We start from the raw sequence: 54838 nt of genomic DNA on the forward strand, positions 1-54838 counted from the left end.
GTACGGCGACCCGGACGTGTTCACCGAGTGGACCGTCGAGGATCCTGCGGGTGCAGGGGGGGCCGGGTCGCCCCTCGACCCGCGAAACGGGACCGTCGTCCGGCCGTAGCGCCTTCGGAGCCGTCGGACGGACCGGATCGCCACGACGAGCCGTGAACGAACACAAAACACTTGTCGCGGTAGGCGGTCTCTCGGCAGTGATGCCCTCCACGATACCGTCCACAGTACCGTTACAGTCCGCCGAGCTAGGTCTCGTTCTCCTGTTCGGGCTGGTGCTGTTCGCCGTCGGAATCGCGCTGATATTCTGGACGTACAACGACGCCCAGAAGAACAGCAGCCACCCCGCGTTCCTCTGGGCAATCGTGGTCTTTTTCGCCCCGTTCCTGGGACTGGTGCTGTACTTCCTGCTCGGTCGCGACCGGAAGTACTGAGCCGGCGGCCCGGTATCGGCCCGGTAGCCACCCGGTCGGCCGCTCCCCGTCGCTACCGGCGACGACGCCGGACGACCCGCTGTAGAATATCTCGATACCGTTCCTGGGAAGCCTCGAAACTGTATTCGTCCTCGATCAGTTCGCGCCCGTTGCGGCTGATCGCGGGCAGGTCCTCGCGCTCCAGAACCGCCAGCAGTTCCCGGCGGATGTCCGCGGGGTCGGTGCTGTCCATCAGGAAGCCGGTCTCCCCGTCGCGGACCACGTCCGGGACGCCCGAGACGGGCGTCGCGTAGACGGGCGTCCCGCAAGCGAGCGCTTCGAGGATCGTCGTCGGCAGCCCCTCCGTCGGCTCGGAGGGGAGGACGACCAGTCGCAACCGGTCGAGTTCGGCGGGCACGTCGTCGTGGTCGACCCACCCGCGCATCTCGACCTGGCCGGCCTCGATCTCCGCGGCGAGTTCCGTCTCCAGCCACTCCCGTAAGTCGCCGTCGCCGACGAAGGTGAAGGTCACGTCGTCGGGCAGCTCCTTCGCCGCGGCGGCGAGTTCGCGGACGTTCTTCTCCTCGTCGAGGCGACCGAGGAAACCGACACGACGGCCCCGCTCTTCCAGGGGCGTCCGCACGCGGAAGTCGTCCGTCCGGACGTAGCGCGCGCCGGTGGGGTACACGTCCGTGTCGTCGGGGTCGAGATCGAGTTGCTCGGCCATCGACGGCGTGTAGGTCACGACCCCGTGGGCTGCCGCGAAACCCGCGCGTTCGAGCGCGCTGACGAGCCCCGCCAGCGTCCGCGCGACCGGCGAGGGAAGCGACTCCTCCCAGGCGATGCGCAGGGTCAGCGGCACGTCGCCGCGCGGTTCAACGAGGACCGTCTTCCCGATAGCGCGGGCGAACAGGATGGGGAGCAGGTACGAAGTCGCACCGTAGAAGAGGACGACCGCCTCCTCGCGACCGGCGACCACCTGGCACATCCGGAGCTGGTTCAGGAGGAAGCGGACGGCGGCCACGGCGATGGAGTCGCCGGCCCCCTTCCGGGTGAGTTCGACCAGCTCGTGTCGGTCGCGGATCTCCGAGTCGGCGGGCAGATCCAGGGTGACCAGCGCGACGCCGGTCACCGCCGAGAGGATGTCGAGCAGGCTCCGCGTCGCGTTCTCGCCGGCCGCCGCCAGCGGGTGGGTGACGACGCACACGTCGGGGAGGTCCGCCATTACCGATGGGGTGGCTCCGGCAGTCGCTTAACGCTGGTCATCCCGAGTCGGACGGTCTCCGGTCGTACGGTCCGCTCGCGTACGTCCTCACCGCCGGTCAGCGCCACTTGTATATCCCGTAGAGGTAGCCGAAACCGACGACGCCCGTCAGGACGAGGAGCCAGACGAGTTGTTTGGCGGCCGTGAGGTCGGGGTCGCGGACGAGGCCCCCGAACCGTCCGGGGAGATACTCGCCGAGGATCTTCCCGAGGAAGTCGCCCTCCTCCGCCGCCGAACCGGGGACGAACTGCTGCATACCGCGCTTGGAGTAACCCTGCCAGAACGCCCGGTCGAGCAGCCACTTCGGTTCGGTGCGGTAGGCGAACACCTTGTGGCCGACCTCGGCGTCGGGAACGTACCGGACGCCCTCGCCGTACTCCTCGCGTAACCGGGCGCAGACCTCCGTCTCACCGCCCTGGAGGTTCTTGTCTCCCTTCCGCCCGCCGATCCCGTCGTCGAACCCGCCCAGGTCGAGGAACACTTCCCGCCGGAAGGAGATGTTCGATCCGTTCGTGTTGCGGACCTCCGCGGGAGTGTCGCGGCCGTCGCCGAACCCGCGGTAGGTGGCGCCGACGAGAAAGTAGAACTCCGCCGGGAGGAAGTCCACGGGGTCGTCGACCCAGATGGGGTCCATCCGGCCGCCGGCCGCAACCGCGTCGTGCTCGTCGTAGGCGGTGACGAGCCGTTCGATCCACTCCGGATGGGCCACGGCGTCGTCGTCGAGGAACGCGACCACGTCGCCGCTGGCGGCCTCCGCGCCGTTGTTCCGGCTGACGAGCAGGCCGCGGTTCTCGTCGTTGCAGCGAGTGAAGACGTTCTCTCGGTGGCCGAAATCCGCTTCGAACCGCTCGAAGACCTCGGGGTTGCCGTCGCTGACGAAGACCAGTTCCACGTCGTCGTAGGTCTGGCCGAGGACGCTACGAGCGGCCTCGACGACCGCGTCGTAGCGGTCCATCGTGTGCTCGCAGAGCACGACGGAGACGCGCATGTCGATTCATGGACCGGGGTCCGGGATAGGCTTTCCGTCTGGCCGTCCGCGACAGGCCGCGTTTCGAAGCTGTTCGGAGAATCGAGAACCGCAAGACCGCGGTTGAATCGGGGGTCGACGGGGAGTCCGATTTATCGGAAGATGACAAGGCTTATGCGCGCGATGGGACTGGTTCCGTCAATGAGTCAGTGGCGTGGTCAGATCCAAAATATCGACGAACCCGGTGATCTCGCCGAGGTTGTGGGTGAGTACTACCACATCCCGGCGATCGTCGCCCTCCTCGGGTTCATGCTGTGGAGTCGCGTTCGCGATTGGCAAGAGTTCCTGATAGACGGAACGGTGTTCTTCAGCGGGAACGACCCGTGGTACCACTACCGGATGGTCAAGTACACGGTCCAGCACTGGCCGGAGACCAGTCCGTTCGACCCCTGGACACAGTTCCCGCTGGGGACCCACTCCAGCCAGTTCGGTACCGTGATGGACCAGCTGGTCGCTACGGCCGCGCTCGTGGTCGGGCTCGGGAACCCGAGCGACCACACCGTCCGGCTGGTCGTCCTGTTCGCACCGGCCGTCTTCGGCACGCTGGTGGCGATCCCGACGTACTTCCTGGGGAAGCGACTGGCCGGGAAGTTCGCCGGTGTGTTCGCCGTCGCGGTCCTCGCGCTCGCGGGGAGCACGTTCGCCCAGCGCGGAACCGTCGGCTTCTACGACCACCACGTCGCCGAGGCGCTGTTCATGACCACGGCGGTCCTCGCGACGATGGTCGCCGTCTCCGTCGCCGAGGAGGAGAAGCCGGTCTGGGAGCTGTTCCGGGCGCGTGACGTCGCCGCCCTGCGCCGCCCCGTCGGCTGGTCGCTGGTCGCCGGCGCCGCCGTCGCCATCTATCTCTGGACCTGGGCACCGGGCGTCTTCCTCGTCGGGATCCTCGGTGTGTTCTTCATGGTCGAGATCTGCTCGGAGTACGCGCACGGCGAGAGTCCGGAGCACGTCGCCATCACCGGCGCGCTGACGCTGTCGACTGCAGGCGTCCTGAGCCTCGCCGTCATGGAGAACGCCGGTATCGGCGCGACGAGCTACAGTCTGTTGCAGCCGATGCTCGCCTTCGGCGTCGCCGCGGGCTGTGTCTTCCTCGCGTGGTTCGCACGCGAGTGGGAGTCCCGGGACCTGGCCAACTACCAGTACCCCGCCGCGGTCGGCGGCATCCTCGTCGTGCTGGCCGGTGCGATGGCGCTCCTGCTTCCCGACCTGTGGGGCTTCTTGACCAACCAGATCACCCGCGTCGTCGGGCTCACGGTCACCGATACCGCACAGACCGTCGGTGAGGCCCAGTCGCTGCCGTTCGGCGAACTGTTCCCCCGGTACGGCTTCACGGTGTTCATCGCGCTGCTCGGCGTCGCTTACGTCGCGGTTCGGCAGTTCTACGACAGGCCCCGCGCCGAGATGACGCTCGTCTCCGTCTGGACCGTCTTCCTGCTGCTGGCGACGCTGACCCAGCAGCGTTTCGACTACTACCTCGCCATCGCCGTCGCGACGATGTCGGCGATGGTCCTCGGCGAACTCGCGCGGTTCTCCGGGCTCTCGGCGCCCGACACGGACATCGAGACGTATCAGCTGTTGACGATAGGCGCCATCGTCCTCGTGGTGTTCGCCCCGCTGGTCTACCCGACGCCCCTCGCGATGCAGATGACATCCGCGCCGAACGGGCCCGGGCAGGCCCAGCCGGCCTGGAACGAGACGCTCGGCTGGATGCAGACGAACGCGCCCGACCAGGGTACCTACGGCGGCGCCGACAACGCCGAGGAGGTCCCCTACTACGGCACCTTCGAGAACACCGAGGACTTCGACTACCCCGAGGGGTACTACGGGACGCTCTCGTGGTGGGACTACGGCCACTGGATCACGGTGATGGGCGAGCAGATGCCGACCGCCAACCCGTTCCAGCAGGGGGCCAACCAGGCGGCGAACTTCCTGCTATCGACCGACGAATCACACGCCAGCGAGGTCATGACCGACCTCAGCGAGGACGACGCCCAGAGCCGCTTCGTCACGGTCGACTGGAAGATGGCCGAGACCACGACCTCCTACCAGCGTGCCGGCGCGGGCCCGCTTCGGATCGGCGGGAAGTACTTCGCGCCGTTCGCGTTCTACTCCGACGGGAACATCTCTCAGAACGACTACTACCGCCCGCTCTACTACCAGACGGGCCAGCAGGACCGCGTGCAGTACCGGATCTTCCAGCGCCACCAGCAGGCGTACTACAACTCCACGGCGGTCCGGCTGTACCGGTTCCACGGCAGCGCGAGCGAGCCGGCGCCGGTCGTCCTCGACTGGGAAATCGAGGATATTCAGGGACAGCAGGTCCCGATCAGCAACGGAACCCGCCGCTTCGGTTCGATGGCCGAGGCCCGCGAGTACGTCGAGAGCGACCCGACCTCGCAGATCGGCGGGTTCGGGAGCTACCCCGAGGAACGCGTCCCGGCGCTCGAACACTACCGGATGGTTCAGGGCAGTAACACGACTTCGACCGAGTCGGTCCGCAAACAGCTGGCACTCCGGAAAGAGGCCGAGGGCGCCTTCCAGACCTCGCTCCGCCAGCCCGGCGTGCTCGGCGCGCTCCAGCCGAAGAGCTCGAATTGGGTGAAGGCCTTCGAGCGCGTCCCCGGTGGGACCATCGAGGGCGAGGGGCCCGCGAACGCGACGGTCACCGCGGCCGTCGAGATGCAGGTCCCCTCGACGAACTCGACGTTCGTCTACCGCCAGGAGGCCCGGACCGGCGACGACGGGACGTTCGAGATGACGGTCCCGTACTCGACGACCGGCTACGGCGAGTGGACCACCGAGGAGGGGTACACGGAGCCGAGCGTCACCGCGAACACCTCCTACCAGCTCCGGACCGACGCGGTCACTAACGACACGCACGCGTTCCGCTACCGCGGAACGGTCGACGTGACCGAGGGACAGGTCCTCGGTGAAGACGAGTCCGCGTCGACGGTAACGCTCGAGAAGGGCCAGGAGCAGGCGCTCCAGAACGGCCAGTCCGACGACGAGACGACTGGCAACGAGACGACTGACGACGGGAGCGCCGACGACGGCACCGCGAACGACGGGACGAGCGGCGACACGTCCACCTCCGACACTGCGACCGCCACTGCGACTCCGTCGGATACCGGGACTGCGACCGACACCGGCACCGACACTGCGACTGACACCGGCACCGCGACCGGCACCGATAGCGCGACGAACGGCTCGACCGGCTCCGCACTCGTCGACCCCTCGGCGCCGGCGACGCTTATCGCGTTGCTGGGCGGCGGATTGCTCTCGGTCGTCGGCCTGACGAAGCGCGACTGACGCTCGTACCGAACGACGCGCACTTTTCTCTGTCACCCGCCGGCTATCCGCCAGTACTAACTACCGGCTCCGACTTCCGTCCCCTATGACACGACAGTGCGGCCGGCCGATCGACGGCCGTCGACCGGGCGTGCCCGCGGGTGAGACCGATGGCAGTTGACGGCGGCCTGCTCGCGGTCGACCTGTTGCTCGTGGCGTTCGCGGGCGGCGCCGTGGGCGCGGCGGTCGGCGGCTACGCGGCGTACGGCCTCGCCGGTCTCGTGATCACGGTCGGCGAGATCGCGCGCGTCACGAGCGGCGCGGGCGGGACCCCGCTGGTCGCCGGTTCGACCGACCTCGGGACGGCCGGCGTGACTGGGTTGGTCGGCTACGGCCCGGTTCTGGGTCCGCACGTCGCGTTCGCCGGCGCCGCCGCCGCCGCGGCCTACGCCGGCCGGAAGGGGCACCTCGACACCGACTTTCCCTACCACGAGGCCAAGCACCTCGCAGCACCGCTCGGCCCGCGGCCCGGCGCGCTGGCGGTCGGCGGCGTCTTCGGCGTCCTCGGCTACTGGCTCGCGCAGCTGTCGCTCCGGCTGGGACTGCCCTGGGACCCGGTCGCCGCCAGCGTCGTCGCCTCCGCGCTGCTCCACCGCGCCGTCTTCGGCTACCCCCTCCTCGGCCGTCTCGACACCGACCTGCTCGACATGTCGCCGTACCGCGACGGCGACCGGCGGATGGCCGCCGACGGCGACGGTGCGCAGTCGCTGGCCGGCCGGTACGTCGTCGAGCCGTGGCTCCCCTACCAGTCCGAGTGGCTCTCGGTCGGCGTCCTGGGACTCGTCGTCGGCGTCTTCGGCGGCTTTCTCGCCGTCGCGACGGGGAGTTACTTCCTGGCGTTCGGGATCGCCGCCACCGGACTGCTCTTCCTGACCGCCGGCGTCGACCGGTTCCCCGTCACCCACCACATGGCGCTGCCCGCCGGCATCGCCGCGCTGGCGCTCCCGAGTGCCGGCCCGACCGTCGCGGTTCTGGTCGGCGGTGCCTTCGGCGTCCTCGCCGGCCTGGTCGGCGAACTCGCCCAGCGCGTCCTGTACGCCCACGCCGACACCCACCTCGACCCACCAGCCGTGGCTATCGTCGTCACCACCCTGCTCGTCGCGTTGCTGGACCTGGCGGGCGTGTTCCAACAGACCGCTGTGCCGACCATCGGGCTCGTCTGACGGCCCGCCTCGCGTCCGGCGATCGACTGGAGAGAAATACACGTATTCACAGCGTTTTTATACCGACCTCGGCATGTTACGATAGATGCAGCAGTGGCTGGGCGGCGACGCTATCGGGGGAGTACTGGCGGCCGGGGCGGGGACAGCGCGAGCGACCGACGCGCGCGGATGGCTCCCCGTTTCGGCCGTCGCCAAGCCACCGACGAGCATCCTACAGTCGGCGAGTTCGGGGGACGTCGGCGGTATGATGGTCGCCGCCGTGGTGCTCGTCGTTCTCGGACTCGGCGGCGTCGCTGCCTGGCACACCGGGATCCCGTCGTTTCCCTCGACCGGCGGCAGCTCGGAAAGCGAGTCCGCGACCGAGCCCGACGGCCCGGCGACGGCCGAGAGCCCCCCCGAACCGGATCCGGCGGCCGAGCCGAAATCCCAATCTGACGAGCCCGCCGGGAGGACCGACCGGGAACTCATCATCGACATCCTCGAATCGAACGAGGGGCGGATGAAACAGGCCCGGATCGTCGACGAGACCGGGTGGTCGAAGTCGAAGGTCAGCATGCTCCTCTCCGAGATGGCGGAAGAAGAAGCGATCAGCAAGCTCCGCGTCGGCCGGGAGAACATCATCAGCCTCAGTGGGAACGAACCGGAAGCGGCCGGCTCGCCGTTCGACGACGAGTGAGTGTGCGACGGCGTACCGATACGGGTTCGAAGCGCAACCGTTAAACCCGTATCCTCGCTACGATTTGGTACACACAGAGGGCGTGTGCGCTCCGTTGGTGTAGTCCGGCCAATCATCTTGCCCTCTCACGGCAAGGACCAGGGTTCGAATCCCTGACGGAGCATCTCCGATTTCTCCGACGGGATCTCACCCGTTCGTCCGGGGTACGCTTAATGTCTAGCCGGTCCCAGATCCTGCGATGCGCCTCGTAGACACGCACACGCACGCCTGGGGGCAGGACACGGCAGACCTCCCGTGGTACAGCGCCGACTTGCCCCCCGAGTGGTCCGGGCCGTACACGCACGCGGATCTGATCGGTGGGATGGACGCGGCAGCCGTCGACGAGAGCGTCTTGCTTCCGACCTCGATCTACGGTCGGGGTGAGCGAGCGAACGAGTACACGCTCCGTGCGCTCGAAGCTCACCCCGACCGGCTCTGGGGGGTCGGTGTCGCCGAGTACGACGCCGACGGTGACACGCTCCGGGAGCACGTCCGTCGCGTCACCGGCCACGAGCGGATGCTCGGCCTGCGCTTTCACGCCTGCTTCGAGTACGGGCAGACGCCGGGGGCGATGGACCGCTCTACCGAGTGGGTCGCGGGCGAGGATCTCGACCCGTTGTACGACGAACTCGCCGCTCGGGACGCGGCGGCGTTCGTCCTGGCCAAGCCCGACCAGCTGTCGATGCTCGCAGACCTGGTCGAGCGTCATCCGGCGGTGCCGTTCGTCGTCGAGCACATGGCGTGGCCCGACGTGGACTCCGAGCCCGACGAGTCGCCGTGGGCCGACTTCGAGGTACTCGCCGAACACGACAACGCGTACGTGAAAGTGAGCTCGATCCCGCGCACGTCGGACGAGCCGTGGCCTTACGAGGACGTCGAGGGCTACGTCACCAACTTGCTCTCGTGGTTCGGCCCGGAGCGACTGCTGCTGGGTTCGGACTACCCGTGGCTGGACGACTGGGGGAGCTACGAGGAGTGTCTCTCGTGGGTCGAGGAAGCCGACTATCTCTCGGCGCGCGACCTGACGTGGCTCTCTCACCGGACGTTCGACCGGCTTCGAGGGTGAGCCGCGGCGCCGCTCCGTTCCGTGGTCCGGCCTGCGCCTTCATGATCCACCAACCATCGCCTGTATCCCACATCTTTACCGGGACGATGGCGTATCCGGGGTATGACTCTCGAAGAGGATTCGCTGGAGTACCACGAGGCCGACCCGCCGGGGAAGGTCGAGATCCGGACGACGAAGTCGACGAGCACACAGCGCGATCTCAGCCTGGCGTACTCCCCGGGGGTCGCCGGCCCCTGTCGGGCGATCGACGAGGACCCCGAAGCGGCCTACGAGTACACGTCGAAGGGGAACCTCGTCGGCGTCGTCTCCGACGGGTCTGCCGTGTTGGGGCTGGGCGATATCGGCCCGCAGGCCTCGAAGCCGGTGATGGAAGGCAAGGGGGTGTTGTTCAAGCGCTTCGCCGACATCGACGTGTTCGACATCGAGGTCGACCACACCGATCCCGAGGAGTTCGTCGGCGCGGTGGCGGGGATGGAGTCGACGTTCGGCGGGATCAACCTGGAAGACATCGCGGCACCGAAGTGTTTCGTCATCGAGGAGCGGTTGCGCGAGCGAATGGATATCCCGGTCTTCCACGACGACCAGCACGGTACGGCCATCATCTCGGGGGCAGCGCTGCTCAACGCCGCGGAGATCGGCGACAAGGATCTGGCGTCGCTCGAAGTCACGTTCGCGGGCGCGGGCGCCGCGGCCATCGCGACGGCGGAGTTCTACGTCTCGCTGGGCGTCCGGACGGAGAACGTCACGATGGTCGATATCGACGGGATCTTGACGACCGAGCGGGCCGAGGCGGGCGACCTCAACGAGCACAACCGCGAGTTCGCCAGCGACGTGCCCGAGGGCGACCTGGCCGACGCGATGGCCGGCGCGGACATGCTCGTCGGCCTCTCGGCGGGCGGGATCGTCGACGGGGAGATGGTGCGGTCGATGGCCGAGAACCCGATCGTCTTCGCGATGGCCAACCCCGAGCCGGAGATCGGCTACGAGGAAGCGAAAACCGCCCGCGACGACACCGTCATCATGGCGACGGGGCGGTCGGACTACCCGAACCAGGTCAACAACGTACTGGGCTTTCCGTTCCTGTTCCGCGGTGCTCTGGACGTGCGGGCGACGGAGATCGACGAGGCGATGAAGGTCGCGGCGGCGGAGGCGCTGGCCGACCTGGCCAAACGGGACGTGCCAGACGCGGTCCGGCGGGCCTACGGCGACCAGCCGCTGCAGTTCGGCCCGGAGTACATCATCCCGAAGCCGCTGGATACGCGCGTGCTCTTCGAGGTGGCGCCCGCCGTCGCGGAGGCGGCCGTCGAGTCGGGGGCCGCGCGCGACGCGCTCGACCCCGACGCCTACGTCGAGCGGCTGGAGGCCAGGCTGGGCAAGTCCCGCGAGATGATGCGCATCGTCCTGAACAAGGCCAAGAGCGACCCCAAGCGGGTCGCGCTGGCGGAGGGGGCCAACGAGAAGATCATCCGCGCCGCCCACCAGATGGAAGAGGAGGGGATCGCCGAGCCGGTGCTGATCGGTAACCGGACCACGATCGAGCGGAAGGTCGAGGGGCTGAACCTGGCGTTCGAGCCGGCGGTCGTCGACCCGGCGGCGGGCGAGTACGAGGAGTACGTCGACCGGCTCTACGAGCTGCGCCAGCGGAAGGGGATGACCCGCCGGGAGGCCGCCGAGACCGTCCGCGACGGCGACCACTTCGCGTCGGTGATGGTCGAGCGCGGCGACGCCGACGCGATGCTGACCGGACTCACCCATCACTACCCCTCCGCGCTGCGCCCGCCGCTGCGAGTCATCGGCACCGAAGACGGCGTCGACCACGCCGCGGGGGTGTACATGCTCTCCTTCGAGAACCGCGTCGTCTTCGTCGCGGACGCGACGGTCAACCAGGACCCCGACGAGGCGACGCTGGCGGAAGTGACGCGCCACGCTGCAGGGGTCGCCCGCCGGTTCGACGTGGAGCCGCGGGCGGCGCTGCTGTCGTACTCGGACTTCGGGAGCGTCGACAACGAGGGCACCCGCAAACCGCGGAACGCGGCGCGGCGGCTCCGCGAGGATCCCGCCGTGGACTTCCCGGTCGACGGAGAGATGCAGGCCGACACCGCGGTCGTCGAGGATCTGTTGGTCGGCGACTACGAGTTCGCCGACGTCGACGAGCCGGCGAACGTGCTCGTCCTCCCGAACCTCGAAGCGGGGAACATCGTCTACAAGCTCCTCCAGCGCCTCGGCGGCGCGGAGGCCGTCGGGCCGATGCTCGCCGGGATGGCCGACCCCGTCCACGTCCTCCAGCGCGACGACGAGGTGAAAGACATCGTGAATCTGGCCGCTGTCGCGACGATCGACGCGCAGGGGTCGGAGTAGGCGGCGGTCGCCGGGAGCGTCGGACCGTTCGTCGCCGACTCGAACGTTTATCCGCTCGGTGGCCGTCCATGGTCCCATGCCCACAGTCGGAGTGATCGGCGTCGGCTACATCGGCAAGAGGTTTCTCGACCGGCTGGCCGACACCGACTACGACACAGTCGCCTACGACGTGGACGCATCGCAGGTCGAAGCCGCCCAGGAACGTGGAGCGGCCGCGGCCGAGAGCCCCGCGGACGCGACGCGTCGCTCGGAGTTCGTCGTCCTCGCGCTCCCCGGGACGCCGGAAGTCGAGGCCGTGATGGAGGCCGAAGACGGCGTCCTCGGCGCGCTCTCGGCGGGCCAGACCGTCGTCGATGTCACGACGACGCACCCGGACACGTCGAGGGAGTGCGAACAGTGGTGCGAGGACCGGGGCGTCGCGTTCGTCGAGGCGCCGATCACCCGCGCGGCGCCGCGCGACGGCGCGCACATGATGGTCGGCGGGACGGAGGCGGCCTACGGGTCGGCCCGCGACCTGATCGAGTCCCTGAGCGACGACCACCTCCACGTGGGCGCGGTCGGACGGGCGACTATCCTGAAGCTCGCCCTCCAGATGCGCTACGCTGGCCGGACCGCGCTGGACGCGGAGATCGTCGAGTTCACGCGGGACAACGGCGTCGACCCCGCGCACCTCCGCGACTTCTTCGGTATGGACGTCTCCGAACGCCTCCTCGACAGGGAGTTCGAACAGGGGATCGAGGGGCTGGGCGGACTCGCGATCTGGGACAAGGACCTCGGCTACGCCCGCGACGTGGCCCGCGAAACCGGGACCGCGCTCCCGATCAACGCGGCCGTTCACGAGGCCTACAAGGCGACCGTCCGCCGGGCCGGTTCCGACGAGGCCCACGCGGCGACGCTCCTGCGGTACTGGGAACTGCTCAACGACGCCGGCGAACGGGCGTTCCAGCCCGCCGAAGACGAGGGGTGACGACGGGGGCGGTGAGTGACGAGCCGGTCGGCCCCCGTCTCAGACCGACACGCCGACTTCGTCGGCCACGCGCCGGACGTGCTCGGCCGCCCGTTCGTACTCCTCGGGACCGTCGAGGTGTTCGAGCATCACCGGCAGGTCGTCGTCGAGGCCGTCGAGCGTTCGCAGCAGCGCGTGGTAGTCCAGATTCCCCTCGCCGGGGGGAACCTCCGAGAGGTGGACGAGCGGGTCGCTCCCCATCGCCACGTCCTTCAGGTGGACGCACTGGATCGCCTCACCGAACGCATCGACGAACCGCTCGATCAGGCCCGCGGTATCGGCGTACCTGCGGGGGGAGGCGACCAGGTTCACCGGGTCGAAGTGAACGGCGAAGGCCTCGCGGTCGACCGCGTCCAGCAGACGGCGGTAGCTCTCGACGGAGTCGGGCACCATCGCCGGCATCGCTTCGAGCGCGTAGCTGGCGCCGTCGGGGTCGGCGGTGTCGACGATCTCCCGTACCGATTCGACGACCAGCTCGAACGTCCGCTCGTCGAAGTTCTCGGGATGGGGACCGGCCCACGAGTCGCCGCGGGAGCCGGCGACGTTGACCGCGCAGTTCGCGCCCACGTCGTCGGCGAGTTCGAGGTGGCGAGCACAGTGTGCGATCGCCGCCTCGCGCTCGTCGGGGTCGGGGGCGACCGGATTCACGCCCCAGGCGCCGACCTCGGCGATCACCACGTCCGCGGCAGCGGCCGCCTCGCGGTAGCCGCGGACGGTCTCGGGGTCTGCGCCCGGGTCGACGGGAGAATACGCCGCCCCGTAGCCGAGGTCGTCCAACGCGTCGATCCACTCCTCCGGTGTCTCGTAGTCGGCGAAGACCGGTCCTCCGAGTCGCATGTGAGCGTGTACCGCGACGAGACGCAAACCCCTGCCGGAGCGGGCAGCGCCGACCGGTTTCGCACGTCCCCCTCCCGAACTGCGTTCGACTCACGGATCGACTTCGAGTCGAACTGGCCGAACATGTTCGGAAACACTGATAGCCGTCGTGCCGGGTAAGATCGACACATGCCGCGGGCCACCCTTGAGATCACCGTGCCGGACTCGGTGTGGATCGGCGAGTTGTCGCGCGAGTACCCGGACGCACAGTTCGAGATCCTCACCGTCTTCCCGAAGGCCGAGGGCGGCGTCGCCCTGGCGGAGATCGCCGCCGACGCCGTCGAGGAGGTCGTGCTGGCGATGGACGACTACGAGGCGGTGACGAACACGGACTTCCTCCAGCGGACGGCGGAGACGGCGCTGGTGCAGTTCGAGACCTCCAACCCGGTCCTCCTGCTGCCGGTGCGCAACGCCGGGACGCCGCTGGAACTCCCCTTCACCGTCGTCGACGGGCGGGTCGAGTGGGAGGTCACCGCGCCTCGGGACCGCCTGTCCTCGCTGGGTGACCAGCTCCGGCAGTTCGGGATCGAGTTCGAGGTGTTGGCCGTCCGCCAGAAGATGGCGACCGATCGACTGCTCACGCCCAAACAGCTCCGGCTCGTCCGGACCGCGGTGGAGGAGGGGTACTACGACACGCCCCGGGAGTGTACGCTCACCGAGCTGGCCGACGAGTCCGACATCGCCAAGTCGACCTGCAGCGAGACGCTCCACCGCGCCGAGGAGAAGATCGTCAAGGAGTTCGTCGACGAGACCGCCCCCGCCGATGAGCGCACGCCCGCGATGCGGGCCTGAGGCCGTCGCGCACGCGACGTTCCCGGACGACGGCGGGTGCCACCGGGCGAGCGGCCGGTCGCTTTAACGCGGTGTCCGCCGTACCCGTCGGGTATGGTCTCCGAACGCGCCCGGTCGGTGGACTCGTTTCTCGCCATGGACGTGCTCGAACGGGCGGGCGAGCGCGACGACGTGGTCCATCTGGAGGTGGGCGAACCGGACTTCGACCCGCCCGAAGCGGTGTTCGACGCCGCCGTCGACTCGCTGCGCGGCGGCAACACCGGCTACACGGTCGCCCGCGGCAAGCCCGAACTCCGCGAAGCGATCGCCGCCCGCTACGAGCGCGACTACGGCGTCGCCGTCGACCCCGACCGGATCGTCGTCACCCCCGGTTCCTCGCCGGGGCTGTTGCTCGCGCTCGCGGCGCTGGTCGACCCCGGTGACGAGGTCGTCCTCACCGACCCTCACTACGCTTCCTACCCGAAGTTCGTCCGTTTCCTGAACGGTGTCGTCCGCACGGTCCCGCTTCGCGCGAGCGAGGGGTTTCGGCCGCGAGCCGGCGACTACGAACGGGCCGTCGGCTCCGAAACGAGCGCGCTCGTGGTCAACTCCCCGGCCAACCCGACCGGGGCCGTCCTCGACGGCGGGACGCTCGGGGAAATCGCGGCGGTCGCCGACGCGGCCGACGCGACGGTGGTGTCGGACGAGATCTACCACGGCCTCTCCTACGGGGCGGCCGAGCACACGATGCTGGAGTTCACCGACGACGCGTTCGTGCTGGACGGGTTCTCGAAGCGCTACGGGATGACGGGCTGGCGGCTCGGCTGGGTCGTCGCCCCGCCTGGGTACGCCGAGGCCCTCAACCGACTCGCCCAGCACGTCCTCATCTCCGCGCCGAACTTCGTGCAGGACGCGGGCGTAGCCGCCCTGGAGACCGACGAGTCGTGGCTGGCCGAGGTACGCGACACGTATCGGCGCCGCCGCGACCGGTTGCTCGACGCGGTTCAAGCGTGGGGACTGGACCCCGGATACACGCCCGAGGGGGCGTACTACGTCCTCGCGGACGTGAGCGACCTTCCGGGGTCGAGCGTCGAAGTGGCCGACCTGTTCCTGAACGAGGCCGGCGTCGCCGTCACGCCCGGTGCCGACTTCGGCGAGCGGGCGAGCGACTACGTCCGGCTCTCGTACGCCACCGACGTGGTGGCCATCGACGAAGCAGCGACACGGGTCGACCGGCTGCTCGACCGCCTCGGGTGACGTACGACGTATCAACGGGCAGTAGTGTATTGGGAAGATTTAAGTCTCGACTCGGGCACCGAACGGTATGGTCGATCGGAAGGTGGTCGTCGGGGGCGCCGTCGCCGTGGTCGCCGTGCTCGTCGTCGGGGGGATCGCGGGCGCGATGGTCCTCGGTGGCGGTGGCGGCGGCGACACGCCGACACCCGACGAGCCGGACGACTCGGACGACGGAAGTGACGGCGGATCCGCGGCCACGCCGACCCGGGCCGCGACGACTGCCGGGAACGGGACCGCGACGAACGGAACCGCGACGAACGGAACCGCCAACGGGACCGCGGGCCCGACGGTGACGCCCACGTCGGTCGCGACGCCGACCGCCACGGGAACGCCGACGGTCACGCCGACACCGACGGCGGTCCCGACGCGGACGCCGATCCTGCCCCGGACCTTCGAGGAGCGCGAGGTCGAGCTAGAGCTCCGGCGGTTGATAAACGACTGGCGGACGGCCAACGGGCTGGACCCGTACACGAACGACAACGGCTCGCTCGTCGTGCGGCTCAACGAGATGTCGCTGAACCACAGCGTCGGCATGGCCCAGCGGGGCGAACTCGTCTACGAGACGTACGGCCTGTCGGTCCCCCAGCGCTACGAGGCCTTTCAGGTCAAGGAGACCTGCCAGTTCAAGCGCCAGGGCAAACAGTTCATCGTCTCACCGGACAACTACCAGTTCCAGGTTATCGCCCAGAGCTACGTCGGGCGCAACTTCCAGGACGGCGGCGAGACGGTCTTCCACGAGAACGAGACCGCGGTCGCCCGCGACATCTTCGAGGCCTGGACGGAGAACCCCGTGTACGCCGACGTGCTCGAGTATCCGAACGCGAACCGTCTCGGTGTCGGTATCGAAATAACCGACAACAACGAGGTCTGGGCGACCGGCAGCATCTGCGGCTCCGGCGACACCTCGTACTGACCGGCCGGCGGGCCGACCGCGTCGGCTGCTCGCTTCCGCGACCGGAACGCCGATTACGTGGACGTTCGACGGACGAGTATGGTTCAGCTATCGCTCGTGTTACCCCGCCAGCCCGACGAACGCTGGCAGCTCGCGAAGCAGATGGGCGTCGAGCAGGCCGTCGTCCACCCGCTGGAGGTCGGCGACGACAAGACTCGTTGGTCGTACGACGACCTGCTCGGGACGAAAAACTGGCTCGAAGACGCCGGCCTCGAGTTCGGCGTGCTGGAGGGGAGCGTCCCCATCAGCGACCGCATCCGGCTGGGGCTCGACGGCCGCGACGAAGACATCGCGGAGTTCAAGCAGTTCGTCCGGGACTGCGGCGATCTGGGGATCCCGGTCGTCTGCTACGACTGGATGGCCGGCGTCCGCTGGGCGCGCACCGAGGCTCACCTCGAATCCCGTGGCGGGTCCTACACGACCGGCTACGACAACGCGAAGATGGACACTGGCCCCGGCACCGAGGCCGCCGACGTGACGCGTGAACAGGTCTGGGAGGCCATCGAGTACTTCCTGAACGAGGTCGTCCCCGTCGCGGAGGAGGCGGGGGTCAAGCTCGGCCTCCACCCCGACGACCCGCCGCGCGAATCCGTGGGGGAGATCCCGCGGATCGCAAACAGCGTCGAGAACTACGACCGCGTGCTCGACATCTACGATAGCGAGTACAACGGCGTCACGTTCTGCCAGGGTAACTTCGCCGCGATGGGCGTCGACGTCCCCGAGACGATACGCCACTTCGGCGAGAAGATCAACTTCGCGCACTTCCGCGACGTCGAGGGTGACGCCGACCGCTTCGTCGAGACCTGGCACGACGACGGCCCGACCGACATGCAGGCGGCGATGGACGCCTTCGTCGACGCCGGCTTCGACGGCCCGATGCGCCCCGACCACGTCCCGACGATGGCCGGCGAGGACAACTCCAACCCCGGCTATCACACCAAGGGTCGCCTGTTCGCGATCGGGTACATGCGCGGCTTGCTCGAATCCGCGGAGGGGACGGGCGAAACGGTGGGGGAGACCACCGAAGCGACGGAGGAAGGTGCCTGAGATGACCGGCGAATCGCCGACGCCCGACGTCGTCGCAGACACGCGCTGTCACACCGGCGAGGGGCCGCTCTACCACCCCGACGAGGCGGTCGTCTACTTCCTCGACATCCCCGAAGCCGACCTCTATCGGTACGACCCCGCCGAGGGGTCCCACGAGCGCGTCCTCGACAGCGAGGGCGCCATCGGCGGGTTCACGATCCAGGACTCGGGCGAGCTACTGCTGTTCTGTGACGGAGGACGGATCCAGCCGTGGCGCCCCGAATCGGGACTCGGCGAGCCAGTCGTCGACGCCGTCGACGGCGAGGCGGAGTCGCGGTTCAACGACGTGATCGCCGACCCGCGCGGGCGGGTCTTCTGCGGGACGATGCCGACACCCGAGGGCGAGCCCGGCACTCTCTACCGACTGGAGACGGACGGCTCGCTGTCGGTCGCGGTCGAGGACGTACGGCTCTCGAACGGGCTCGGATTCGCGCCCGACCGGCGCTCGCTCTACTTCGCGGAGACGGAGGCCGACCGGATATCCCGGTACCGCTACGATCAGGCGACCGGCGGCCTCTCCGACCGGGAGACGTTCCTCGACGCGAGCGACCTGGCGGGCCACCCGGACGGGATGACCGTCGACGCGGAGGGCTGTGTCTGGCCGGCCTTCTGGGACGGCGGCCGGATCGCCCGCTACGACCCCGACGGTACCGAACTGGCGCAGGTCGAGTTCCCGGCGAAGAAGGTGTCTGCGGTCACCTTCGGCGGCCCCGACTACGACACCGCCTACGTGACGACCGCGCTCGGTCCCGGTGAGGGGCCGAAGGGCACCCGAGAGGAGGAGGGCGACGGGGCGGGCGCCCTGTTCGCGGTCGACCTCGGCGTCGGCGGCGTCCCCGAGTTCCGGTCGCGAATCGAGTGCTGACCCGGACGCTCGCGCCGCCCGGAGCCGGCCACGCGGCTCCGCTCAGTGCAGTGTCCCGTCGCGCTCGTCGACGTCGTAGGCGAACAGCGCGTAGCCCACGTCGTCGACGGAGTAGCCGGTCTCGGCGGCGATCTCGCGTATCGGCTCGATCATCGTTACGTAGTCGGCCGCGTCGAACGACTCCTTGCGCCCGTCGAGGTAGCCCAGGCGCTCGAGCGACGCCCACACGCGGGTGTCGACGACGGCGTGGCGCTCGGGGTCCAGTGCGGTCAGGACGCAGGAGGCCGTCGCCGCTTTGAACCCCGAGAGGCCGGTCAACAGCTGTAGCTTCGAGAAGTCGCCGTCGACGGCGCGAACGTTCGCGGTCACCTCCCGACACCGCTCGGGCGGGTTCGTTTCGACGTGATAGGCGCTCCGGGTGGAGCTCTCGTAGGCGATCTCGTAGAGCTGGTCGCGCGTCAAGTGTCCCTGCGTCCGGTACGCTCGGCCAAACTCGTCGAGGCGGGCGGGGTCGAGCCCCCGGGTCTCCTCGTAGGCGGCCAGCGCGTCACCGAGCAACGCTTCCATACCGTTCGGAGGGCGGACGCGGACTTCAAGCACACCGGTTCGGTTGTGTTCGTTCGAACCCGACGGCGCCGATCCGAGGGCCTACCGCGGACAAACGCTCCCCTACCGTGCGAACCGACGGAGTGTTTTTCTCCCGACGGGCAGTCGGTGAAGCTATGGGCTCGTTTCTGGTCTGCTACGGGTCGAGTGAGGGACAGACCGCGAAGATCGCCGACCGGATCGCCGCGCGCCTGCGCGACCGCGACCACGAGGCGACGGCCGTCGACGCCGGGGCGCTGGAGACCGACTACCCGCTGGGCGGGTTCGACGCGGTCGTCGTCGGCTCGTCGATCCACGTCGGGAGCCACCAGGCGTCGGTCCGTTCGTTCGTCGAGGCGAACGCCGAGGCGCTGGCGGCGTTGCCGACCGCGTTCTTTCAGGTCTCGCTGTCCTCGGTCGCGGACGACCCGGAGTGGCGCGCGGAGGCCGCCCGCTACGTCGAGGAGTTCCTCGAGGACACCGGTTTCCAACCGGACCGCATCGCCCGGTTCGGCGGCGCGCTCCGCTACTCGAAGTACGGCTTCCTCAAGCGACTCGTCATGAAGCGGAGCGCGCGCGAGGCGACGGGCGACACCGACACGTCACGCGACTACGAGTACACCGACTGGGCGGAGGTCGAAGGATTCACCGACGACTTCGCCGCGTTCGTCGAGCGACGGGTCGCCACGGGGTCGAACGAACCGACCTGACGCCTCGACTCGCCCGTGCACGGAGGGAGACGTGTCGACCCCGGTGCGATAGCCCCGAAACGTTGTTCTTAAGAGTGCAACGCGAGTCGTGCCGGTATGAGCAACGAGTCCGAGTCCGAGGAGACAGCCCAGGACGCAGCCGACGAGACCGAGGCGGAGACGGAGTCCGAGGTCGAGGCCGAAGCCGAGGGGCTCCAGCACGGCGACTTCATCGAACTGGACTACACCGCCCGCACCGTCGAGGGCGGCGACCTGGTCGACACGACCGACCCCGACGTGGCCGAGGAGGAGGGCGTCGGCGAGGACCAGGAGTTCGCACCGCGAACGATCGTCCTCGGTGAGGGCCACGTCTTCGACGCCGTCGAGGCGGACATCGTCGGCAGCGAGGTCGGCGACAGCGGCACCGTGACCGTCCCGGCCGCCGACGCGTTCGGCGAGTTCGACGACGAGGAGGTCCGCACCATCAGCGCCGACCGCATCCCCGAGGACGACCGCTACCCCGGCGCGCACGTCGACATCGACGGCGAGCACGGTCACATCAACACGATCATCGGCGGCCGCGCCCGCGTCGACTTCAACCACCCGCTGGCCGGCGAGGACGTCGAGTACGACTGGGAGGTCCTCTCGGAGGTCGAGGACCGCCAGGAGCGCGCTGGCGCGCTGCTGAACGTCTTCCTCGACATGGATCTCGAGGTCTGGTTCGAGACGGACACCGTCGAGGAAGAGCAGCTCGTCGAGTCCGACGAGGACGGCGAGGCTTCGGACGAAGCCTCGGAAGACGACGAGGAGGAGAGCGAGCCCGAGTACGAGACCGTCGAGGTCGAGAAAGAGACGCTGTACATCGAGGCGACGCCCCAGCTGACGATGAACCAGCAGTGGATGATGGGCAAACAGCAGATCGCCCAGCAGCTCACGAACCTGCTTGACATCGACCGAATCATCGTCCAGGAGGAGCTGGGCGGCGGCATGGGTATGATGGGCGGCATGGGCGGCATGATGGGCGGTATGGGCGGCGGCGGTGCCGAACTCGAAGAGGCCCTCGAAGACGAGGACATCGACGCCGAGGAGATCGTCGACGAACTCGAAGGCGCCGAGGAGTAAGCCGCTCTTTCTCTCCGTTCAGCGCAGCCCGCTAGCGCTGCCTCCGGGCTCTCGCCCGTCTAGCACCGCGTCGCAGCTGTTGACGAACTGGCCGAGTCCCTGGGCCACGTCGCGGTCGAGCGAGACGATGATACCGCCGTGCTCGGACTCCTTGAAGTGGAGGACTGCGGCGCGGTCGTGCAGTTCGACGGTCGCCTGTCGTTCCCCCAGCCGGCCGTACTCCTCCGGGGGAACGATCGACTCGTTGGCGCGTGCTCGGTCCGTGATGGTCGGGAGCGCGTCTTTCAGGTTCTCGGTCGCCACGTCGTCGCGGAGGTACAGCGGCTCCCAGTCGTCGGCGTCGTACCGAACCGCGCCCCGAAACGCGTCGCCGGCCCTGTTGTGGATCAGTTGAACGAGCGGCTGATATCGTTCGTCGGGCATAGCCGGCTCGACGTGATAGAGCGGTTTCAATCTACGGGACGGTGTCTCGGGTCGACGTGCCCGACGTTTATCTGACCGGCCGCCGATACCCCCGACGACGCCGCTCGACCGCTCGTCCCGAAGAACCGTGCGACCCGCAGCCTCCCACCAGCACATGCAACACCGACCGACCACCGACAGGAAGCGCGCGCTCGTGGCGGCGGCCGCCGCGCTCTGTGCGGTCGCGCTCGCGACCGCGGCGACGGCGCTCGACGGATCGCTCTCGACGGCGGTCCCGTCCGAGGCGGGCGGTTCGACCGCCGGTGGGACGTCGCTGCTGGCGCTTCTGTTCGCGCTCCTCCGAGCGATCCTCTCCCCGTTCGGGATCTCGCTCGAGGCGGGTGGCGGCGGGCTCGGGGGTGGATCCGTGCTCCCGGTGCTGGTCGGGGCCGTCGCCGCGGTCTACCGACATCGACTCGCGTTCGTCGCTGCTGTCGTGGTCCCGATGCTCGCGGCGCTCCTGGCTCGGCGGGGCGGCGGTCTCGGTGAGCTGACCCGTCGCCAGCGAGCGAGCGGGTCGCCGAGCGGGGACGACGGTGGCCGAACGGAAACGGCGTGGCCACGAGGTGACCCCGACGAGGTCGTCGCTCGGGCCTGGGTCGACCTCGTCGAGCGGGCGGACGTGGCCGAGCCGAGCGCTCGCACGCCCGCGGAAGTCCGCCGAACGGCGGTGAACGCGGGATTGAACCCCGACGCCGTCGAGACGCTCACGGAGGCGTTCCGCGCGGTCAGGTACGGCGGCGGGTCGCCCACCGAGTCACGCCGAAGCGCCGTTCGGCGGGCCCGTCGCGAACTCGCCGCCGACGGAGAGAGGGAGGACGAAGCCCGATGACGGGGTGGCGGCACCGGGTCCTGCGGGCGGCGACCGCCGTCGGTGCCACCGCGCTCGCGTTCGCGCTCGCCCTCGACTGGGCGGTGTCCGCGGGGGCCGTTCCGCCCGAGTCGATTCGCCCCGCCTGGGGAGATTCGGCCGTCGTCGCCGGGTTCGCGACGGTGGCGGTCTGTGCGGTCGCGCTGGTCGTGAACCACCGGTGGCTGCTCGGTCGGTCGTCGACCGCGCCGGCCGAGGCGCCGGAATCGGCGGCGACCGTCCCCCGGTCCGGCACCGACACCGACGAGATCTTCGGTGGCGTGTTCTCGTCGACCTACCGCACGGACGCGGCGCGCCGGCGGGCGCGCGATCGGCTCCGGAAGGCCGCCGTTCGGACGGTCGCCCGTCGGCAGTCGGTCCCCCGGGAGCGAGCGGAGCGCCTCGTCGCGAGCGGCCACTGGACCGACGACGACGCGGCCGCCGCGTTCCTCGGCGACCAGTCCGCCCCCCGCCTCGTCCGTCTGCGGCGGTGGATATCGACCCGACTCGCCTTCCGGTACCAAGCGCGTCGGACCGCTCGCGCCGTCGTCGCGGCCGACGGGAGCGCCGAGTCGTGACCGCCGACGGCGGGGACCACCCCGGCACCGGCAACGGGGGTCCGAGGGCCGAACGGACGGGCCAGTGGCTGACGGCCGTGGCGATCACCCTCGCCGTCGGGTCGGTCGGCGTCTACGTCGGCCGTCCGGCCTTGCTCCTCGCGGCCGTCGTCGGCCTCGCTTACACCGCGTATCCGCTCGTGACGGCCGACCCGGCGGCCACCCTCGCGCTCACGCGGACGGTGGACGACCCTGCACCCCAACAGGGTGACGCGGTGACCGTCACGGCCACCCTGACGAACACGGGGTCACGGACGCTGCCGGACGTTCGGTTCGTCGACGGCGTGCCGCCGAAGCTGGCCGTCACGGGCGGGACCCCGCGGCGCGCCGCCGCGCTCCGACCCGGCGAGTCCGCGACGGTTCGCTACGCGGTCGAGGCTCGGCCCGGAACCCACCGGTTCGAACCGGCGACGGCGACCTGCTACGACCGTAGCGGCGGCGTTCGCGTCGAGGCCGAACTCGCGGTCGATGCCGGTCCCGGCCGCGGCACCGAGACGAACGGAGCCGACGGGGCGGACGGGGACGACGAGTCGGGCGACGTCGAAGCCGTGGCGGCGCTGGCGTGTTCGGTCCCGGTCGAGGGGGTGCCGCCGCTCCGACGGACCGCGCGGGCGACGGGACGGACGGTCGTCGACGCGAGCGGGTCCGGCGTCGAGTTCGACCGCACCCGGGAGTATCGACCGGGCGACCCAGCCGACCGGATCGACTGGCGGCGGTACGCTCGAACCGGCGCGCTGACCACCGTCGAGTTCCGCCCGGACCGTCGGCGGTCGGTCGTCGTCTGTCTCGACGCGCGACCGCGGTCGGTCCGCCGGGCCGGTGACGACGACGTCGACGCCGTGACCGCCGGCGGTGCCGCGGCGGCCGCCCTGGCGACGACGCTGCTCAACCGCGGAGCCCGAGTGGGCGCCGCCCGCCTCGGCTCTCGGTTCGAACTGATCGCTCCCGGCAGTGGCCGTCACCATCGCGAGCGCGTCACCGCGCTGCTGACCGACGCGACCGACACCGTCGACGGACCGGCGGACCCGTCGAGTTCGGCGGACGGGTTCGCGAGGCAGGTCGACGAATTGCTGGAGCGGACGGGTGAGGACGCCGAGATCGTGGTTGTGACGCCGCTGCTCGACGAGCTGGGTGTCGACGCGGTGCGGCGCGCCGCCGGACGGGGACGGGGCGTCGCGACGCTCAGTCCGGACGTGACGAACGACGGATCGCTTGGGGGCGAACTCGTCGCCGTCGAGCGTCGCAACCGCATCGAGGCGTTGCGGGCGACGGGCGTTCCGGTCGGCGACTGGCGACCCGGCGACCCCGTGTGGTGGCCTCGGGGCGACGGAGGTGTCCAGTGAGATGGCCGCCGCTGGGAGGCCCGACAGGAGTCCACCCTTCCCCGGGAGCGCGGTCGCGGTGGTCACAGCGCTGAGCGCGGTGGCGCTGCTCGCGGCAGACCCGCTGCAGTTCGCCCTCGTGGCCGTCGTCGGGGTCGGGAGCGCCGCGCTCCTGTTCGGTGCGTATCTGCGATTCCGCGGCCGCCGCCTGGCCGGTTCGATCGCGTTGGTCGTCGGCCTCGGGATCGTCCTCGTCGCGGTCGGACTGGCGGCCGTCTACCCCGCCGGGTGGGTCACGCGGACGGCGCTCGTCCTCGCGACGGGCGGACCAGCCACACTCGCCCTCGGCCTCGTCCCGTTGCGTCGCTCGTGGACCGGCGGACTGGTCTCCCTCGCCACCGCGCTGCTCGTCGGTGCCGTCACCGTGCGAGGAGTCCTGGCCGCGACCGATCGGATCTCGCTCCTCGTCGCTCTCGTCGGTGCGTTCGTCGCCTGGGACGCCGCCGACCACGCGGTCGGACTCGGCGCCGACGTGGGCCGCGGCGCGGCAACCGTGGGGGTGTCTGCGACGCATCTCGTCGGTTCGCTCGCGGTCGGACTGGCCGCCGTCGCCGTCGCCACCGGTCTGTACGGGGTCGGCCCCTCGTCTGTACCGCTCCTCTCCGTCGTCGCCCTGTTCACCGCGGTCGTCGTCCTGCTCGCGGCCCTGACGGCGGATCTCCTCCCCACCGGAGACGGCGTGAACTCGAGGCAGTGATACCGCTCTAGTGACGGACGCCGACGGACAGTGGCGGGACCGGGGCGGCTACGCGATGTCGCGGCTCGTGTCGATCGACACCTGTTCGACCAGGTCGAGCTTGATGATGTCGGTCGGGGCGCGGCCGCCGCGGAATTTGGGGATCGCGAGACGGTTCTCCACCTCGTCGGAGGTCGTGGTCGTCTCCAGCTGGAAGATCACGTCGGCGAAGTGTTCTGTGGTGTCGCGCAGCGGGGGGACGCTGCGGCCGTCGAGGCAGTGGACGATGGCGAGGCTGCCCGTGTTGACGATGTGGTTCTGCAGGTCGTTGAGAAACGATCGGTACCGCGACGGCGGTTCCTGTGCTTCGAGCACGTCGAGCGGGTCGACGATGAGGTTCGAGGTCTCGGGGAGCGCACTGACGAGTTTGCTGGCGTTGTCCAGCGGCGCCTCGCCCGAGATGTGGCGGACCGTGGGGTCGCCGGTGCTGGCGGGTGACTGCTCGATGCTGGCGGTGACCGACTGCGCGGTGCGGTCGAGCGAGAGGTACAGCGTGCCGCGGGTCGCGGTCAACTCGTAGAGGAACAGCTCCGCCTGGCTGGCCGGCTGGGCGCTGAGAGCGACGATGCTCCCCTCCGGGATCCCACCCCCGAGCTTCCGGTCGAGGACATCGATGCCCGTGTGTAGCCGGTTGACCATTCTATTGAAAGGTTCTGATCCCACCAGATTAAATATTCCGCCTCACGAGCGCCGTTGCGAGCCGATCGTACGACGCGCGTCCGACTCGGTCACTCAGCACGTCACCCGCGATCTCCGGGACGGTCGCAACCACCGGTTCGACCGCGCGAGCGAGGGCACGCTCGCGAGCGGCGGCCGCCGACGGCGGCTCGTCGGTCCGCGTCAGGACGCTCCCGACGACTCGGGCGCCCAGCGTCTCGGCCATCCGTGCGGTCTTGGCCGCGTCGTCGAGGCTCGCCGGGCGGTCGGTCGAGACGACGAGGGCTGCGTCGGCGTGACGCAGCGGCGCGGCGGCGGAATCCGTCGCGCCCGCGGGACAGTCCAGGATCACTCGCTGACGCGCGCGTCCGAGTCGGCGCAGCGCCGTCCGGTCGATCGGCCCCGACGCGCCCCCGGCCGGGAGCACGTCGACGCCCGGGACGGCGGTGCTCCGGTGGGTCACCGCGGCGATCGAATCGCCGTCGGCGACGGCGTCGACACCGGGTGCGCGGTCCGTATCGGCCATCGTGTGGAGATTGGGCATGTCGCAGTCGGCGTCGACGACCAGCGGTCGCCCGCCGTCGCGCGCGAGCGCCGCCGCCAGTCCCAGCGCCGTGGTCGTCTTGCCGCAGCCACCCTTCCCCCCTGCGATCGCGAGCATGGGACGGCGTGGTTGGGCTCTCGTATTTGAACCTTCGTGCGTCCGGGTGGCCTGTTTGAAGATAGGTGGCGGTGCGGTCGGCGCGCGCTGTCGCGGGCTCCGTGGCGCGACGCAGTCGCGCGAGGGATTCGCGACTCGTGTGTCGCGAATCGGCTGGGGAGGCTCGTGGCCGTCTGCGGTGCTGTGCGGGGCGGTAGCCGTTGGGGTCGCGGCGCTGTGCGGTCCTGGTGGACTGAACGGGCGAGACGCGCGTGGCGGTCGGCAGAGCCGACCGCCCGCTCGCGCTCGTTCGGTCGCCTGAGCGGGCACTATCCGCGCGGTGCGAGGCGCGTAGCGCCTCGAAGCGAACGGCTCCGCCGTGAGCGGGCGGTGCCGAGAGCGCGGATATCCCGCTTGGTTCGAGAGAGCTCCGCTCTCGCCCGACCCTGAGAATCTCCGATTTTCAGAGACAGCGACCGCGAGAGCGAGGCCGACCGAAGGGAGGCCTCGACAACGCGAACGGCGACCGAAGTGAGCCGTGAGCGAGCGCGGCAAGGGCGTTCAACGCTTGTTGTCGTGTGCAGTCGCTCCAACCCGTAGTGAGCGTGTCGAGGGCGCTGAACGCGTGCCGTGACACCACACCCGACTGCTCCGGTTCGACCCCGTGTCGGGAGATTCAAGACAATCGAGGGCCCGACTCTATTCGATGCGTCACGACCACATTATCAGTGCGAAACAACTCTCGCGGGCGGACATCGAGGCGGTGCTCGACCGGGCGGCCGAGGCGGCGGCCGACCCGGAGGCGTTCGCCGACCGCCACGAGAACGCCCTGCTCGGGCTCTGTTTCTTCGAGCCGAGCACGCGGACGAAGATGAGCTTCACCGCGGCGGCAAAGCGGCTCGGCGGCGACGTGGTGGACATGGGCCCGGTCGGCTCCTCCAGCGTCAAGAAGGGTGAGAGTCTCGCCGACACGGTCCGGGTGGTCGAGGGCTACGCCGACGCGCTCGTCCTTCGCCACCCCAGCGAGGGGTCGGCCCAGATGGCCAGCGAGTTCGTCGACGTACCGCTGATCAACGCCGGCGACGGCGCCGGCCAGCACCCCACTCAGACCCTGCTCGACCTCTACACGATCCGCGAGTCGGCCGGCTTCGACGACCTGACCATCGGGATCATGGGCGACCTGAAGTACGGTCGGACGGTCCACTCGCTGGCCCACGCGCTGACGAACTTCGACGCCGACCAGCACTTCGTCAGCCCGGAGAGCCTCAAGCTCCCCCGGAGCGTCCGCTACGACCTCCACGAGGAGGGCGCGTCGATCCGCGAGCACACGGAACTGGACCCGGTGCTCTCCGAGCTCGACGTGCTGTACGTCACCCGGATCCAGGCCGAGCGGTTCCCCGACGAGAGCGAGTACCGCGCGATCGCCGGCGAGTACCAGATCGACACCGAGACGCTAGAGGCGGCCCGGGACGACCTGACGGTCATGCATCCGTTGCCCCGCGTCGACGAGATCGCCCACGAGATCGACGACACCGACTACGCCCACTACTTTCAGCAGGCCCACAACGGCGTCCCCGTCAGGATGGCGCTGCTGGATCTGGTCCTCGGAGGTGACCGATGAGCGACCGCGAACTCCGCGTCTCGAAGATCCGCGACGGGACCGTCATCGACCACATCACCGCCGGGCAGGCGCTGAACGTCCTCGCGATCCTCGGCATCGACGCCGACAGCGGCGACGCCGTCAGCGTCGGCATGCGCGTCCCGAGCGACCGCCTCGGCAGCAAGGACATCGTCAAGGTCGAGGGCCGCGAGCTGAGCCAGGACGAGGTCGACGTGCTCTCGCTCATCGCCCCCGCCGCGACGATCAACATCGTCCAGGAGTTTGACGTGGTCAAGAAACACCGCGTCGAGCGCCCCGAAGAGGTCGTCGGCGTCCTCTCCTGTCCCAACCGTCACTGCATCACCACGGAGGACGAACCCGTCGAATCCCGCTTCGACGTGCTTGACGACGGCATCCGCTGCACCTACTGCGACACCATCGTCCGCGACGCCATCGCCGAGCAGATCGACGTGGCCTGACCCCGGTTCCACGGACTTCGATTCTCGGGACTTCGAGCCCCTCGACCGTACCGCCGTTGTGTTCCGCACGTCGCGACGAGGTCGACGACTCGTTTCGCACCAGAAACACTTTAACCGATTGCCACGAACGTACGTTCGATGTCGAAGAAATCACTGCTCGTGCTGGTCGCCCTGGTCGCCGTCGCCGTCGTCTACAAGACGGCCCTCGGCGAGTAGGGGGGATCCCAGGCGTACCAGCGCCGGTGAGGCATCGCTCTCCGACCGCCTTTTCGAACGACTTACACCGCCCGGCCCGTACCCACGGGTATGTACGGTGTCGTCACGCGCAACGAGCCCGAGCTGGAGTGGGCGGAGTTCGACCGCGATTTCTACGAGGTCAAAGACGTGACGGGACGCGCGGCCGAGCCCGTCGAAAACGGCATCAACATGATATCCTGTTTCGGCGACAACAAGGCCGCCGCCGACAACCCCGACCTGGTCCCCGAGAGCGACGAGGGCGAACCAGCGACGCGGGACCGACCGTACTTCGACTGGGCCTACGTCTGCCCCACACACGAACGCTACCGCGAGGGGCTGCTGGAGATCGTCGCGGACGCCGCCGACGCGAACGACGACGTGCGCCTCGACGACGTAGGCTTCCCCCGCGAGGAGTACTGCCACTGCGACCGCTGCGAGGCCGCCTTCGAGGCAAGCGACTTCGACGACTGGCGCGCCTGGCGCGCGAACGTCATCACGGAGTTCGTCGCCGACGCCCGCGAGCGGGTGCCCGGTGACCTCTATCTCACGCTGTATCCCGACCCCTATCCCGGTCACGTCTACGACCGAGCGGGCCTGGACGTCGACGCGCTGGAAGAACACGTCGACGAGTTCGTCGTTCCGCTGTACGACATGGCCTACTCGACGACCTACTGGTTGGAGATCATCGCGACTGGGTTCGTCGACGAACTCGATTCCCCCTTTTCGATCGAACTCTACGCCGTCGACGTGGACATCGACGATCTGGTCCACGCGACGGAGGTCGCAAACGAGTACGCCGAGTCGGTGCTGTTCGGCTACGACGCCAGCAACGCCCGAGCGACGGTTCGTCGACTGGAGGCCGACGCCCGCGAAGGCGAGCAGTTCGGGCCCGAGTAGCGGCGATTTCGGGTCCGGTCCGCGGGTCCGTGTCGGGCACGGCGCGACCGCTCACTCGCCGAACCGCTTCTCGCGCCACTCCCGCAGGACCGACCGGTCGCGGGTGTTCTCGGGCAGTTCGTCGAACCAGCGCGCGTCGGTGATCTCGCCGTCGGGGTCGCACACCTCGGGGTCGGTCGAGTCGGCTTCCCCTTCGAAGATGGGGAGGACGCCCCACGTCTCGTGGCCGTCGCTGCGGAAGCGGACTTCGCCGAGGATCCCCAGGCCGTCGTAGGTCACGTCCACCCCGGCCTCTTCGCCGAGTTCGCGTCGGGCGCCCTCGCGGACGGACTCGTCGGGTTCGACCTCGCCGCCGGGGAGCACCCAGGTGTCGATGGCGGCCTGCTCGACGAGCAAGAGCTCGCCGGAGGGGCGGTAGGCGAGCGTGTGGGCGCCGTAGGGGAGTCCCTGCGCTTCGATACGCTCGGCGACGGTGCGAAAGCGGTCGCGGGAGACGGCTCGGGTGGTCCGGAACTCGACGAACTCGTCGTAGCGGTCGGTCAAGCGGTGATACACCTGTTCGGCCGCCTGGCGGGCCTCGGTGGCGAGGAACCAGAGGTTGTCGACGGCGGTCATCGCACTCGTGACGGCGGCCGGAGTCGCCTCGGCAAACGCCACCGCCGGTCAGCGCGCGTTCGCTCGATCATGGCCCCTCGTTCGAGCGTCTCCGTCATAAGCGTTCGACCTCTGTGCCCGCACCACGACGAGACGGCGCTCGCCGCTCGGTCCGTTCCCGAGCTAACGGCGTCTGCCGGGCGTCTGACGGGTGCTTATGGGCCGTGTCGAGAGATCACGTATCGATGACCGAGGGTGTCAGGCGGGCGACCCAGGGTGAACGAGCGAGCGACGGCGGTGCGAGCGATGCGCGGACGGGTCGGGACGGGTCGGTCGCGTTAGTGTACGAGCGGGCGTTCACGGCGAACGCTGCGAGCCAGCTCGACCGCGCGCTCGACGTCGGTGCCGAGCGGAGCGTGCTCGCGATACTGTATCGCCACGACGTGCGGTCGTGGACGACCGCGCTCCGAAGCCACTGTGACCGGGTCGACTCGGCCGCGGCGGTCGCCGTCGGGCCGACGTCGGCCGGTTGCGGGCGCGACGACGCGGCCGTCCGAACCGTCTCCGATCCGACGGATCTCACGGGTGTCGGCATCGCCGTCGGCGAGTGGTTGCGGGCCCGCGACACGGACGAAGAGCCCGTCGTCTGTCTGGACTCGCTGTCGACGCTGCTGCAGTACGCCGACCCCGAGCGGGCCTTCCGGTTCCTCCACGGTCTGCGGACGCAAGTCCGCTCGGCGGATGCCACGGCGTTCGTCTCCGTCGACCCGGGCGCTCACGACGAGGCGACGCTAGGCACGTTCCGGGCGCTGTTCGACGCCGTCGTCACGGGCGAGTCGGCGACCGCGGAGACGGACGACGGCGAGTCGGCGACCGCGGACGGTCGGCCGGTGGCGACGGACGGCGGCGCCTCGGAGGCTCCGGACGGGCCGGTGAGCGGCTCCGAGTGAGACGGATCAATCCCTTTTTGACGGGCCGTCGAGTACCGCCGTCCATGGCATTCGAAGAGGACGACCACGTCATCCTCCGCGACGAGCACAGCGAGTACGACGGCGAAGAAGGCGAGATCACGCAGGTCGTCGAGACGATGTTCGGCGACGAGAACTACACCGTCTCCTTCGAGGACGGGCAGGAAGCCGGCGTCTCCGAGGACCAGCTCGAAGCCGCCGAGGAGTAACCGCACGCGATGGCCTCCGTCCCGCTGCACTACGTCGACCTGCGAGCGTTCTGTTACGTCACCGAGGACGAGGAGCGCGTCGAGTCTGCGCTACGCGCCTTGCTCCCCGAGGAGTTCGAGATCGAACGCGCGACCTCGGAGGGCCACCACGGCGACCGGATCGTCGTCCTCTCGGCGCGGGTCGAACGCGCCGACGAGATCCGCCACGTCCTCGACAGGCTGGGCGAACTCGACGATATCGACGCAGTGGTCTCCGAACTCGACGAGCGGGTCGACGACAACTGCGCCTTCTACCTGACGCTGGACAAGCAGGCGGCCTTTTCCGACGAGATCGAGCGCGGCGACGGCATCACCTTCCGCTCGAAGGTCGAGGCTTACCCGGCCAACAAGCCCGCGGCCGTCGAGAACGCCCGCGAGGTCTTCGAGGCGCTCTGAGCGCGCCATGACCGAGACGGACCCGAACCGGAGGCGCGACGACCGGGACCGGCGCTTCGAGGCCGTCCACGCCCACCCCGACGGTGAGGCGACGGTCGCCCGCCACGCGTCGACCGCGGCGGAGTACGGCTTCGACGGGATCGTGGTCCGCAACCACGGTGGCGCCCACACCGAGTTCGGCGCCGCGGAGATAGCCGAGACGTACGACGTCGACGTCGTCGAGGGCGTCGAGATCCGGGCGACGGACCCTTCGCGGGCGAGCGGGTTCGTCGGCAACCACCGTCGGTCGAAGACGGTCGTGGCGGTCCACGGCGGGTCGGCGGCGATCAACCGCTTCGCCGTCGAGCAGCCGGCCGTCGACGTGCTCGCTCACCCGATGGCGGGCGACGGGGACGTGAACCACGTCCTCGCGAACGCGGCCGCCGACAACGGCGTGCGCTTCGAGTTCTCGCTCGGGCGCGTGTTGCGGACCGACGGCGGACGGCGCGTTCAGGCCATCCGCGGGCTCCGGAAGCTCCGCGAGATCGTCGAGGACGCCGACGCGCCGTACGTCGTCAGCGCCGACCCGGAGAATCACCTCCAGCTCCGGGCCCCGCGCGAACTCGTCGCCGTCGGCGAGGTGCTGGGATTCTCGGCCGAACAGATCCGCGCGGGCCTCTCAGAGTGGGGCCGGATCGTCGACCGCAACCGTCGGCTGGCGAGCGACGCGTTCGTCGAACCGGGCGTCTTCCGCGAGTCCGTCGCCGAGGACGAAGAGAACGATCGGTAGTCCCGCAGGTCGGGGAGCGAGGCGTTCTTTGTCTCCCGGGTCGAACCCGGTCGCATGAAACACTCACTCGACGAGCACGCCGCCCGGTTCGACGAGATGGCGGCCGAGTACGACGACGAGGAGAGCGACGAGTACCGCGCCTGCGCGTCGCTGGTCGTCGAACACGCCAGCGCCCGACCGGGTGACACCGTCCTCGACCTGGGAACCGGGACCGGCGCTATCGCCCTGCCGCTGGCCGAAACGGCCGAACGAGTGGTCGGCCGCGACATCAGTGAAGGGATGCTCGAGGAGGCCCGCGCGAAGGCCGCCGACCGCGGGCTCTCGACCGCCGAGTTCGGCGAGGGGCGGTTCCGCGATCCGGCGGTTCCCGACGACGCCGACGTGGACGTGGCGACGACGAACTTCGCGATGCACCACCTCGGGGACGCCGAGAAGCGCGAGGCCATCGAGGTGATCGCCGAGCTGGAACCGCGGCGGATCGTCCTCGGCGACGTGATGCTGTTCGGCGAAGCCGACCCCAGCGAACCGTTCTACAGCCCCGAGGTCGACGACCCGGCGACTGTCGGAGTGCTGGCCGACGCGATCACCGACGCCGGCTACGCGCTGACGGCGGTCGAACGGGTCCACGACCAGGTGGGCGTCCTCGTCGCCGAACGCGTGGAGCCCGTCGGGGAGTCAGTCGGGCCAGTCGGCGATTCCGACGACGCCGCGGCGGAGGGCGAGTCGTGAAACACCTCCCGAAACACCTCCAGCCGCGGTGGCGATACCTCGCGGTCGAACTGGAGTCGTGGCCCGACGCCGAGATCGGTCGTCGAGCGTTCCAGCGGGCGGTGTGGTTCGCGGCGCAGAACCTCGTGGGCGACGCCGGGAGCGCGGACGTGGACCTGTCGGTGGTCCGGTTCGACTTCGATGAAGGGGCCGGTCACGTCGTCGTGCGTGCGCGCAGGGGGGAGGTCGACCGCGCGCGGGCGGTGCTGGCGTGTCTGGACGCGGTCGACGGCGCGGAGCTGGGCGTCCGCGTGCGGGGGGTTAGCGGCACGGTGCAGGCCTGTGAAGAAAAGTATATACGACGCCGACCGGAACCTTTTGACCAGAGAAACGTCGTCTTCGAGAACGCCGAGCGGCGTGCCGTCGGTCGCGACGGCCGAATCGACGTGCGGGCCGACGACGCGTTCGTCGGGGCGACCGAACTCGATCTATAAATATGCAGGGACAATCGCAACAGCAGGCGTACGACCGTGGGATCACGATCTTCTCGCCGGACGGTCGGCTCTACCAGGTCGAGTACGCCCGCGAAGCCGTCAAGCGCGGCACGGCGAGTATCGGCGTACGAACAGCTGACGGAGTCGTGCTGGCGGTGGACAAGCGCATCCGCTCGCCGCTGATGGAGCGCTCGTCCGTCGAGAAGATCCACAAGGCCGACGACCACATCGGCATCGCTAGCGCCGGCCACGTCGCCGACGCACGCCAGCTCATCGACTTCGCCCGCCGCCAGGCCCAGGTCAACCAGCTGCGCTACGGCGAGCCCATCGGCGTCGAGACGCTCACCAAGGCCGTCACCGACCACATCCAGCAGTACACCCAGGTCGGCGGCGCGCGCCCGTTCGGCGTCGCCCTCATCATCGGGGGCATCGCCAACGGCGAGCCCCGCCTCTACGAGACCGACCCCTCCGGGACGCCCTACGAGTGGAAGGCGCTGGCCGTCGGTGCCGACCGGGGCGACATCCGCGAGTACCTCGAGGACAACTACGACGAGGAGATGGATCTGGACGGCGGTGTCGGCCTCGCGCTGGAGGCGCTCGCGTCGGTCAACGACGGCGAGCTCGCCCCCGAGGGCATCGGTATCGCCACCATCAGCGTCGACGACGAGCAGTTCACCGAGATGAGCGACGCCGAGAAGGAGTCGCACCTCGACGAGCTCGACCTGCTCGCCGTCGAGGAAGACGACGACGAGAGCGACGAGGAGTAACGTCGCCCGATCGACCCCGATCGGTCTCCCGTCGTGAGACGACCGGTGGGTCGGCCGCCGCGGGGTCGCCGGTGTGCGGTCGGCGCCCACACACCTTTTTACCCACACGGTGTTACCTCCGGGTATGATATCACTCGACGAGGCCGTGACGGCGCGTCTGGAGTCCCACGGCGAGCGCTTCGAAGTGCTCGTCGAACCCGACGCCGCCCTCGCGATGAAGCGCGGCGAGTTCGACGGGGAACTGGAGGACGTGATCGCCGCCGAGGACGTCTTCGAGAACGCCTCTCGCGGGGATCGCCCGCCGGAGAACGCGCTCGAAGAGGTGTTCGGGACGACCGACCCGCTGGAGATCATCCCCGAAGTCGTCGACCGCGGGGAGATCCAGATCACCGCCGAGCAGCGCAAGGAGATGCAAGAGCGCAAGTACCGGGACCTGGTCAACCGCATCACGCGCAACGCGGTCAACCCGCAGATGGACGACGCGCCTCACCCGCCCGACCGCATCGAGAGCGCCCTGGAGCAGGCCGACTTCAAAGTCGACCCGATGGAACCCGTCGAGAATCAGGTCGACGACGCCCTCGACGCGCTGCGACCCGTGATCCCCATCCGCTTCGACACGGTGAAAGTCGCCGCCCAGTTGCCAGCCGACTACGCCGGCAGCGGCCAGGCGCAGGTCCGGGAGTTCGGCGACCTCGAACGCGAGGAGTGGCAGCCCGACGGCTCCTGGGTCGGCGTCGTCGAGTTCCCCGCCGGCATGCAAAACGAGTTCTACGATCTGGTCAACGAGGTCTCCAGCGGCGAGGCCGAGACCCGAATCCTCAAAGACGAGGACGATCTCGACACGCGGTAGCCCGGCGACCGCCGTCTCCGGCCGAGGCGTGCGATCGCCGGACGGCGACCGTTCTGTGGAGTTGATCAGTTCGGTTGTGGGAGATTACCGGCCGCAGTCGTGCGGTCTCGGCGGCCGTGCGAGCGGTTCCCGGGGACGTGAACGTTCCGGTGTTGATATATGGGGTGCTGTCGAACTTCCGAATATGACTAACGTCTGCCGCAACTGCAAACGCACGTTCAGTACGGAACTCGAACTCGAACTCCACCGTGACACGTGCTCGCAGGGCGATCTGTTCTGCGACGAGTGCGGCGAGCGGTTCGCGGAGCGAACGGCCACGGAGGACGGCTGGCACTATCGATGCCCCAACGAGGACTGCGACGGCGAGGGGATGGGCGAGGACATCCACAACGTCAGCGACGTACGCATCGAGAAATCGGTCTGACGACCACGACCACCCATTTTCCCACGAGCGGTTACCCGGTCGATAGCTCGTCGCTCTCCGCGATGGTCGCGATCCGGTCGAGCGCGCGGTGGCAGACGATAGCGTACCCGCCCGCGAGTAGCGGGATCTCGAACGCGGCCCGCGAGCGGTCGTCGCCCAGTGGCGTGACCGCGTGGCCGGTCGCCGGGATCTCCGCGACGCGCCACGTCCAGCGGTAGTCCCCGCAGGTCTCGACCTCGAAGGGGATCCACGGGCCGCCGGCGACCTGCACCTCGCCCCGCGACCCGGGCTCGATGTATCGGTCGCGCGAGCGGACCGCGCTGACGCTCGGGCCCCACTCGGGCCACTGCTCGGTGTCGGTCAGAACCGTCCAGACGGCGTCGGCATCGGCGGCGACGACGCGGTCGACCACGAGGCGACGACCGTCGGGCGTCCGCTCGATCTGCGGCAGCGAAGCCATGTGCGCCAGTTGGGGCTGCCCGGTCTTGGATGTCCGGGCGAGGTCGGCCGGGGTCGTCCCGGGGCTCGACCCGGCCGTCAGGGGATCTCCTCGACCGCCCGCCGGAGGTCTCCCTCGCCATCCCAGCGGACGACGCGGTCGTCCGCGACGCGTTCGAGCGCGGCCAGGTGAGAGGCGGCCATCCCGTTGTCGTAGCGCTCGCGTCGCCGCTCGTCGCTCTCGTAGGTCCGTTTCAGCAGCCAGAGCGCGTCCCGGACGCGACTCTGTTCGTGATAGAGATAGCCGAGTTCCCAGACGTGGCCGCCGTCGTAGTCTTCGAGGACGCCGACGACGTGGCTCGCCTGCTCGCAGAGTATCTCGAAGCCGGGCGCCCACAGGTCTATCTCCTCGCCCGAGAGGCCGAAATCCTCCAGCATGAACGCCGTGGCCTCGCGGCGGTCGTCCAACTGGTCGCGGACCCGTCTGCGGCGCCGACCGGGGCCGTCGTCGCCGCCGCGACCGACGACCAGATATCGGCGGTCGCTGTACTGGATGTCGCTCAACCGGTCGCCGTGGACGTGCGTCTTCAGCCGTTCGTGCTGCTCGGGCGTCAGCGTCAGCGAGTCCGGACTCGCGTCGACGAGTTCCGCGCCCTCGACGCCGTCGACGTAGTCGGGGCCGCCGCCCGTTTCCGCGGCCCGGTTGTCTCCCGCTCGTTCGCCATCGTCCCCCGCTCGTTCGCCGTCGTCCCCCGGTCGCTCGCCGTCGTCCCCCGACGCCCCTTCGTCGCTATCGACCATGCCGGCCCCGATGCCCGGGTGTGACAAGTGTCTTCCGACTGTCGGAGAACCGGTTAGACGATCGTTCGACGAACAGTCGAAGACCGGTAGAACTCAGCGTCCAAGTGTTTATTGTGCCGGACGGCGTACGGCGACGTATGCGACCCGATACGGCCGAACCGAGCGGGGACGAGGCGGGAGACGGGTTCGACGCCTGGCTCGCGCTCCAGCGCGTCACCGACGGGACCCGGGCGAACATCGTCGCTGACCTCGTGGGTCACCCGAAGGGCGCGCCCAGCGTCGACGAACTCGACTACACCAATCCGAGCCTCGAAGCCGACACGATCAGGAATCACCTGAAGGTCCTCGCCGAGGCGGGGGTCGTCGAAGAGCTGACCGTGCCGGCTGGCCAGCGGACGCGGGGCTACCCCTACAAGTTCTACCGGGTGACCGAGGCGGCCCAGGAGTTGTTCGACCGCAACGGCCTGTTCCCCGCCGACGCCTGGCGACGACAGTACGAGCGCGTCGAGAAGACCACCGAGATCAGAGAACTCGAAGCGATGCCCCGACCCGAGGCGTGAGAGGGAGTTGCGTCGGTGATTCGGTCCGCTCGCTCTGAACCAGATCGGCTGAACTCGACAGTACGCGCTGAAAGCCCTCGGCCCGCTCGCGGTCGCTGAGCGACGTATCCTCGCTCGCAGGCTCGCTCGGATAGGGGCCGCTCAGGCGACTGAACTGCACGCGAGCGCGCCTCGCCCGTTCAGTCCTCCAGGACGGCCCCGCACAGCACCGCAGACTGCCACACACCTCCCCAACCGATTCGCTCACTCTGTTCGCTCATCCCTCGCACGGTACCGTCGCGCGACGAGACGCGCGACAGCGCGCGCCAGCCCGTCTGTCCGGTAGCTATCGGTGCAGACTGGCCGACCGATACCCAGATCCGATAACGGGGGACGAACCTATACAATCCCCCGCCCGCAAGCGACGGTCGAATGATCACGGCCCGCGACCTGCGCAAGGAGTACGGCGGCTTCGTCGCGGTGGAAGGGAGCACGTTCACGGTCGAGGAAGGCGAGGTATTCGGCATCATCGGCCCGAACGGGGCCGGCAAGACGACGACGCTGAAGATGCTCGCCGGCCTCGTCGAACCGACCGACGGCGAGGTCTCGGTCGCCGGATACGACGCCGGCGAGACGGAGATGCGAAAGCGCCTGGGCTTTCTCCCCGAGGAGTCGCCGCTGTACGAGGAGATGACGCCCGTCTCCTACCTGCACTTCTTCGCGGATCTGTACGACGTGCCCGAGGGCGTCGCGGACCGGCGTATCCACGACACGCTCGAACGGCTCGAACTCGACCACCGCGACCGCCCGCTGGGTGACATGTCCAAGGGGATGAAGCGGAAGGTCGCCATCGCGCGCTCGCTCATCAACGACCCCGACGTGCTGATCTACGACGAGCCGGGCAGCGGACTGGACCCGCTGACGACCAACTACATCATCGACTTCACGCGCGAACTCGGCGAGCAGGGCAAGACCATCGTCTTCAGCGCGCACAACCTCTATCACGTCGAGAGCATCTGCGACCGCGTCGCTATCATGAACGAGGGCCGCGTCGTGGCGAAAGGGGACCTCGACGAACTCCAGGCGGAGTACGGCCGGACGGAGTACCACGTCTACGCGACCGTCGAGGTCCCCGAGAGCGCCCGTGAGAACGGGTACCACAAACGGGTCGTCGAGAGCATGGACGCCGTCGACGATACGCGGGCTGACGCCCGGGCTGCCGGCGGCGAGGTCGTCGACATCCGGACCGAGGAGTCGAGTCTCGAAGAGGTGTTCCTCGACGTCGCCGAGTCCGACCCCGAGGCCGAGCGGACCTCGGGGTCGCGAGCGTGAGCGGCCCGCCGCCGGTCGGCGGTGACGACCGCTCCGGTGGCGAGTCGGGGACGGCGAGCGGAGCGTCCGCCGCCCAGCGGTTCGCTCGCTGGCTCCGCACGCGCGTCGAGAACGTCGCCCGGATCGCCCGGTGGGAGGTGACGAAAAACGCCGGGGGCGTCGACCGGCGGACGGTCGCAATCGCGTTGCTGGCGGTCCTCGGACTCGGTGCGATGGCGCCCGTCGCGGTGAGCCAGGGGGTCGCGCTCGACCAGGGCATCTACCGGGTCGGCGTCGTCGAGGAGGACCCGCTGTACGGCCCGGCCTCGCTCGACCAGACCTTCCGGGTGCAGGACCCCAGCCAGGCGGCCGTCGAGGCGGGCGATCAGGAGGTCGTGGTCGTCGGACCGCGGGTCCGCTCGACCGACTCGACGAAGGGGCGGGCCGCGGTCGCGGAGTTGCGGTCGACCACCAAGCGGTACAACGACGGGATCATGGACGACGAGCGCAACCAGTCGGCGGCGTTCCCGGTGGTCGTGAACCTGACTTACGTCGAGCGCGAGTCGTCGCGAGTCGCGGTTTCACAGACCAGAACGCTACCGGTCCAGACCGACGACGGCGAGGCCGGAGACGGCGACGGGACCGCCGGTGACGGCGGAGGCGGCGGTAGCGGTGAAGGGGCCGGTAGTGGGACCGGAGGCGACGGTGGCGTCGGTGACGGTTCGAGCGGTGGGTCCAGCGACGGAGCGGGCAGCGGGAGCGAGAGCACTGGGAGTGGCGGCGAAACAAGTACCGGAGCCGGGAGCGACGGTGGCGCCGGTGACGGTTCGAGTGACGGATCCGGCGACGGAGCGAGCGGTGGCGACGAGAGCGCCGACGTGACGACACCGAGCGAGGGGTCCGGCGTCGCCGGGTCGAGCATCGGCGCGCGCCTGACCGGCGGGAGCTCGACCGGCGCGCCCTCGGACATCGCGCCGCCGTTCCCGTTCCAGTCGCTCGTGCTCGCGTTCGTGTTCGTCCTGCCGCTGAACTTCGTCATCCAGGCCTACGGCTCGACGATCCTGAGCGAGCGGATCAACCGTCGCGGGGAACTCCTGCTGGTCGCCCCCGTCTCCCGCGGGGACATCGTCGTCGGGAAGACGCTGCCGTACTTCGCGGCCGCCGTCGGCGTCGCGACGGCGATCACGCTCGTCCTCCAGGTCGGGCTCGGGCTCGGCGGGTCGGCGATCTCCGTGCTCGCCGTCGTCCCGCTCGCGTTGCTCTTCCTCGCCGCGACCTTCCTCGGCGCGATGTTCGCGCGGTCGTTCAAGGAACTGACCTTCGTGACGGTGACGATCACCGTCTCGCTGACCTCCTACGCGTTCGTCCCGGCGATCTTCACGGACGTGACGCCGATCGCGCTCATCTCGCCGCTGACGCTCGTGGTCCGGGATCTCCAGGGCCAGGCGGTCGGGCTGGGACAGTTCGTCTTCTCGACGCTACCGCCGACGCTGACGGCGCTGGTCTGTTTCGGGCTGGGCGCCGGGCTCTACCGCGAGGAGGACATGTTCACCCAGCGGCCGATCCCGTACAAGGTGCTCGACGCGCTCGCCGGGCCGATCGAACGGCGCCGGAGCGTCGCGCTCGTGACCGCCGTACTCCTGCCGTTCGTCCTCGTCGCGGAGCTTGTGGTCGCGGCGTTCGCCTACCCCCTCTGGCAGGCGGAGCTCCCGGTCGAGGTCATCGTCGTCGCGGTACTGGTCGGGCTCGCTATCGTCGAGGAACTCGCGAAGAGCCTGCACGTCTACGCCGGCTACGCTCACTCGCTGTTCGACGGCCGGCTGCGGACGGCGCTGGTCGTCGGCGCCTTCAGCGGCCTGGGCTTCTTCCTGGCGGAGAAGCTCACGCTGATCGTCCGCCTCGCCGACCTGCAGACGCTCCCCGTAGGGCAGACGCTGGAGGGCAGCCAGGCGGCCGTCGGAACGGGCGTCCCGCTCGGGATACTGTTCGTCGCGCTCCTGCTGGCGCCGCTGGCGCTGCACGTCGTCACGGCGACGATCTCGACGCTAGGCGCCAGGCGCGGCCGGCGCTCGTACGCCGTCGCGCTGGTGGTCGCAGTCGCGGTTCACGTCGCCTACAACCTCACGGTGGTGACCGCCCTTGTCGGGTGATTCCCCGCCCGCCCCGCAACCGGGGTCGACGGCCGCCGAGTCGGGTGACGGGTCGAGCGGCGCCACCAGGAACCCGAGCGACGACGACGAAGCCTCCGAGCGGTCGCTGTTCGCCGACCCGCGACTGACGATCGCAAAGCGGGACCTCGCGTCGCTGAGAAGCGAAAAGACGATCGTCCTCGCACTGCTGATCCAGCTGTTCGTCGCCGCGTTCTCGTCGTTCCTCGTCGTGGGACTGACGTCGCTGTACAGCCCCGGGTCCGTGTCGGCGGGTGAGGTGGTCGTCGGCGTCGCCGGCGAACACGACGACGCGCTCGTCCAGGCGGCCCAGGACCAGGAGGGCGTCCGAACTGTCGTCTATCCGAACCCCGAGGCCGCCCGGGAGGCCTACCACGACGGGGACGTCCACGCGACGCTGCTCGCCGGCGACTCGGGCGGGCGGATCGCCGTGGAGGTGATCGCGCCGACCGGGAGCATCGAGACCACGCTGATCGTCGACCAGGTGCGGACGCTGCTGGAAGCCGTCGAGCGCACCGAGCGGATCGCCCGGGCGGACGACCTCGACAACTCGCCGGTTCCACTGCCCGACGAGGTGAACGCCAGCCCCTACTTCGGGTTCACCTACACGGTGCTCGTGCCGCTGCTCCTCTTCCTCCCGCCCTTTATCAGCGGGTCGGTCGCCGTCGACGCGCTGACCGAGGAGATCGAGCGCGGGACGCTGGAACTCCTGCGGGTCGCGCCGCTGTCGCTGGTCGACATCGTCGACGCCAAGGCGCTGGCGATGGTCCTCATCGCGCCCGCCCAGGCCGTGCTGTGGATCGCGCTGTTGAGCACCAACGGGATCGGCGTCGCGAACGTCCCCCAGATCCTGCTCGTCGTCACCGCGCTGACGACGCTGGTCGTCACGCTCGGGCTCTCGCTGGGCGTTCTCACCGCCAAGCGCCGGCAGGCGCAACTGCTGTACTCGGTGCTGGTGATCTTCGGGTTCGGCCTGCTGACGTTCGCCCCCGAACACCCGGCGACGACCGTCGCGAAACTCGCCGTCGACAGCCCGACTACGACGACGACGCTCCACGTCGCCGCCTACGCCGTCGCCGCGGTCGCCCTGTTCGTCGGCGCTCGCCGCCTCGTCGCCCGGACCGACCCCGAGGGGCTCTGAGCAGTCGTCGGGTTCTTCCGGGACCTCGCCGCGGAGAGCCGGCGACAGCGCCCGGGGAACGCACCTTTTTGCGCGCCGCGGCCCACCGACGGCTATGGAGTACACGACACTCGGGTCGACCGGCGTCGAGGTCAGCCGCATCTGTCTCGGCTGCATGAGCTTCGGCTCCTCGGACTGGCGAGAGTGGGTCTTGGACGAAGAGGACGGTATCGAACTCGTCGAGCGGGCCCGCGACCTGGGGATCAACTTCTTCGACACGGCGAACATGTACTCGCTCGGCGAGTCCGAGCGCGTCCTCGGGGCGGCCCTGGAGGGTCACCGCGAGGAGAGCGTCGTCGCCACGAAGGGCTTCTTCCAGATGGACGACGACGACCCCAACTCGGGCGGGCTCTCTCGGAAGGCAATCGAGCAGGCACTCGACAACTCTCTCGAACGCCTGGGTATGGACACGATCGACCTCTACCAGATCCACCGCTGGGACTACGACACGCCGATCGAGGAGACACTGCGGGCGCTGGACGACGCCGTCCGCCGGGAGAAGGTCCGCTACATCGGCGCTTCCTCGATGTGGACGCGGCAGTTCGCCGACGCTCTGCACGCCAGCGACCGGCTCGGACTCGAACGGTTCCAGACGATGCAGAACCACTACAACCTCCTGTATCGCGAGGAAGAGCGGGAGATGCTCCCCTACTGCGAGCAAGAGGACGTGGGAGTCATCCCGTGGTCGCCGCTGGCCCGCGGCTATCTCACTCGCCCTCACGAGGAGTACGACGCGACGACTCGCGGGGAGACCGACGACTACGCTCGCGAACACCCCTACTTCGAGGGCGGCGGCCGCGAGATCAACGAGCGGTGTCAGGAGCTGGCCGAGGAGTACGGCGCGACGATGGCCCAGATCGGACTGGCGTGGCTGCTCGACAAGGACTGGGTGGACGCGCCGATCGTCGGCACGACCAGCATCGAGCACCTCGAAGACGCCGTCGAGGCGCTCGACATCTCGCTCTCGGAGTCCGACACGGAGTACCTCGAAGCGCCGTACGAGCCGGTCCGCGTGTCCGGCCACGAGTGAGGCCTGTGGAGTGACGTGGGGCCCGGTCGGTCGGAGCGGTTCGTATCTGCGCGCGGTGCCGATACCACTAAACCGCGCCCGGCCCACGGGTGATTCGATGACAGATCCCCGTGACGACGGCGACGGCGCCGATCCGTCCACCGAGGGCGTCGCTGCCGACGCGGAGTCCGCCGGCGAGTCCCCGGTCGGCACCGACGGGTCACCGTCGTACGATCCCCAGGACGTCGAGGACCCGGCGGCCGGCGACGAGGACCGTCCGGTCGCCGAATCCGTCGAGACGCCGGGCGAACCGCGAACGCTCGATCCGACGGTCCGCGTCGAGTGGATCGTCGGCCCGCTGTTCGGTGCTCTCCTGACGGCGGCGGTCGTCGGATTCATCACGTGGGCGGTCGCCGCGAAGTACCTCCCGTTCGACAGAGTATCCAGCGCCGTCGCCGTCGGTGGCGGCCTGTTCGTCCTGTCGCTGGTGTACGGGATCGTCCGCACCGTCTTCCTCTACCGGTCGTGGCGCTACGTGGTCCGCGAGGAGTCGCTGTATCTCACCCGCGGCGTCCTCACGCGCGTCCAGACGGTGGTCCCCTACGTGCGCGTCCAGCACATCGACACGCGCCGCTCGGCGTTCGAGCGCGTGCTCGGCCTCTCGACGCTGGTCGTCTACACCGCCGGTTCCAGGGGTGCCGACGTGACGATCCCCGGACTCACGCCCGACACGGCCGAGGACCTGCAGTCTCGGCTCGAACGGCTCGCGATCGCCTCCGAGGACGAAGACGCGGTATGAGCGACGACGACTCCACCGAGAGCGAACCGACGCCGGACGCGGACGACGGACGCGACTGGCCGCCCGACCCCGACGAGCGCGGCCCGAGCGACGACTCCGCCCCATCGGCTAGCGAACGCGGCGACGCCACTGCCGACGATCCGCCGGCCGACGACCCCGACCGTGAGTCGGTCGGCCGAGCGACGGCCGAGGACGTCGGGAGCGGAGGAGGCTCGTCGACGACGCCGCGTATCGCGGGCCCACAGAAGCTCGACGTGCTGACCATCCCCTACCAGATCGCCCAGCAGGGCCTCAGCATCGCGATCGCTCTCTTCGTCTTCGGCGGCGGCAGCGCCTCGGCACTGTTTGGCTCGGGGCGAAGTCTGCTGGCGATCGGCGCGATCGTCGCCATCCTCCTCGGGATCGCGGCGTTCGTCGGCTACTTCGTCGCCCGCTATCGCCGCTTCGAGTACGAACTCACCGCCGACACGTTCGACATCAGGTCGGGCGTGCTCTCCCGACGGAAGCGGGAGATCCCGCTGCGCCGCATCCAGAACGTCGACATCAGTCAGAACGTCGTCCAGCGCGCCCTCGGGGTCGCCGAGGTGGGCCTCGAGACGGCCGGTGGCGGCGGGACGGAGGCACAGCTCCGGTACGTCGGCGTCGACGACGCCGAGGCGCTCCAGTCGGAGATCAGCCGACTGAGCCGGGTCGCGAAGGCCGACGACGGCGAGACGGCCGCGACCGACGAGGAGCGCTTCGAGACGGTGTTCTCGATCACCGAGCGCGAACTCGGGATCCTCGCGCTGATCTCCGTCGACCTCCGGATCGCGTCGTTCCTCTTTTTCGGTGCGTCCATCTTCGCGCCGTCGGCCGCCTCGATGGCGCAACCGGACAACTGGTGGGAGTACGGCCTCGGGATCGACAGCCTGATCGGCGCGTTCCTGGGCCCGCTGGCCGCGCTGGGGGCCATCGCGGCGCTCGCGCTCGTCTCGGGCGTGCTCAACGCCGCCCGCTACTACGGGTTCCGCCTCGACCGGGGCGAGGAGGAACTGCGCTACGAGCGCGGGCTCCTCCAGAAGTTCCGGGGCACGATCCCCCTCTCGAAGGTCCAGACGCTGACCCTGGAAGAGAACGTTCTCGCGCGGGCGCTGGGCTACGCCGCGCTGACCATCGAGACGGCCGGGTACACCCCGACCGGCGGGGAGTCGAACGGGTCGCAGTCGGCGATCCCGGTCGCCGAGCGCGACCGCGTCGTCTCGCTGGCCCGCTCGCTGGAAGCGTTCGACGGCTCCGGGCTCGAACGCCCGCCCAAGCGGGCGCGCCTGCGGTACGGCTTCCGCTACGCCATCGGCCTGGCGATCCTCGTCGCGTTGCTGTACGTCGGTACGATGGTCACCGACTTCCAGCTGTACTGGTACGTCCCGCTGGTCGCCGCGCCGCTCGTGCCCGTCGCCGCCCACTACAAGTGGAAAAATCGCGGCTACGCGCTCGGAGAGGACCACGTCGTCACGCGCAACGGCTTCTGGGTCCGCCGGCAGAAGGTCGTCCCCTACCACCGCGTCCAGACCGTCTTCAGCTCCCAGACGATATTCCAGCGCCGGCGCGACCTGGCGACTGTCACCGTCGACACCGCCGGCTCCCAGAGCCTCACAGGACAGGACGCGAAAGCCGTCGACATCGACGCCGAGGCGGCCGAGCGGATCCGCGAGGCGGTCTCCGACGAACTCTACGGGGCGCTCGCGCGCCGCCGCCGAGGGCGTGGTCGTTCGGGACCGGCCGGAGATCGCGTCGGACAGGCCAGCGGGCCCGGCTCGACCGGTGACGAGAGCGGGGCACCCGGCGACTGACGTCCCCCGTCATCAGACTCGCGCCGACCGCCTCCGATCGACCGACGGCGATTGCCGCTTTTCGTGCATTGAGGGATCTCCGGGCCGTAGTGCCACTGTATGATCCCCGCAGGACTCCGAAAGGTAGCCTACGCGTCGATCGCCCTCAAAGGACTGTTCGCGACGGTCGCGCCACGACTGAGCGCCCGGATCGCGGCGACGATGTCGCTCCCGGGCTTCGAGAACACCGGCGAGCTGGAACCGACCGACTGGTACGTCCGCGCCGTCCGGGCGACCGGCGTCGGCATGCTCGCGGCCGGCGGCACCGCGCTGCTCCTCGAGAGCCGCGCCGAGGCCGCGAGCGGAGACGACGAGGACTCGACCGAGGCGACCTTCGACGGCATCGACCGGATCGACACCGACGAGGATGGCGAGGACGGCGCTAGCGCCGACCTGAGCGTCGACATCGGACCCGACGACGAGGCCGACGACGACGCGGCGGACGGTGACGCGAACGACGACGCGGCCGAGACGAACGACGGCGAGTCGGCCGACGAGTAGGGCCGCTCCTCTTTCTGACAGTCGTTCCGAAAGTCCGAATCACTATACGGGTCGCCGGTCGATACGGGACAGCGAACGGGCGCGACGGCCCGAGGAGACACACATGCCAGCTATCGAGACGATGGACCTGACGAAACGATACGGCGACGTGACGGCGCTGTCGTCGCTCTCACTGTCCGTCCCCGAGGGCGAGCTGTTCGGCCTGCTCGGCCCGAACGGATCCGGGAAGACGACGACGATCGAGATCCTCACCGGCCAGCTCGACCCGACCGAGGGGACCGCGAGCGTGCTGGGCCACGACCCGGCGGGCGACCCGCTCGCGGTGCGCGAGGCAGTCGGGATCCTCCCCGAGCGTGAGGACCCGCCGAGCTTCCTCACGCCCCGGGAGTACCTCCAGTTCGTCGGCGACGTGCGCGGCCTGTCGGGGGTCGACGACCGCATCGCCGAGTGGGCCGACCGGCTGGGCTTCGTCGACACGCTCGATACCATCTCGACGGACCTGTCGGAGGGCGAGCGCCAGCGGGTGATGCTCGCCCAGACGTTCGTCCACGAGCCGGATCTGGTCTTCATCGACGAGCCGCTGGTCAACCTCGACCCGATCATGCAGGCCGAGGTCAAAGACCACATGCGCGACTACTGCGAGCGCGGGAACACCCTCTTTCTCTCGACGCACTTCCTCGAAGTCGCCGAAGAGCTGTGTACGTCGGTCGGCATCGTCCGCGACGGCGACCTCGTCGCCGAGCGCGACCCGCGCGACCTCGACCCCGACGAGCAGCTGCTCGACTACTTCCGACAGGAGGTCGAACCCGAGGGGAACGAGACGGGACCCGAGAACGGAGCCGTCGCCGGACCGGCGGCGACCCCGGCCGAGACCGACGAGCGCGACCCATGAGCGGCGCCGACTCGGCGACGCCGAACCGCCGCGGCGGCCTCTCGACGCGCCTGCTCGTCCGGATGATCCGCGAGGAGTGGCGCCTGCAGGCGGAGCTGTTCGGCGACCGCTTCGCCGCGTTCCCGCTCGTCGTCGCCCTCTTCGCGGCCCTCGGTGTCTGGCTGCTGACGGTCGCAGGCACCTCTATCGAAGCCGTCGCTGCCGGGCTGCACGGGCTGGTCTTCTTCTTCGGCCTCCAGGTCGGGACCATCGGCCTCGTCGGTCGGGACGCGCTGCGGGACGTGCTGGGCGACGTGACGCTGCTCGTATTCTCGGCGCGGACGCTCCCGGTCACCTGGCGGCGCCTGCTCGGGGTCTTCGTCGTCAAGGACCTGCTGTACTACTCCGGTCTGTTCCTCGTACCGATGGCGGTCGGCTACGCCGCCGTCGCGCTCTCGGCGGGCCAGTCCCCCGGCAGCGTCGCGCTGCTGTGGCTGACGACGACCGGCGCGTTCGCGCTGGGCGTCGGGACGAGCCTCACGCTCACCGGCGTCGGCACCCGGAGCAGGGCGGCCGTGCTCGCGCTCGTCCTCGCGGTCGCCGCGGGGATACTCACGGGGCGGCTCGACGCCGTCGCGTTCTCGCCGTACGGCTTCTACCTCGACCCGTCGCTCCGGTCGGCGGCGCTCGGGTTCGGTCCCGCGGCCGCGCTCGCCGCGGCCGGGCCGCTGGCGTTCCAGCCGGTCGAGAGCGGCGGCGCGCGGTCGGCGCCCCAGCGGTACGAGCGCGTTCGATCGGCGATCCGCGACGGCGACGGGGTCGCGACGCGGACGCTGCTCGAGGTCGCCCGCTCGTCGGGTTCGGTCTGGAAAGTGCTGTTCTCGATGGGCGTGCTGTTCGGCGTCACCGTCCTGCTCGTCCGCGAGGTCGCGCGGGCGACGACGCTGGCGCCCTCCTACGGCATCGCCGTCGGCACGCTGCTCGGGCTGGGCGCTTTCACCACCTACAGCTGGGTGACGCAGTTCGACACGGCCGAGGAGTACCTGCGCCTGCCGCTGTCGTTGTCGACCGCGTTCGCGGGCAAACGGACGGCCTTTCTCGCCCTCTCCGTGCCCGCCGGACTGGTCTATCTCCTCGGCTCACTGGTCTGGCTCTCGCCGACCCAGGTCGCGGTCGGCGCGGTCGTCTTCCCGCTGGTGGCGGTCTACGTCTTCGGCGTCACGGCCTACGTCACCGGCTTCGCGCCGAACGAACTACTCTTCGACACGCCGCTGTTCGTCGCCTTCGGCGCGGCGCTGGCCGCCGTCGCCGTCCCGCTGGTCGTCGCCGCGCTCGCATACACCGAGGCACCCGCGCTCGCGGTCGGCGTCTCCGCCGGCGTCTCGCTCGTCGCCGCCGCCGTCGGGGTCGCTCTCTCCGAGCGCGCCGGGCCGCGCTGGCAGCGGAAGCTGCGCTGAGCGGTCCTCGTCACCGACCGCCGCCCGCTCCCCTGGACCGCCCCCCTTTTGCCCCGAGGGTCCCTATCGCCGGCCGAGAACCGAATGTCCACCGAACCCGACTCCGAGCGCCCGTTCGACGGGATCCGCGGCGTCGTCCTCGACCTCGACGGGACGGTCTACCGCGGCGACGGCGTCCTCCCCGGCGTCGCCGAGGCGGTCGCAGCCCTCCGAGACGAGGGGATCGCCGTCTGCTTCTGCTCGAACAACCCGACGAAGACGCCCGTCGAGTACGTCGACCGCCTCGACGGGATGGCCATCGAGGCCGACGAATCGGAGATCCTCCCCGCCTCGACGGTCACCCGCGATTTCCTCCGCGACCACCATCCGGCGGAGCCGACCTACCTCCTCGGATCGGACTCGCTGGGCGAGTACCTCCGCGAGTCCGGCCAACGGCTCGTCGACGACCCGCGAGAGGCCGACGTCTTCGTCGCCTCGTGGGACGAGCGGTTCGACTACGACGACATGTGCGAGGCTCTCGCCGGGGTCGACGAGGTGACGACCTTCCTCGGGACCGACCCCGATCGGACGATCCCGACGGCCGAGGGGCTGGTCCCCGGGTCCGGCGCGGTGATCGGCGCCGTCGCCCGCACGGTGGGCCGCGAGCCCGATCGAGTGCTCGGCAAGCCCTCGCCCGAAGCCGCCGAAGACGCCCTCGCTCGGCTGGGCGTCCCGGCCGAGGACTGTCTCGTCGTCGGCGACCGCCTCGACACGGATCTGCGGATGGGCGCCGACCACGGGATGCGTACGGCGTTGGTGTTGACCGGCGTCTCGACTCGGACCGACGCCGCCGACAGCGACGTCGACCCCGACGCCGTCCTCGATTCGCTGGCGGATCTGCCCGCGTTACTGGAGTGAGCGCGAGCGGGTCGCTGGCGGCCGCTCCGAGCGTTTCGGGTCCCGATTCCGACAGGTCGAGATACGCTTATACTGTCGCGAGACTAAGGTGTAGGCGAACTCAGTGGGGGTTCATTACCATGACAGGCAAGAAGCTACTGCTCATCACCGGCGACTTCGGGGAGGACTACGAGGTAATGGTACCGTTCCAGGCGCTCCAGGCGGTCGGTCACGAGGTCGACGCCGTCTGTCCCGACAAGGAGGCGGGCGAGACGGTCAAGACCGCGGTCCACGACTTCCGGGGCGACCAGACGTATCTCGAAGAGCGGGGCCACGACTTCGAGTTGACGGCGACGCTCGACGAGGTCGACCCCGCCGACTACGACGGACTCGTCCTCCCGGGCGGGCGCGCCCCGGAGTACATCCGCAACTACGACGAAGTGGTCGACGCCGTCGAGCACTTCTTCGCCGAGGACAAGCCCGTGGCCGCCATCTGCCACGCGACGCAGATCCTCGTCGCCGCCGACGCCGTCGCGGGGCGGACCTGCACCGCCTACCCCGCGCTGGAGGCCGACGTGCGCGCCAACGGCGGCGAGTGGGCCGAGGGCGTCGTCACCGACGGCAACCTCGTCACCGCCCAGGCGTGGCCGGATCATCCGGGATGGATCGCCGCGTTCCTCGACGTGCTCGGCACGGACATCCAGCACGGTGAGCCGCTCACCGCGGACTGACCGCGACCCGCTCACCGACCGTTTCTCTCGGAAGCTACGCACCCGTCAGTCGGTACACGGCGCCGCTCTCGCCGGATACCTGTCCGCTCGCGCTCGTACAGACGAACAGCTCCCCCGCCGGATTCCGGCCGAACGAGAGCACCATCGGGCCGAACTGTTCGTCCGACTCGACCGACACCGTCGTCGTCGGCCACAGCCCCTCGTCGGTCTCGCGGGCGGCGAACAGCCGTCCGCCGGCCCGCCAGTCGGCGAAGAGATAGCGGCCGCGGAGGCCGGGTATCGCGTCGCCGTCGTAGAGATAGCCGCCGACGACGGCGATCCCGCTCACGTCTGCGCCGCCGTGGGGATACTCGATCACGGGGTCCCGGAGTGGCCGACCGCGTGGACTCTCGTCCGGACAGTCGTCGGCCCGGAAACAGTGCGTCCCCTCTTTTACGTTCCAGCCGTAGTTACCACCGCGCTCGACGACCGAGACCTCCTCCCAGGCGCCCTGGCCCACGTCGCCGACGAACAGCCGGCCGTCGGGTCCGAAGGAGAACCGCCAGGGGTTCCGGAAGCCCCAGGCGTACTGCTCGTCGAGACCGTCGCTCCCCACGAGCGGGTTGTCGTCGGGGATCGCGTAGTTTCGGGCCGGTCCGTCCGAGCCAGCGGTATCGCCGCCGCCGTCTCCGCCCGTCGGCGTCCCCGTCGTGGCGTCGGTGTCCACGTCGATCCGGAGCATGCTCCCGAGCAGGTTCTCGGTGACGTCCTGGCCGTTGCCGCCGTCGACGGCGTCGTACCAGTCGGAGACGTGACCCGCACCCTGGTCGTTCGAGCGACCGCCGTCGCCGGTCGCGACGTAGAGGTAGCCGTCCGGGCCGAAGGCGATCGCGCCGGCGTTGTGGTTGCCCTGCGGCTCGGCGACCTCCATGACTACCCGCTCGGACTCGGGGTCGGCGGTCGCCGCACCCGGCTCGGCGCGAAACTCCGAGAGGACGAACGTGTGAGAGAAGTCGCCGGGCACCCACTCGCGGGCCGGCGCGCTGTAGCGGACGAAAAACCGGCCGTTGTCGGCGAACTTCGGGTGGAAGGCGAGTCCGAGCAGCCCTTGCTCGCTGTAGCCGCTCACGTCGACCATCCGGTCGGACACGTCGAGGAACGGCTCCTCGCGCAGGCTCCCGTCCTCCTGGAGGTAGATCTGGCCGGCCTGGTCGACGATAAATCGCCGACCCTCCCGAGGGATCGCGAGCGCCAACGGGGACGTGAACCCCGAAGCGACCCGTTCGGCCCGGACGGTCAGGTCTTCGAACGCCGCCGTCCCGGCGGCCGTCCCGTCTCCGTCGGCGGTCGCCGTCCGGCCGCCCGGGGCGTCGGTCGTCGCCGGCGATCCGTCCGTCGCGGTGCCGTCGGGACTCGACGGGTCACCCCCCGCCCCGTCGCCGTTCGAGTCGCTTCCACAGCCCGCCAGACCACCGGTCAGTGCCAGTCCGCTCACCGCGAGCGCGCGTCGTCGCGTCAGTCTCTCCTCGGTCATGGACCGACTTCGTGGTCCACTGATAGGAACCTTGGGTTCGCGACACCCGGTGGCGCGAATAAACGAGCAACTCGTTTGGAGATGTGAATCTCGAACCTTTTTTACTGCCTTACGGACATCTAGGGGTATGGTTGACAGGCAAGACCTGCGCGAGCAGTTCACCGAGGCGTTCGAGGGCGCGGACTATCCGATCTCCAGTCCGATGGATCTGGTACCGGCGCTGCCGAACGGTCCGGGGACGAAGTTCGAGTCCGGCGACTTCTCCATGACGGCCATGGAGCTCAACACGAAGCTCGGCAGCGGCAACTTCCCCTACGACAGCGTCGACGCGTTCGTCGACGACGTCATGGAGCAACTCGACGACCAGGACCTGCTCTGACTCGGGCGACGGGCACCTCCGCTATCCGCCGGTGACCAACACCGTCGCGACCGTCACCGCGACTCCGATCCCCAGCAGCAGGTAGTTCGCCACCGCGTTGTCCGCCCGAGTCAGCGATATCGTGTAGTGAGCGTCCGAGAGCGGCCGGAACGGTGTGATACCCATCGGCGTCAGCGCGTCGGCCAGCAGGTGCGAGGCGACCGCGAGCGACCCGAGGAGGAAGCCGAACGCCCCCAGCGCCGCCGTCCCGCCGGACGCGACCGCTACTGCCCACGTGACCGCGTCCCCGGACAGGAACGCTTGCTCGGCCGGGACCGCTCCCCCGACCGCGGCGCCGGCGGCACCGACGGCGAGCCCGACGAGGACGAGGAATCCGACGGTGTGCGTGGGCCCGCGGTGTTCGACGAACGGGATCCGCTGGTCCACGTCTGGAAGCCCCGAGAGGGCGACGACGACGGCGCCGCCGACCAGCGCCGCGGCGTCGAACCCGGCGACCAGCAGCGCGCCGCCGACCGGTGCGTAGACGAGCAGCGCGGCCCCGTAGTGACCCGTCTTGTACATCGTCGTGCGTAGCTGTGACCGCCACCGTACTTACGCTCTCGGGACGCTCCCCCCGTCGGCGCCCGAGCACTCAAGCCCGTTCCGGGCGGGGATCCGGTATGAGCGACCCAGCGATGACGCGGTTCCCGGTCCCCGACGTGGACGAACTGCCCGACGACCTCCAAGAGCGCATCGCCGAGGAGGAGGCCGACGCTGGCTTCGTCCCGAACGTCTTCCTCGCGTACGCCTACCGGCCGTCGCAGTTCCGGGCCTTCTTCCAGTACTACGACGCGCTTGTCGAGCACACCGAGCTGGACCGCGCCGAGATCGAGATGATAATCGTCGCCGTCAGCGGCGCCAACGACTGCCTGTACTGCAACGTCGCCCACGGCGCGCTCGCCCGGATCTACGCCGACGACCCCCAGATCGCCGAGCAACTGGCGAGCAACCACCGCACCGCGGACGTCTCCGAGGCGCGACGGGCGATGCTCGATTTCGCCGTGAAACTGACCGAGAACCAAGCCGAGATCGGCGAAGACGACTTCGAACGGCTGCGCCAACACGGGTACTCGCAGCGGGCGATCTGGGACATCGGCAGTGTCACCGCCTTCTTCAACCTCTCCAACCGGATGGCCCACCTCGCGGACATGCGACCGAACGACGAGTTCTACGACCTCGGCCGCTGACGGCCACCCTGCGTCGCCGTCGTTACCGATCCGACCGATAGCGTGCCCGTTCGGTGCAACACCCTTAAGGATTAGATGAGTCTAAACTCGAACGATGCTCAGCGCCAAGATGGAGGATTACCTGAAGGCGATCTACGAGCTCCAGCGCGAGGGCGAGGAGCCGGTCGCCACCTCGCACATCGCGGAGTTGCTGGACGTGACGGCGCCGACGGCGACCAGCATGATGGAGAAGCTGGAGGACCGGGGGCTCGTGGAGCGCGAGAAGTACAAGGGCGTCCGGCTGACGCCCGAGGGGGAGACCGTGGCGCTGGAAGTGGTCCGTCACCACCGGCTGCTGGAGACGTATCTCACCGAGGAGCTGGGCTACGACTGGGCGGAGGTCCACGACGAGGCCGACCGGCTCGAACACCACATCAGCGAGACCTTCGAGCGACGAGTCGCCGAGATGCTCGACGACCCGACCGTCGACCCCCACGGCGACCCGATACCGACCGACGCCCTCGACCCCGTCGACGAGACCGCAGGCGAGACGCTCGACGACTGCGCCGAGGGCGAGACTGTCGTCGTCCGGCGGGTCCGCGACCGCGACTCCGAGGAACTGGCCTACCTCGACGAGGCCGGCATCACGCCCGGAACCGAACTCGTCGTCGAGGAGGTCGCACCCATCGGGATGGTGACCGTCGCGCTCGCCGAAGCCGGGGGGACCGTCTCGCTGCCGGAGGGCGTCGCCGGGACCATCTTCGTCGGCGCACCGGAGGAGCCGACCGAGAGCGCGAGCGGCGCGGCCTGAGTCGGGTCGCGCCCCAACCCGATCGACCCGTCGATCGGCCGAAACCATTTCTCTCGTGGCCTGCTCAGTGGGCGTATGCGCGACCTCGACGACACCGACCGGACGATCCTCGACCTCCTGCTTGACGACGCGCGTCGCTCCTGGCGCGACATCGCCGACGCCGTCGACCTGTCGCCGCCGGCGGTCGCCGACCGCGTCGAACGCCTCGAAGACGTGGGCGTCATCCGCGGGTTCACACTCGACGTCGACCGCTCGAAGCTCCGCGAGGGCGCGCCCGTTCTGGTGACGCTGAACGTGACCCCCCGAGCGGCATCGGCGGTCGCCGACGCGCTGGGCGAGGCCGACCCCGTCGAGCACGTCTTCACCACCGCCGAGGAGCGCGTCGTCTTCACCGCCACCGTCCCCGAGGGCGACGTGCTCTCGCTGCTCGAATCGACGGTCGTGATGGATGACGTGCGCGACTACGAGGTGTCGTTGCTGTCGGATCGGTCGTGGAATCCCTCCGTCGCCGAGGCCGAACTCGCGCTGACCTGCGACGAGTGCGGCAACACCGTCACCCCCGAGGGCGAGAGCCGCGAACTCGACGGCGAGACCTACCACTTCTGCTGTGAGTCCTGCGAGGGTTCCTTCGTCGAGATGTACGAGGAACTACGAGCGGGCGCCGAAGGCTGATTCGAGTCGTTCGGTCCGCTCTCAGCGTCGCGCGAGTCGGACGACGTGCTCCTCACCGGTCGCGACCGTCTCGACGCGCTCGAAGGCGGCGAGCGAACCGTCGAGATCGAGCGCGCGGTGGTGGACGACCCAGCAGCGGCCGCCGCTCGCGAGCACGTCGGCCGCGCCGCGGAACAGATCTGCGAGCACGCCGTGCCCGGCGTGCGTCGGCGGATTGCAGCAGACGGTGTCGAACCTCCGGTCGGCGACGCCGGCGGTGCAGTCGGCGGTTACGACCCGACCGTCGACGCCGCTCGCGGCGAGCGTCCGCTCGGCGGCCGCGGTCGCGAGCGCGT

Annotated in this window: 60 protein-coding genes and 1 tRNA gene (2 of these 61 running past the window's edge); 48 read left to right on the plus strand and 13 right to left on the minus strand. The window is 69.5% G+C overall.

From position 1 onward, the window contains the following. A protein-coding gene (locus I7X12_RS18545) for a hypothetical protein (RefSeq protein ID WP_198061499.1) crosses the window boundary here: on the plus strand, positions 1-109 show its 3' portion. 35 nt of this gene lie to the left of the window's left edge; the window shows 109 of its 144 coding nt (coding positions 36-144); the start codon falls outside the window, past its left edge; the stop codon is at positions 107-109. A 91-nt stretch (positions 110-200) separates the two neighbouring features. Next, positions 201-431: a PLDc N-terminal domain-containing protein gene (locus I7X12_RS18550; RefSeq protein WP_198061500.1), complete on the plus strand. Its 231-nt coding sequence runs from the start codon at positions 201-203 to the stop codon at positions 429-431. Positions 432-483: 52 nt separating this feature from the next. Here I7X12_RS18550 and I7X12_RS18555 read toward each other — a convergent pair whose 3' ends face one another. Together I7X12_RS18555 and aglG are read right to left on the minus strand one after the other, a co-directional pair. Then, positions 484-1635, minus strand: a complete 1152-nt coding sequence (locus I7X12_RS18555) for a glycosyltransferase family 4 protein (protein WP_198061501.1) — start codon at positions 1633-1635, stop codon at positions 484-486. 97 nt (positions 1636-1732) lie between these two features. Continuing rightward, positions 1733-2662: a glucosyl-dolichyl phosphate glucuronosyltransferase gene (gene aglG / locus I7X12_RS18560; protein WP_198061502.1), complete on the minus strand. Its 930-nt coding sequence runs from the start codon at positions 2660-2662 to the stop codon at positions 1733-1735. A 180-nt stretch (positions 2663-2842) separates the two neighbouring features. Here aglG and I7X12_RS18565 point away from each other — a divergent pair, with 180 nt between their 5' ends. The 7 genes from I7X12_RS18565 (at position 2843) to I7X12_RS18595 (ending at position 12318) form a co-directional block, all read left to right on the plus strand. Further along, positions 2843-6010 (plus strand): oligosaccharyl transferase, archaeosortase A system-associated, encoded by a 3168-nt coding sequence (locus I7X12_RS18565; RefSeq protein WP_198061503.1) that lies wholly within the window; start codon positions 2843-2845, stop codon positions 6008-6010. A 149-nt stretch (positions 6011-6159) separates the two neighbouring features. After that, positions 6160-7212, plus strand: coding sequence for a hypothetical protein (locus tag I7X12_RS18570; RefSeq protein ID WP_198061504.1), 1053 nt, complete (start codon positions 6160-6162; stop codon positions 7210-7212). Between the two features lie 85 nt (positions 7213-7297). Then, positions 7298-7888, plus strand: a complete 591-nt coding sequence (locus I7X12_RS18575; protein WP_198061505.1) for a helix-turn-helix transcriptional regulator — start codon at positions 7298-7300, stop codon at positions 7886-7888. A gap of 88 nt (positions 7889-7976) precedes the next feature. Then, positions 7977-8051 (plus strand) — tRNA-Glu (locus I7X12_RS18580). A gap of 75 nt (positions 8052-8126) precedes the next feature. After that, entirely contained in the window at positions 8127-8993 is an 867-nt protein-coding gene (locus I7X12_RS18585; protein ID WP_198061506.1) for an amidohydrolase family protein, read from the plus strand. Between the two features lie 102 nt (positions 8994-9095). Next, positions 9096-11351, plus strand: a complete 2256-nt coding sequence (locus I7X12_RS18590) for an NADP-dependent malic enzyme (protein WP_198061507.1) — start codon at positions 9096-9098, stop codon at positions 11349-11351. A 76-nt stretch (positions 11352-11427) separates the two neighbouring features. Beyond that, a complete protein-coding gene (locus I7X12_RS18595) occupies positions 11428-12318 on the plus strand; it encodes an NAD(P)-dependent oxidoreductase (RefSeq protein WP_198061508.1) in 891 nt (296 codons plus the stop codon). Positions 12319-12357: 39 nt separating this feature from the next. Here I7X12_RS18595 and I7X12_RS18600 read toward each other — a convergent pair whose 3' ends face one another. Continuing rightward, positions 12358-13194 (minus strand): sugar phosphate isomerase/epimerase family protein, encoded by an 837-nt coding sequence (locus tag I7X12_RS18600; protein ID WP_198061509.1) that lies wholly within the window; start codon positions 13192-13194, stop codon positions 12358-12360. Between the two features lie 168 nt (positions 13195-13362). Between I7X12_RS18600 and I7X12_RS18605 the strand changes: the two genes are divergently transcribed. The 5 genes from I7X12_RS18605 (at position 13363) to I7X12_RS18625 (ending at position 18203) form a co-directional block, all read left to right on the plus strand. After that, the gene (locus I7X12_RS18605; RefSeq protein WP_198061510.1) at positions 13363-14025 is read left to right on the plus strand and encodes a helix-turn-helix domain-containing protein; all 663 of its coding nucleotides are present in this window, start codon (positions 13363-13365) and stop codon (positions 14023-14025) included. Positions 14026-14118: 93 nt separating this feature from the next. After that, the gene (locus tag I7X12_RS18610; protein WP_198061511.1) at positions 14119-15261 is read left to right on the plus strand and encodes an aminotransferase class I/II-fold pyridoxal phosphate-dependent enzyme; all 1143 of its coding nucleotides are present in this window, start codon (positions 14119-14121) and stop codon (positions 15259-15261) included. Between the two features lie 67 nt (positions 15262-15328). Then, positions 15329-16213 carry a CAP domain-containing protein gene (locus I7X12_RS20750; RefSeq protein WP_198061512.1) on the plus strand — a complete coding sequence of 295 codons (885 nt, stop codon included), beginning with the start codon at positions 15329-15331 and terminating at the stop codon, positions 16211-16213. A 78-nt stretch (positions 16214-16291) separates the two neighbouring features. Further along, a complete protein-coding gene (locus I7X12_RS18620; protein WP_198061513.1) occupies positions 16292-17299 on the plus strand; it encodes a mannonate dehydratase in 1008 nt (335 codons plus the stop codon). Position 17300: 1 nt separating this feature from the next. After that, positions 17301-18203, plus strand: coding sequence for an SMP-30/gluconolactonase/LRE family protein (locus I7X12_RS18625; RefSeq protein ID WP_198061514.1), 903 nt, complete (start codon positions 17301-17303; stop codon positions 18201-18203). Positions 18204-18245: 42 nt separating this feature from the next. Here the strand turns inward: I7X12_RS18625 and I7X12_RS18630 are convergent, their stop codons facing one another. Continuing rightward, the gene (locus tag I7X12_RS18630; protein WP_198061515.1) at positions 18246-18770 is read right to left on the minus strand and encodes a hypothetical protein; all 525 of its coding nucleotides are present in this window, start codon (positions 18768-18770) and stop codon (positions 18246-18248) included. A 155-nt stretch (positions 18771-18925) separates the two neighbouring features. Here I7X12_RS18630 and I7X12_RS18635 point away from each other — a divergent pair, with 155 nt between their 5' ends. Then, positions 18926-19498 (plus strand): flavodoxin domain-containing protein, encoded by a 573-nt coding sequence (locus tag I7X12_RS18635; protein WP_198061516.1) that lies wholly within the window; start codon positions 18926-18928, stop codon positions 19496-19498. Between the two features lie 96 nt (positions 19499-19594). Beyond that, the gene (locus tag I7X12_RS18640; protein WP_198061517.1) at positions 19595-20599 is read left to right on the plus strand and encodes an FKBP-type peptidyl-prolyl cis-trans isomerase; all 1005 of its coding nucleotides are present in this window, start codon (positions 19595-19597) and stop codon (positions 20597-20599) included. Positions 20600-20617: 18 nt separating this feature from the next. Here the strand turns inward: I7X12_RS18640 and I7X12_RS18645 are convergent, their stop codons facing one another. Further along, positions 20618-21022, minus strand: a complete 405-nt coding sequence (locus tag I7X12_RS18645; RefSeq protein ID WP_198061518.1) for a hypothetical protein — start codon at positions 21020-21022, stop codon at positions 20618-20620. Between the two features lie 154 nt (positions 21023-21176). On the opposite strand from I7X12_RS18645, the gene I7X12_RS18650 reads away from it, so the two are divergent. The 4 genes from I7X12_RS18650 to I7X12_RS18665 are packed head-to-tail and all read left to right on the plus strand — an operon-like array spanning position 21177 to position 24607. Beyond that, positions 21177-21893 (plus strand): DUF4129 domain-containing protein, encoded by a 717-nt coding sequence (locus I7X12_RS18650; protein ID WP_198061519.1) that lies wholly within the window; start codon positions 21177-21179, stop codon positions 21891-21893. Next, complete coding sequence (locus I7X12_RS18655; RefSeq protein ID WP_198061520.1) at positions 21890-22489, plus strand: DUF7269 family protein; 600 nt, start codon at positions 21890-21892, stop codon at positions 22487-22489. Before I7X12_RS18650 ends, I7X12_RS18655 begins: the two co-directional genes overlap by 4 nt. Further along, on the plus strand, positions 22486-23871 hold the full coding sequence (locus tag I7X12_RS18660) for a DUF58 domain-containing protein (protein ID WP_198061521.1): 1386 nt from the start codon (positions 22486-22488) through the stop codon (positions 23869-23871). Before I7X12_RS18655 ends, I7X12_RS18660 begins: the two co-directional genes overlap by 4 nt. 58 nt (positions 23872-23929) lie before the next feature. Beyond that, complete coding sequence (locus I7X12_RS18665) at positions 23930-24607, plus strand: DUF7519 family protein (protein ID WP_198061522.1); 678 nt, start codon at positions 23930-23932, stop codon at positions 24605-24607. 48 nt (positions 24608-24655) lie between these two features. Here the strand turns inward: I7X12_RS18665 and I7X12_RS18670 are convergent, their stop codons facing one another. Together I7X12_RS18670 and I7X12_RS18675 are read right to left on the minus strand one after the other, a co-directional pair. After that, on the minus strand, positions 24656-25285 hold the full coding sequence (locus I7X12_RS18670) for an RAD55 family ATPase (protein WP_198063913.1): 630 nt from the start codon (positions 25283-25285) through the stop codon (positions 24656-24658). Between the two features lie 28 nt (positions 25286-25313). Then, positions 25314-25964, minus strand: a complete 651-nt coding sequence (locus tag I7X12_RS18675; protein ID WP_198061523.1) for a MinD/ParA family ATP-binding protein — start codon at positions 25962-25964, stop codon at positions 25314-25316. Between the two features lie 685 nt (positions 25965-26649). On the opposite strand from I7X12_RS18675, the gene pyrB reads away from it, so the two are divergent. The 3 genes from pyrB to I7X12_RS18690 all read left to right on the plus strand — a co-directional run bounded on the left by pyrB (position 26650) and on the right by I7X12_RS18690 (position 29156). Next, a complete protein-coding gene (gene pyrB, locus I7X12_RS18680; RefSeq protein WP_198061524.1) occupies positions 26650-27564 on the plus strand; it encodes an aspartate carbamoyltransferase in 915 nt (304 codons plus the stop codon). Further along, positions 27561-28022 carry an aspartate carbamoyltransferase regulatory subunit gene (pyrI, locus tag I7X12_RS18685; protein WP_198061525.1) on the plus strand — a complete coding sequence of 154 codons (462 nt, stop codon included), beginning with the start codon at positions 27561-27563 and terminating at the stop codon, positions 28020-28022. Before pyrB ends, pyrI begins: the two co-directional genes overlap by 4 nt. A gap of 306 nt (positions 28023-28328) precedes the next feature. Beyond that, positions 28329-29156 carry a hypothetical protein gene (locus I7X12_RS18690; protein WP_198061526.1) on the plus strand — a complete coding sequence of 276 codons (828 nt, stop codon included), beginning with the start codon at positions 28329-28331 and terminating at the stop codon, positions 29154-29156. A 51-nt stretch (positions 29157-29207) separates the two neighbouring features. Here the strand turns inward: I7X12_RS18690 and I7X12_RS18695 are convergent, their stop codons facing one another. Further along, entirely contained in the window at positions 29208-29771 is a 564-nt protein-coding gene (locus I7X12_RS18695) for an NUDIX hydrolase (RefSeq protein ID WP_198061527.1), read from the minus strand. A gap of 224 nt (positions 29772-29995) precedes the next feature. Here I7X12_RS18695 and I7X12_RS18700 point away from each other — a divergent pair, with 224 nt between their 5' ends. From I7X12_RS18700 to I7X12_RS18740, 9 genes are all read left to right on the plus strand, one after another. Beyond that, a complete protein-coding gene (locus I7X12_RS18700; protein WP_198061528.1) occupies positions 29996-30700 on the plus strand; it encodes a DUF7504 family protein in 705 nt (234 codons plus the stop codon). A gap of 44 nt (positions 30701-30744) precedes the next feature. Beyond that, entirely contained in the window at positions 30745-30927 is a 183-nt protein-coding gene (locus tag I7X12_RS18705; RefSeq protein ID WP_198061529.1) for a DUF1918 domain-containing protein, read from the plus strand. 9 nt (positions 30928-30936) lie between these two features. After that, complete coding sequence (locus I7X12_RS18710) at positions 30937-31362, plus strand: RNA-binding protein (RefSeq protein WP_198061530.1); 426 nt, start codon at positions 30937-30939, stop codon at positions 31360-31362. 7 nt (positions 31363-31369) lie between these two features. Then, positions 31370-32131, plus strand: a complete 762-nt coding sequence (locus I7X12_RS18715) for an RNase P subunit p30 family protein (RefSeq protein WP_198061531.1) — start codon at positions 31370-31372, stop codon at positions 32129-32131. A 54-nt stretch (positions 32132-32185) separates the two neighbouring features. Beyond that, a complete protein-coding gene (locus I7X12_RS18720) occupies positions 32186-32860 on the plus strand; it encodes a class I SAM-dependent methyltransferase (protein ID WP_198061532.1) in 675 nt (224 codons plus the stop codon). Next, positions 32857-33333 carry an Rpp14/Pop5 family protein gene (locus I7X12_RS18725; RefSeq protein WP_198061533.1) on the plus strand — a complete coding sequence of 159 codons (477 nt, stop codon included), beginning with the start codon at positions 32857-32859 and terminating at the stop codon, positions 33331-33333. Before I7X12_RS18720 ends, I7X12_RS18725 begins: the two co-directional genes overlap by 4 nt. A 2-nt stretch (positions 33334-33335) precedes the next feature. Further along, a complete protein-coding gene (gene psmA / locus I7X12_RS18730; protein WP_198061534.1) occupies positions 33336-34100 on the plus strand; it encodes an archaeal proteasome endopeptidase complex subunit alpha in 765 nt (254 codons plus the stop codon). A 124-nt stretch (positions 34101-34224) separates the two neighbouring features. Continuing rightward, positions 34225-34950 (plus strand): ribosome assembly factor SBDS, encoded by a 726-nt coding sequence (locus tag I7X12_RS18735; RefSeq protein ID WP_198061535.1) that lies wholly within the window; start codon positions 34225-34227, stop codon positions 34948-34950. A gap of 184 nt (positions 34951-35134) precedes the next feature. Then, positions 35135-35374: an HVO_2901 family zinc finger protein gene (locus I7X12_RS18740; protein ID WP_198061536.1), complete on the plus strand. Its 240-nt coding sequence runs from the start codon at positions 35135-35137 to the stop codon at positions 35372-35374. 31 nt (positions 35375-35405) lie between these two features. On the opposite strand, the gene I7X12_RS18745 is transcribed toward I7X12_RS18740, so the two are convergent. After that, on the minus strand, positions 35406-35834 hold the full coding sequence (locus I7X12_RS18745; protein WP_198061537.1) for an SRPBCC family protein: 429 nt from the start codon (positions 35832-35834) through the stop codon (positions 35406-35408). Positions 35835-35911: 77 nt separating this feature from the next. Continuing rightward, a complete protein-coding gene (locus tag I7X12_RS18750) occupies positions 35912-36613 on the minus strand; it encodes an aminopeptidase (protein ID WP_198061538.1) in 702 nt (233 codons plus the stop codon). A gap of 137 nt (positions 36614-36750) precedes the next feature. Between I7X12_RS18750 and I7X12_RS18755 the strand changes: the two genes are divergently transcribed. The 12 genes from I7X12_RS18755 to I7X12_RS18810 all read left to right on the plus strand — a co-directional run bounded on the left by I7X12_RS18755 (position 36751) and on the right by I7X12_RS18810 (position 49923). Further along, complete coding sequence (locus I7X12_RS18755; RefSeq protein WP_198061539.1) at positions 36751-37173, plus strand: helix-turn-helix domain-containing protein; 423 nt, start codon at positions 36751-36753, stop codon at positions 37171-37173. 411 nt (positions 37174-37584) lie between these two features. Next, positions 37585-38484: an ABC transporter ATP-binding protein gene (locus tag I7X12_RS18760; protein ID WP_198061540.1), complete on the plus strand. Its 900-nt coding sequence runs from the start codon at positions 37585-37587 to the stop codon at positions 38482-38484. Next, a complete protein-coding gene (locus tag I7X12_RS18765; RefSeq protein ID WP_198061541.1) occupies positions 38481-40613 on the plus strand; it encodes an ABC transporter permease in 2133 nt (710 codons plus the stop codon). Before I7X12_RS18760 ends, I7X12_RS18765 begins: the two co-directional genes overlap by 4 nt. Before the next feature lie 130 nt (positions 40614-40743). Beyond that, complete coding sequence (locus tag I7X12_RS18770) at positions 40744-41772, plus strand: ABC transporter permease (RefSeq protein ID WP_232343160.1); 1029 nt, start codon at positions 40744-40746, stop codon at positions 41770-41772. A 94-nt stretch (positions 41773-41866) separates the two neighbouring features. Next, positions 41867-42841 (plus strand): aldo/keto reductase, encoded by a 975-nt coding sequence (locus tag I7X12_RS18775; protein ID WP_198061542.1) that lies wholly within the window; start codon positions 41867-41869, stop codon positions 42839-42841. Positions 42842-42938: 97 nt separating this feature from the next. Then, a complete protein-coding gene (locus tag I7X12_RS18780; protein WP_198061543.1) occupies positions 42939-43619 on the plus strand; it encodes a PH domain-containing protein in 681 nt (226 codons plus the stop codon). Further along, positions 43616-45448, plus strand: a complete 1833-nt coding sequence (locus tag I7X12_RS18785) for a PH domain-containing protein (RefSeq protein WP_232342916.1) — start codon at positions 43616-43618, stop codon at positions 45446-45448. The genes I7X12_RS18780 and I7X12_RS18785 overlap by 4 nt, the downstream gene beginning before the upstream one ends. A 99-nt stretch (positions 45449-45547) precedes the next feature. Continuing rightward, on the plus strand, positions 45548-45988 hold the full coding sequence (locus tag I7X12_RS18790) for a hypothetical protein (RefSeq protein WP_198061544.1): 441 nt from the start codon (positions 45548-45550) through the stop codon (positions 45986-45988). Positions 45989-46091: 103 nt separating this feature from the next. Further along, positions 46092-46880 (plus strand): ABC transporter ATP-binding protein, encoded by a 789-nt coding sequence (locus tag I7X12_RS18795; protein ID WP_198061545.1) that lies wholly within the window; start codon positions 46092-46094, stop codon positions 46878-46880. Then, complete coding sequence (locus I7X12_RS18800; RefSeq protein ID WP_232342918.1) at positions 46877-48316, plus strand: hypothetical protein; 1440 nt, start codon at positions 46877-46879, stop codon at positions 48314-48316. Before I7X12_RS18795 ends, I7X12_RS18800 begins: the two co-directional genes overlap by 4 nt. 84 nt (positions 48317-48400) lie before the next feature. Further along, positions 48401-49213, plus strand: coding sequence for an HAD-IIA family hydrolase (locus tag I7X12_RS18805; protein ID WP_198061546.1), 813 nt, complete (start codon positions 48401-48403; stop codon positions 49211-49213). Between the two features lie 119 nt (positions 49214-49332). Continuing rightward, complete coding sequence (locus I7X12_RS18810; RefSeq protein ID WP_198061547.1) at positions 49333-49923, plus strand: DJ-1/PfpI family protein; 591 nt, start codon at positions 49333-49335, stop codon at positions 49921-49923. A gap of 34 nt (positions 49924-49957) precedes the next feature. Here I7X12_RS18810 and I7X12_RS18815 read toward each other — a convergent pair whose 3' ends face one another. Continuing rightward, positions 49958-51436, minus strand: a complete 1479-nt coding sequence (locus I7X12_RS18815; RefSeq protein ID WP_198061548.1) for a PQQ-dependent sugar dehydrogenase — start codon at positions 51434-51436, stop codon at positions 49958-49960. Positions 51437-51563: 127 nt separating this feature from the next. Here I7X12_RS18815 and I7X12_RS18820 point away from each other — a divergent pair, with 127 nt between their 5' ends. Continuing rightward, complete coding sequence (locus tag I7X12_RS18820) at positions 51564-51815, plus strand: MTH865 family protein (RefSeq protein ID WP_198061549.1); 252 nt, start codon at positions 51564-51566, stop codon at positions 51813-51815. A 21-nt stretch (positions 51816-51836) separates the two neighbouring features. Here I7X12_RS18820 and I7X12_RS18825 read toward each other — a convergent pair whose 3' ends face one another. Further along, the gene (locus I7X12_RS18825; protein ID WP_198061550.1) at positions 51837-52376 is read right to left on the minus strand and encodes a metal-dependent hydrolase; all 540 of its coding nucleotides are present in this window, start codon (positions 52374-52376) and stop codon (positions 51837-51839) included. 98 nt (positions 52377-52474) lie between these two features. Between I7X12_RS18825 and I7X12_RS18830 the strand changes: the two genes are divergently transcribed. The 3 genes from I7X12_RS18830 (at position 52475) to I7X12_RS18840 (ending at position 54503) form a co-directional block, all read left to right on the plus strand. Next, complete coding sequence (locus I7X12_RS18830) at positions 52475-53041, plus strand: peroxidase-related enzyme (protein WP_198061551.1); 567 nt, start codon at positions 52475-52477, stop codon at positions 53039-53041. Between the two features lie 94 nt (positions 53042-53135). Further along, positions 53136-53831 carry a metal-dependent transcriptional regulator gene (locus I7X12_RS18835; RefSeq protein WP_198061552.1) on the plus strand — a complete coding sequence of 232 codons (696 nt, stop codon included), beginning with the start codon at positions 53136-53138 and terminating at the stop codon, positions 53829-53831. A gap of 75 nt (positions 53832-53906) precedes the next feature. Then, positions 53907-54503, plus strand: a complete 597-nt coding sequence (locus tag I7X12_RS18840; protein ID WP_198061553.1) for an AsnC family transcriptional regulator — start codon at positions 53907-53909, stop codon at positions 54501-54503. Positions 54504-54524: 21 nt separating this feature from the next. Here I7X12_RS18840 and I7X12_RS18845 read toward each other — a convergent pair whose 3' ends face one another. Then, a protein-coding gene (locus I7X12_RS18845; protein ID WP_198061554.1) for a methyltransferase crosses the window boundary here: on the minus strand, positions 54525-54838 show its 3' end. The gene runs 829 nt beyond the window's last position; the window shows 314 of its 1143 coding nt (coding positions 830-1143); the start codon falls outside the window, past its right edge; it ends in the stop codon at positions 54525-54527.

Origin of the sequence: Halosimplex litoreum (genome assembly GCF_016065055.1) — an archaeon.
GTDB classification, from domain to species: Archaea; Halobacteriota; Halobacteria; order Halobacteriales; family Haloarculaceae; genus Halosimplex; species Halosimplex litoreum.

Bases quoted from the DNA above. Each gene is read 5' to 3' on its own strand.
- I7X12_RS18655 (WP_198061520.1), top strand. From the start codon at position 21,890: ATGACGGGGTGGCGGCACCGGGTCCTGCGGGCGGCGACCGCCGTCGGT.
- I7X12_RS18815 (WP_198061548.1), bottom strand. From the start codon at position 51,436: ATGACCGAGGAGAGACTGACGCGACGACGCGCGCTCGCGGTGAGCGGA.
- I7X12_RS18705 (WP_198061529.1), top strand. From the start codon at position 30,745: ATGGCATTCGAAGAGGACGACCACGTCATCCTCCGCGACGAGCACAGC.
- I7X12_RS18780 (WP_198061543.1), top strand. From the start codon at position 42,939: ATGACAGATCCCCGTGACGACGGCGACGGCGCCGATCCGTCCACCGAG.
- I7X12_RS18555 (WP_198061501.1), bottom strand. From the start codon at position 1,635: ATGGCGGACCTCCCCGACGTGTGCGTCGTCACCCACCCGCTGGCGGCG.
- I7X12_RS18835 (WP_198061552.1), top strand. From the start codon at position 53,136: ATGCTCAGCGCCAAGATGGAGGATTACCTGAAGGCGATCTACGAGCTC.
- I7X12_RS18795 (WP_198061545.1), top strand. From the start codon at position 46,092: ATGCCAGCTATCGAGACGATGGACCTGACGAAACGATACGGCGACGTG.
- I7X12_RS18645 (WP_198061518.1), bottom strand. From the start codon at position 21,022: ATGCCCGACGAACGATATCAGCCGCTCGTTCAACTGATCCACAACAGG.
- I7X12_RS18760 (WP_198061540.1), top strand. From the start codon at position 37,585: ATGATCACGGCCCGCGACCTGCGCAAGGAGTACGGCGGCTTCGTCGCG.
- I7X12_RS20750 (WP_198061512.1), top strand. From the start codon at position 15,329: ATGGTCGATCGGAAGGTGGTCGTCGGGGGCGCCGTCGCCGTGGTCGCC.
- I7X12_RS18785 (WP_232342916.1), top strand. From the start codon at position 43,616: ATGAGCGACGACGACTCCACCGAGAGCGAACCGACGCCGGACGCGGAC.
- I7X12_RS18630 (WP_198061515.1), bottom strand. From the start codon at position 18,770: ATGGAAGCGTTGCTCGGTGACGCGCTGGCCGCCTACGAGGAGACCCGG.
- I7X12_RS18830 (WP_198061551.1), top strand. From the start codon at position 52,475: ATGAGCGACCCAGCGATGACGCGGTTCCCGGTCCCCGACGTGGACGAA.
- I7X12_RS18595 (WP_198061508.1), top strand. From the start codon at position 11,428: ATGCCCACAGTCGGAGTGATCGGCGTCGGCTACATCGGCAAGAGGTTT.
- I7X12_RS18820 (WP_198061549.1), top strand. From the start codon at position 51,564: ATGGTTGACAGGCAAGACCTGCGCGAGCAGTTCACCGAGGCGTTCGAG.
- I7X12_RS18720 (WP_198061532.1), top strand. From the start codon at position 32,186: ATGAAACACTCACTCGACGAGCACGCCGCCCGGTTCGACGAGATGGCG.
- I7X12_RS18625 (WP_198061514.1), top strand. From the start codon at position 17,301: ATGACCGGCGAATCGCCGACGCCCGACGTCGTCGCAGACACGCGCTGT.
- I7X12_RS18620 (WP_198061513.1), top strand. From the start codon at position 16,292: ATGGTTCAGCTATCGCTCGTGTTACCCCGCCAGCCCGACGAACGCTGG.
- I7X12_RS18700 (WP_198061528.1), top strand. From the start codon at position 29,996: ATGACCGAGGGTGTCAGGCGGGCGACCCAGGGTGAACGAGCGAGCGAC.
- I7X12_RS18640 (WP_198061517.1), top strand. From the start codon at position 19,595: ATGAGCAACGAGTCCGAGTCCGAGGAGACAGCCCAGGACGCAGCCGAC.
- psmA (WP_198061534.1), top strand. From the start codon at position 33,336: ATGCAGGGACAATCGCAACAGCAGGCGTACGACCGTGGGATCACGATC.
- I7X12_RS18840 (WP_198061553.1), top strand. From the start codon at position 53,907: ATGCGCGACCTCGACGACACCGACCGGACGATCCTCGACCTCCTGCTT.
- I7X12_RS18695 (WP_198061527.1), bottom strand. From the start codon at position 29,771: ATGACCGCCGTCGACAACCTCTGGTTCCTCGCCACCGAGGCCCGCCAG.
- I7X12_RS18635 (WP_198061516.1), top strand. From the start codon at position 18,926: ATGGGCTCGTTTCTGGTCTGCTACGGGTCGAGTGAGGGACAGACCGCG.
- I7X12_RS18600 (WP_198061509.1), bottom strand. From the start codon at position 13,194: ATGCGACTCGGAGGACCGGTCTTCGCCGACTACGAGACACCGGAGGAG.
- I7X12_RS18570 (WP_198061504.1), top strand. From the start codon at position 6,160: ATGGCAGTTGACGGCGGCCTGCTCGCGGTCGACCTGTTGCTCGTGGCG.
- I7X12_RS18750 (WP_198061538.1), bottom strand. From the start codon at position 36,613: ATGGTCGATAGCGACGAAGGGGCGTCGGGGGACGACGGCGAGCGACCG.
- I7X12_RS18650 (WP_198061519.1), top strand. From the start codon at position 21,177: ATGCAACACCGACCGACCACCGACAGGAAGCGCGCGCTCGTGGCGGCG.
- I7X12_RS18805 (WP_198061546.1), top strand. From the start codon at position 48,401: ATGTCCACCGAACCCGACTCCGAGCGCCCGTTCGACGGGATCCGCGGC.
- I7X12_RS18575 (WP_198061505.1), top strand. From the start codon at position 7,298: ATGCAGCAGTGGCTGGGCGGCGACGCTATCGGGGGAGTACTGGCGGCC.
- I7X12_RS18565 (WP_198061503.1), top strand. From the start codon at position 2,843: ATGAGTCAGTGGCGTGGTCAGATCCAAAATATCGACGAACCCGGTGAT.
- pyrI (WP_198061525.1), top strand. From the start codon at position 27,561: ATGAGCGACCGCGAACTCCGCGTCTCGAAGATCCGCGACGGGACCGTC.
- aglG (WP_198061502.1), bottom strand. From the start codon at position 2,662: ATGCGCGTCTCCGTCGTGCTCTGCGAGCACACGATGGACCGCTACGAC.
- I7X12_RS18610 (WP_198061511.1), top strand. From the start codon at position 14,119: ATGGTCTCCGAACGCGCCCGGTCGGTGGACTCGTTTCTCGCCATGGAC.
- I7X12_RS18690 (WP_198061526.1), top strand. From the start codon at position 28,329: ATGTACGGTGTCGTCACGCGCAACGAGCCCGAGCTGGAGTGGGCGGAG.
- I7X12_RS18715 (WP_198061531.1), top strand. From the start codon at position 31,370: ATGACCGAGACGGACCCGAACCGGAGGCGCGACGACCGGGACCGGCGC.
- I7X12_RS18745 (WP_198061537.1), bottom strand. From the start codon at position 35,834: ATGGCTTCGCTGCCGCAGATCGAGCGGACGCCCGACGGTCGTCGCCTC.
- I7X12_RS18755 (WP_198061539.1), top strand. From the start codon at position 36,751: ATGCGACCCGATACGGCCGAACCGAGCGGGGACGAGGCGGGAGACGGG.
- I7X12_RS18675 (WP_198061523.1), bottom strand. From the start codon at position 25,964: ATGCTCGCGATCGCAGGGGGGAAGGGTGGCTGCGGCAAGACGACCACG.
- I7X12_RS18775 (WP_198061542.1), top strand. From the start codon at position 41,867: ATGGAGTACACGACACTCGGGTCGACCGGCGTCGAGGTCAGCCGCATC.
- I7X12_RS18800 (WP_232342918.1), top strand. From the start codon at position 46,877: ATGAGCGGCGCCGACTCGGCGACGCCGAACCGCCGCGGCGGCCTCTCG.
- I7X12_RS18670 (WP_198063913.1), bottom strand. From the start codon at position 25,285: ATGGTCAACCGGCTACACACGGGCATCGATGTCCTCGACCGGAAGCTC.
- I7X12_RS18740 (WP_198061536.1), top strand. From the start codon at position 35,135: ATGACTAACGTCTGCCGCAACTGCAAACGCACGTTCAGTACGGAACTC.
- I7X12_RS18810 (WP_198061547.1), top strand. From the start codon at position 49,333: ATGACAGGCAAGAAGCTACTGCTCATCACCGGCGACTTCGGGGAGGAC.
- I7X12_RS18585 (WP_198061506.1), top strand. From the start codon at position 8,127: ATGCGCCTCGTAGACACGCACACGCACGCCTGGGGGCAGGACACGGCA.
- I7X12_RS18735 (WP_198061535.1), top strand. From the start codon at position 34,225: ATGATATCACTCGACGAGGCCGTGACGGCGCGTCTGGAGTCCCACGGC.
- I7X12_RS18710 (WP_198061530.1), top strand. From the start codon at position 30,937: ATGGCCTCCGTCCCGCTGCACTACGTCGACCTGCGAGCGTTCTGTTAC.
- I7X12_RS18590 (WP_198061507.1), top strand. From the start codon at position 9,096: ATGACTCTCGAAGAGGATTCGCTGGAGTACCACGAGGCCGACCCGCCG.
- I7X12_RS18550 (WP_198061500.1), top strand. From the start codon at position 201: ATGCCCTCCACGATACCGTCCACAGTACCGTTACAGTCCGCCGAGCTA.
- I7X12_RS18605 (WP_198061510.1), top strand. From the start codon at position 13,363: ATGCCGCGGGCCACCCTTGAGATCACCGTGCCGGACTCGGTGTGGATC.
- pyrB (WP_198061524.1), top strand. From the start codon at position 26,650: ATGCGTCACGACCACATTATCAGTGCGAAACAACTCTCGCGGGCGGAC.
- I7X12_RS18825 (WP_198061550.1), bottom strand. From the start codon at position 52,376: ATGTACAAGACGGGTCACTACGGGGCCGCGCTGCTCGTCTACGCACCG.
- I7X12_RS18790 (WP_198061544.1), top strand. From the start codon at position 45,548: ATGATCCCCGCAGGACTCCGAAAGGTAGCCTACGCGTCGATCGCCCTC.